Raw genomic sequence first — 57,671 nt, forward strand, 5'->3', positions numbered from 1 at the left:
TCATTACACCCTGAATACATTAACTGTGATTCCTGGAGTTAGCCTTACTTTTAATGCACCAACATTTAATGAGTTTGTTATTCAGCTTCCTGAGGGAACAGACGTGGATGCTCTTCAATTGAAACTGCTGGATGCGGGCTTCATTGGTGGTTACGAACTTGGACGTGATTATCCAGAGCTTGCCGGACATATGCTGATTGCTGTTACGGAACGGCGTAGTAAGGAAGAAATTGACGAATTCGCACGAGCATTGGAGGGATCGCTGTGACTCAGGAAACGACGACGACAACGACAACATCGGTACACGGACAATCGGAAACAGGCACCTCTGTCTCCACTTCGGTTCAACCTGAGACGGATACAACATTTAGTGCACAGACCTTATCTCCTGCTCCGGAACAATCATTGATTTTTGAACTCAGCAGCCCGGGACGTGTCGCTTATTCCTTGCCAGAATGTGACGTTCCTCGTCAGGCTGCCGATACGTTGATTCCCCGGGAAATGCTCCGTTCGGAAGCAGCGGCACTGCCGGAAGTGTTCGAGGTAGATGTTATTCGACACTATACTGCGTTGTCCCGCCGCAACTTCGGCGTAGATAACGGATTCTATCCACTGGGCTCTTGTACGATGAAATATAATCCAAAGATTAATGAGGATGTTGCCCGTTATAACGGTTTTGCCAAAATCCATCCGTACCAGCATGAATCCAGCATTCAAGGTGCTCTTGAACTGTTATATACATTGCAAAACGACCTTGCAGGTCTGACAGGCATGGACGCTGTGACCCTGCAACCAGCCGCTGGTGCCCATGGCGAATGGACTGGACTTATGATGATTCGTGCCTACCACGAAGGTCGTGGGGAACAACGTACCAAAGTCATCGTGCCCGATTCTTCTCACGGGACCAACCCGGCAAGTGCTACTGTTGCAGGATTTGAAACGGTGACGATTCCATCCCGCGCAGACGGACTGGTCGATCTGGACGCACTCCGTGCAGCAGTCGGTTCGGATACGGCGGCATTGATGCTGACCAACCCGAATACACTTGGTCTGTTCGAGAAAGACATTCAGGAAATTGCATCCATCGTACATCAGGCTGGTGGCTTGTTGTATTACGATGGCGCGAACTCCAATGCCATTATGGGCATTGCCCGTCCGGGTGATATGGGCTTTGACGTGGTGCATCTGAACTTGCACAAAACGATGAGTACGCCTCATGGCGGTGGTGGACCTGGCGCCGGACCAGTCGGGGTGAAGAGCCGTCTGATTCCGTTCCTGCCTAAGCCAATGGTAATTAAAAATGATGACGGTATGTATGCATTCGATCGTGAAGGCGATCAATCCATTGGCCGAGTGAAAGCCTACTACGGTAACTTCGGTATATTGGTACGTGCCTATGCCTACATTCGTACCTATGGACCGGAAGGATTGCGCCGTGTATCTGAATGTGCGGTACTCAATGCTAACTATATGATGGCCCGTCTCGCACCTTACTACGAGATTCCGTATCCGGGTGTATGCAAACATGAATTCGTCATGTCTGGACGGGGGTTGAAGCAATATGGTGTACGCACACTTGACGTTGCCAAACGACTGCTTGATTTTGGATATCATCCACCAACCGTGTACTTCCCGCTCAACGTCGAAGAATGCATCATGATCGAGCCGACAGAAACCGAAAGTAAAGAAACGCTGGATGGGTTCATTGATACGATGATACGGATTGCCAAAGAAGCGGAAGAGACACCAGAATTAGTCCTGAACGCACCTTACGGAACACCGGTCACCCGTCTGGATGAAACCACCGCCGCTCGCAAACCTGTACTGAACTGTGCTTGCAGTTAAAACTAAGTGAGTTTCTTGTCCATGCTCTTGCTGATGTTAACTACACCAGTGAGAGCATTTTTTGGTTAAACATTACAGGACTTTTCCCTCGTACTCCCCTTTATTTCCTATACATCTACGCAACAAAAAAAGCCGGTATCCACAATGAATCGCGGATACCGGCAATATCGCTGCATCAATGCAGCTCATTATCGGAAAAAGAAAAAACCTCAAATCCGGAGGAAACCCCGGCAAAATTACGCTTGAATGCTTTGAACCAATTCAACAACTTGTTCAGCCGTTTGCATATCCAGAGCTTTAGCAGCCAATTCCTGCATATCCGCACGGGACAACTTGGTGATCTGACTACGAGCTGGCAGAATGGAGGTTGCGCTCATGCTGAACTCATCCAATCCAAGACCAAGCAACAATGGAATTGCTGTTTCGTCTCCTGCCATCTCACCACACATGCCAACCCATTTGCCTTCACGATGCGCTGCATCGATAACCATTTTAACCAAACGCAAAATGGCTGGGTTGTAAGGTTGGTACAGATAAGCCACTCGTTCGTTCATACGGTCAGCAGCCATCGTGTATTGAATCAGATCGTTCGTTCCGATACTGAAGAAATCCACTTCTTTGGCAAACTGATCCGCCAGAACTGCAGTCGAAGGAATTTCGACCATGATTCCGAGTTGAATGCTGTCAGAAACAGCAATACCTTCAGCAACCAGCTTGTCTTTCTCTTCGAGCAAGACAGCTTTTGCTTCACGGAATTCACCAAGTGTTGCGATCATTGGGAACATGACACGCAGGTTTCCATGTACGCTTGCACGCAGCAATGCACGCAATTGTGTACGGAAGATATCCAGACGGTCCAGACACAGACGAACTGCGCGGAAGCCGAGGAATGGATTCATTTCTTTTGGCAGATCCAGGTATGGAAGCTCCTTATCTCCACCGATGTCGAGTGTACGAACAACGACAGGTTTGCCTTCCATTTTTTCCAGTACCGCTTTGTAAGCATTATACTGAATGTCTTCGGAAGGAAGCTTGTCTCTGCCCATGTACAGGAACTCGGTACGGTACAGGCCTACAGCCTCGCCACCGTTCTCCAGAACACCCGTTACATCATTTGGTGTACCGATGTTGGCTGCAAGTTCAACATGAACGTTGTCTACCGTTACCGTTGGCTCATCACGAAGTTTTCTCCACTCTGCACGTTGTGCATCATACTGTTCCTGTTTGGCACGGTATTCAGCAATAACTTCATCAGTAGGGTTAACGAGTACGTGACCATCCAGACCGTCAACAATAATCATATCGCCTTGTTTCGCTTGAGCCAAGATGTCCTTGGTTCCAACGACAGCCGGAATTTCAAGTGAGCGAGCCATAATCGCCGAGTGAGAAGTACGACCACCAATGTTGGTCGCAAAACCTTTAACAAATTGACGGTTCAGTTGAGCCGTGTCGGAAGGTGTTAGATCCTCCGCAAGCACGATCACTTCTTCATTGATCTCAGCCGGACTCATGAAGTCGATACCAAGCAAGTGATTTAGCACACGTTTGGTAACGTCACGCATATCTGCAGCACGTTCCTGCAGGTAAGCACTCTTCATGTTCTCAAACATGGAGATAAATTGCGATGCCGTTTCGTTCAAAGCAAATTCTGCATTGATCATGTCATCCGCAATTCTAGCTTTAACCGGATCAATCAGTTCCGGGTCATTCAAAATGAGCAAATGCGAAGCAAAAATCTCTGCTTTTTTCTCGCCAAGCTCTTGTAAAGTGCGCTCTTTGATCGCCTCAAGCTCAGCCTGGGATTTACCCAGAGCTGAGTCGAGTTTCGCGATCTCTGCGTCAACGTCGTTAATTTGGCGTTTTTCTACAGAGTAGTCAGGATGCTCCAAGATAAACGCCTTGGCGATAGCAATACCCGCCGAAGCCGCGATCCCGGAGACATTAAGCATTAATTTCGCCCAACCCTTCGTTAACCATAACGTCAGTCAAAGCTTGAAGAGCTTCAGCTTCGCCTTCGCCTTCAACGATGATGTTGATGGTGTCGCCTTGTTCCAATCCGAGGGAAAGAACACCCAGAATGGATTTCAAAGTTACTTTTTTACCGTTAGCTTCTGCAAAGGATTCTGCACCTTTGAATTTGTTTGCTGTATTTACCAGGGCTGTCGCCGGACGTGCGTGGATACCATCTTCGTCTGTAATTCTGAATGTTTGTTGCATTACAATCATCTCACTTTCAGTAGTTTGGTTTAGGCATTGCATATATTTACACTTGCTTGCCATTGTCGTAACACTTCTTATTTTATCTCAATGATTGGCTGTTCGCCAACTTTCAGCACTCCGCTCTTCTTCAGAGTTACTGTGGAGCCCTCTGGCAGGTTGGTGAAAATAACGGGTGAAATGATCGAAGGAGCGTTTGCTTTGACATACTCCAGATCCACTTCCATAATCGGCTGACCTGCCGATACCAGATCACCTTCCTGTACCAGTACGTTAAAGCCTTGACCTTTCAGCTTCACCGTATTAACACCTATATGAACAAGCACTTCCTTGCCTCCATCGGACATGATGCCCACGGCATGTTTGCTTGGAAATACATTAAACACTTTACCATACACAGGAGAAGTTATCGTACCATCATGTGGCAAAATTGCGAATCCATCACCTGTCATTTTCTCAGCAAAGACCGGATCAGGTACATTTGTAATGTCCAGCAATTCACCATTGACTGGCATGACGATATCCTCAGCAACGATGCGCTCGCCTTGCTCACCTTGTGCCTTCTCCTCTTCAGGAGTTGGTTTGGCAGCTGCTGGCGTTGGTGCTGGTGTTCGTCCTGCAATAATATCCTGCATCTGAGATTTGATCGTGTCGGAACGTGTTCCGAAGATGGCTTGAACATTATTACCCACTTCAAGTACACCAGATGCACCCAATTGTTTCAAACGATCTTTTTTCACATTGGATTTCTCATTAACTTCAATCCGCAAACGAGTAATACAAGCGTCCAGATGTTTGATATTTTCCTTGCCACCAAAAGCTTCGAGAATGTTATGTGGCAGGTCATCCGTTGAACCAGAGCCTCCGCCAGATTCGGTTTCAGGCGTTGCATCTTCACGTCCTGGTGTTTTGAGATTGAATTTGCGAATGATAAACCGGAAACCGAAGTAATAGATCACCGCAAGAACCAATCCGACAATAATAACGTCCCACCAAGGTGTACGGTTCGGAATAATCCCGAAGATCAGGAAGTCAATGAACCCACCGGAGAAGGTCATACCGATCTTTACACCCAGAATTTGCATGGTCATGAAAGACAAACCTGCAAAGATACAGTGTACTGCAAACAGGATTGGTGCTACAAACAGGAACGAGAACTCAAGTGGCTCTGTAATCCCTGTCAGGAACGAGGTTAGCGCAGCTGAACCCATGATCCCTGCAACATACTTTTTGTGCTCCGGTCTTGCTTCATGGTACATCGCAAGTGCCGCTGCTGGCAAACCGAACATCATGAACGGGAATTTACCAACTTGGAATGTTCCTGCTGTGAGAGCAACGCCATCACGTAACTGGCTGAAGAAAATCTTCTGATCCCCACGAATAACATCTCCGGCTTTATTCACATACTCACCAAACTCAAACCAGAATGGGGAGTAGAAAATGTGATGCAAACCGAACGGAATCAATGACCGTTCCACAACTCCGAAGATGAATGCCGACAAGGTCGGACTTGTATCTACCATGAAGTGAGATACAGCATTCAGTCCATTTTGAATCGGAGGCCAGATAATCACAAGAAGCAACCCGATTACAAGGGATACTACCGATGTGATAATCGGTACAAATCGTTTACCTGCAAAGAAACCGAGGTAAGACGGCAGTTCGATTTTGAAAAATCGATTGTAACACAGCGCGGCGGCAATACCTATGATAATACCTCCGAACACGCCTGTACTTAATGTTGGGATACCCAAGATGCTGGCATAACCCGGTACTTCACCGATCATTGCAGGAGTAACACCTACTGCAGATCCTAATGTAACATTCATGACCAGGTAACCGATGATCGCTGCAAGACCTGCAACGCCTTCGCCACCAGCCAATCCGACAGCTACGCCGACGGCGAACAGCAATGCCAGATTATCAAATACGATCTGACCTGCGTTCATCATAATTGTTGCGATCGAGTTCACCCAAGGGGTGTCGAGCGCCGTTACATATTGCAAGAAATCTGGATTAACCAGCATGTTACCAATTCCGAGCAGCAAACCTGCCGCAGGTAGAATGGCTACAGGCAGCATGAGAGCTTTACCTACTCTTTGCAATACACCAAAAAGCTTTTTGAACATCGCGTCGTTTCTCCCTTTCGTCTAATTTATATGTTGTGATGCAAGCAAGGGAACACAAAAAAGGCATGAATTAACAAAGTAAACTGTGCCAACCTTGGGGTATAGCATACCCTGTACAAGGAAAGAACAATCACACTTTAATTAACTCATGCCTGATCGAGTCAGTAACACGTCGCTTATGTTTATTCAGTTGCTTGATTACGGAAACCATTGTAGCACCAGTTCTAATCTATTGCAAGCCTTTACACCAAAAAAATAAATTCCACATTCCATCACTGGAATGACCTCACTTATTCTCTTCTTCCTTCCGCTGATTCAGTCTTTGCAGATGAATGGTCAGATAACCTACCTCCGCAGGATAAACCGGCAGTTTCAGTCTTTTCTCCATTACTTTGGTCAGTTTCCATGCAAGCGAGTACATTTCGGGATACTCCAACTTAAGCAGGGAATCCAACTTATGAAGCTCTTCCACTTTGTCTCCACGGCGAACACGCTCAAGGGCAAAACGAAGATGAGTCAGCAAACGAGAGTAATCAAGTGATTCCGTTTCAAACGAATAATCGAGTTGATCGGACACCAGGTTCACCAAATCAGTGATCAATTGTGAATGTTCACGTACCTGGGATATATTTTGATTGGTCATTGCGCTATAGATATGGAGGGCAACAAAACCAATCTCGTCCATCCCCAAATCTACACCCATTTTCTCTTTGATCAGACGAACAGCGTATTCTCCCATTCGATATTCTTCAGGATAAATCTCGCGGGTTTCATATAAAAATGGATTTTGTATGATAATGCCCTGCTCCTTGCGTTTTAACGCGAAAGAAATGTGATCGGTTAATGCAATATGGATATGTTCATTCAGAGGAACGTCCGTACGCTCTGCAATATACGTAATAACTTCGTTAATAATCTCGATCAGTGCTTCATCCACCTGTGGAAGAAGCTGTTTGTACTGCTCTTGCTCCTGCTGGTTTTTCAAAATAAACATTTTCTCCACAGCCATCAATGGAATGTGATCACTCGGTTTTCGGTTAAAGCCAATGCCTTTACCAATAACAACGACTTCCCCGTGTTCTGGATGCTGTGCAATGATTACATTATTATTTAGCGCTTTATCTACATGCAAGCTGCTCATTGTTTGCACCTCTTTTTCACACCATCTTAGGTGTGATTAAGTCACACCCTGTTACGAACGAAAAGACACCCGGAGCGGGCAAACCGCGCCGGACGTCTCGCTTAAAAAGTAACAAAAATTCGCCTTAAGGTCAATAGAGCAACCATGCAAGATTCGAAGTGCTTCTTACTCGTCAACTCCAGCTCTTTCCACAATCTTGTCGATTATAGAAGGAGTTGTAACAGCCTCGCTCTGTTGAATGGCAACTGGCGCAGGTGTTTTAGACTTCGTAAGGCCTTTAATCAGCTGCTCTACATCGATGCCGGATACACTTTTGAGCATCTCTGGAGCGGTCGCCATAAGTTCAGTAACATAGTTACTCACTCGTGCTGCACCTTCACCTTTACCTGTATCTACCACCGTCAATTTATCAATGGATGCAATTGGCTCTGCAATTTTGCCAGCCAGTTCAGGCAGCATTTTGACAATGATATCGAGTACAGCCGCTTCGCCAAACTTTTGGAATGCTTCGGCCAGTTTTTCCTTCGCTTCTGCTTCAGCAAGACCACGCAAACGAATAACTTCTGCATCTGCTGTACCTTTGGCAAGTTCCGCATCCGCCATGGCCTGACCTTCAAGTCGCTTCTGTTCAGCTGTTGCTTTGGCATGTGTTTCGATGGAGTACTGTACCGCATCGGCTTCACGCATTCTCTTGGCTTTATCCGCTTCGGCTGCCTGTTCCACCGCATAACGATCCGCTTCTGCCTTTTTCTTCACTTCAGCATCATATTGCTTCTCACGTACGACGATTTCTTTTTCCTGAAGATCGATCTCACGTTCTTTACGAACAAGTTCAACCTTCATTTCTTCCTCCACCACAGTCTGTCTGGCGCGAGCTTCATGGATATGGTAAGCCTGATCGGCTTCTGCTTTGGCTGTATCCTGATCCCGCTTAAACGTGGCTACTTTCAGTTCTTTCTCTTTGGCTGCCTCGGCGATATTGGTATCCCGCAGCAACTCTGCTTTTTGCCCCTGTTCCTCCGCATTAGCCTTCTGAATACGTGCATCACGCATTGCTTCTGCTTCAGCAATCTCGGCATCACGCTTCACTGCGGCAATTCTCGGTTTACCGAGAGCATCCAGGTAACCCTGTTTGTCACGAACATCCTTGATGGTAAATGAAACAATTTGCAGTCCCATTTTCTTCAAATCTCTAGCTGCTACGCCTTGAACCTCTTGGGCAAAACGATCCCGGTTCCGATATACTTCTTCCACCGTCATAGTACCGAGGATGGCCCGCAAATGCCCCTCCAGTACCTCCTGTGCTTCGCTTCTCAGCGCTTCTACAGGTTTACCGATGAATTGCTCAGCTGCCGTAGCAACGTCTTCTACAGCGCCTCCAACCTTGATAATAGCTACACCGTCAGCAATAACCGGAACCCCTTGCTCCGTGTACACTTCAGGTGTGGAGACATCCAGCTTGTGGGACAACAAGGAGATAAACTCGGACTGCTGGAATACCGGCAGGATAAATGCACCGCCACCACGAACAATTTTGATTTTTCGGCCAGAATCATCATCGGAGATATTTTTGCTACCCAGGAATGACCCCGTAACGATCATCGCTTCATCCGGTCCAACCGTTTTGTACCTCGCCCAGAAAGCCAGACCCAAAATTAGAATGACTCCGACTACAACTATAGGAATCAACAAAACATCCCAGTTCAAATTTAAATCCATTCCACATCTCTCCCCTTATTCATTCATGATGAGTGCTTAAACTAATTAGGTGATTAGAATACTTTATAAATCTTTAAGTACATTTTCATCCCATTCCGACACACGCAGTACGCCATCTACAACATCCACCACAACAACACGTGCTCCCGCCGCAATGGGGAGGTGTTCAAAACTGGATGCCGTTTGAATCGTACTACCGGATGCAAAGCGGATCATCACTTCGCCAAAACCTTTTTCCGGCACCGGAATGGTGATTTCCCCAATTTTCCCAGATAACTCTTTCATTGAAAATGCAATAGAGACATCGCTGTTACGCATCGGTTTGATGTATGCGAAGAATACCAGCATGGCTGCAGCAATACCTATAAGCAGGGATAGTATTAGACCGGACATCGCACTTAATGAACTATAACGTGTCAGCATTATGCCTGCACCACCAAAGGTTGTAATGGAACCAGCTAACACAACGGGTTTGAAAAAATCAAGGCCTGGCATTTCAAAAGCTCCGTCCAGCAAGCCATCAATCAAGTCACCCAGCACAAGGCTGACAACCGCAAATATCGCCCCTCCGATTAGACACCCCCAATACATTGTTTCCATCCCCTGTTCCTCCTCTCTCTGCCGCAAATTCATCCTAACTGAGCATTCCACATGTAAATAAATACGTAGCTACCATCAAAATGTTTCAAAATCTTTCCTCAAATGTATTCTGGAGCCGATAATGGGTATTATCACAACATTCTGTTCTCCTTGCTTCATGTTCCTCCATCATTCTCGTGCAGATCCGAATACACGAAAAAACCGCAAGCCCCCATGAAGGAGACTTGCGGTTATTGGACGACAGAATGTGTCCTTCACTTTGCAGTGATTATAGAATTACAGAGAAGCCTTGTAGATGGATACAACATCTTCCCGTTGCAGTTTCTTGAAGTTACCGAATGGACCAAACAACATCGCTTTGTCAGCCATTACGTCGATCTGGCTGTCATCGATATCGTAATCTGCCAAACGGTTAGGTGCACCAATGGATGTCCAGAATTTGCTGAGCGCATCGATACCTTCTTCAGCAATCTGTCTGTCCGACTTGCCCTCAGGGTTCACTTCGAATACATTAATTGCCAGACGTTTGAATCGATCCACATTCACATCCAGGTTATGTTTCATCCAGTGTGGGAACAAGATCGCAAGTCCACCACCGTGTGGGATATCATACACTGCGGAAACCGCATGTTCAATATTATGTGTTGCCCAATCTCCTGCGAGACCCATATTCAGCACGCCATTCAGTGCCATTGTTCCGCAATACAGAATCGTTTCGCGCAGTTCATAGTTCTCCAGGTCTTCAACCAGACGAGGCGCTGCTTCCATGACAGTACGCAGAATCGTCTCACAGAAACCGAGTTGAACCGGTGTATTGGCATCCAGATGGAAGTAATGCTCCAGTACGTGGGACATCATATCCACCATGCCGTATACCGTTTGGTCCAGCGGAACAGTGTATGTATTCACCGGATCCAGGATAGAGAATGCAGGGAATGAGTATGCGCTACCCCAACCCAATTTTTCTTGTGTATCCTGATTCGTAATAACCGAACCCGAGTTCATCTCCGAACCGGTTGCTGCCATCGTCAATACGGTACCGAGTGGAAGAGCGTCCTGTGCAACGGCTTTGCGCTGAGCAAAATCCCACATATCGCCATCATATTTGGCACCTACCGCAATGGCTTTGGAGCAGTCTAGTACACTACCGCCACCTACAGCCAGGATCAGGTCGATGTTATTTGTTTTACAGAGGTCTACCCCTTTATGCACCGTAGAAAGACGCGGGTTAGGTTCCACACCAGCCAGTTCAGTCACTTCTGCTCCGGCTTCCTTAAGCAAACCGATCACTTGATCGTACAGACCACTACGTTTGATACTGCCGCCACCATATACAAGCAGAACCCGTTTACCGTATTTCGGCACTTCTGTCTTTAATGCTTCCAGTTGTCCTTTGCCGAAAATCAGCCGGGTTGGATTATAGAATTGGAAAGATCTCATATCTATTGTCGCCTCCAATGGAGTTTAGTATTTTTGTGCAACTCCAATTATAGTACCCTGTTTATAGAAAAACAAATCGATAGTCACTCACTTTATAACAACCCGTTAATCTCCAAATGAGCTCGAAACATCTCGCTAGATGAAGGCAAATTCTCAGCATCCACCCATGTTTCTGTGGCCCATAATCCAGCCTGTTTGAATGCCCGCGGACAATGGATAAAACACTCTTCCACATCTACAATGACAGCCGCACCTATGGTTTTACCACTCCAGCCCATACTGGCGATGAATTCCTCATCCTTGGTAATGGATGCTGTGCCATTAATACGCAGCACTTCATTCATACCCGGAATCAAAAAGAGCATGCCAACACCAGGGTTCGACAACATGTTCAACAACGAGTCTATCCGCCGATTGCCTGGGCGTTCGGGATAAACGAGCCGATATGTATCATACACTTTCACAAATCCCGCTCCATCACCCCGAGGTGACACATCACTTTTTCCATCACGATCGGAGGTGGAGAGGAAAAATAATGGTGACATGGATATAAAGTTCTGAACATGTGAATCCACAAATGAAATTGCCTTGTTACGCACATGTTCATGCGGTTCACCCACCATGCCTTGCAGTTCCTCAGCATCTGTAATCAACGGAATATTCAGCGCCTTCTTTTCCAAATCATTAACCCCATTTCCTCAATTCATCATGGTACTCTAGGACTTCTCCCCATTATAACTGCCTCGGAGGTTCATTCCAATGCGTGCTCATGACAAGAAACACCCGCTCCTGAATGGGCGGGTGTTCTTGATTTGTTGATATTATGTTGATTATTCAGTGTATCCCATGCTGCTTACAAAACGACGGAAAGCCTGGCGTCCTGCTTCATCATATTTGTAGACACCTGCATGCTCCAGAATCTCGGCGAATTTCAAGCCGACTTCCTGCTGTACAATGGCAACGGCTTGTTCTTTGTCCAGCTTAGGACCAAACCGTTCAATCAATTCTTCCGCCCAGCCCAGATGTTTGTTCAACACATGATCGGAAGCTTTGGCCGCTTCAGCAAGCTTGGCATCTCCAGCGAGGATATCCGCGATACTGTCCAGTTCTTCTTTCAAACGACCTGGCAGAATGGCAAGTCCCATCACTTCGATCAGACCAATGTTCTCTTTTTTCAAATGGTGCATCTCACGGTGCGGATGGAAAATCCCTTCCGGATGCACATCATTTGTACGGTTGTTACGTAATACAAGATCCATCTCATAACCACCATCTGCACTACGACGAACGATTGGTGTTACCGTATTGTGTGGCACTTGTTCCCCGTCCACTTCACTGAACGCTTCGATATCCACAGCAGAATCACTGTAGACCTTCCACGCTTCATATACGGCGTTACCCGCTTCAAGCAGCTCTGCAGGATCGTGTGAAGCCAGACGCATTACAGACATTGGCCATTTTACGAGACTCAGTGTAAGTCCAGGTGCATCCGCATGGCGGAAGACAGCCTCAGGCTGTGCATTTTGAATCGCGAACGTATGACGTCCGCCCTGGAAATGGTCATGTGTCAGAATCGATCCGCCTACGATCGGCAAATCCGCGTTAGATCCGATAAAATAATGCGGGTACTCCCCGACAAAGGCAAGCAGTCTGCGAAGCGTATCCTTCGTCAGTTTCATCGGCACATGATCATGATGGAAAATGATGCAGTGCTCGTTGTAGTAAACATACGGCGAGTATTGGAACAACCAAGGCTCGTTGTTAAGCTTCAACGGAATGACTCTCAGGTTTTGGCGAGCAGGGTGATTCACCCGACCAGCGTAACCTACATTTTCACGACACAGCTGGCATTTAGGATATACCGGAGGCGGAAGCAATTTCGCCATGGCAATTTCCTTTGGACTTTTCTCCGGCTTCGACAGGTTGATAGTAATCTCCATGTCTCCATAGGCCGTGTCCTGTGTCCAGTAGACGTTCTTCGAGATCCGATCCATCCGAATATAGTTGGAGTTAATCGACAAGTCATAGAATTGAGATGTGGCTGCCTCAATGCCTTCCGTCTGCTCCGTATGGCGGAATGCGCGTACCACTTCGGATGGGCGTGCCATCAGATGACCCATGATTTTGGCATCCAGCAAATCACGGAATGTATCGCTATTTTCAGGAATGAGTCCAATGGTGAATCCATAATCAATCAACGTATCCAGCATAGCCTGTGGACCATCGGGCACAGTCGTGTCCAACTCACCGGCATAAGGCTCTGAGAATCCGAATTGTTCCAGCAAGAGGTTGCGGCTATAATCCCAATCCGCTTCCTCGATTAATTGTTTCTGCAAGGCAAATGCAACCAGACGTTCAATGGCATGCAGTGCTTCCTGCTGCTCCGGTGTCCGCTCTGTGGCACCTGCTGCAATATGAGTCTGTGACATAAGGTATTCGCCTCCTAGTTTTTTCCGTAGCCGTCAGGACGTGATTGGTGCCAGCTCCAAGCGCTTTGAATGACATCTTCCAGATTGGTCCATTTTGGATTCCAGCCCAGGACAGATCTCGCTTTTGCAGATGAAGCTACCAGCACAGCCGGGTCACCTGCACGACGTGGTTCCTGTACAACCGGGATATCGAGGCCAGTCACTTTTTTGGCTGTTTCGATCACTTGTTTTACAGAGAATCCTGTGCCGTTACCCAGATTAAACACGTTACTGTTCTCACCTTTGCGAAGATAATCTACTGCACGCAGATGTGCATCAGCCAAGTCGCTCACGTGGATATAGTCACGGATACATGTTCCATCTTCTGTTGCATAGTCGTCACCAAACACGGCGATGTGCGGGCGTTGTTTCAATGCTGTTTGCAGTACGAGTGGAATCAAATGACTCTCTGGCTGGTGATCTTCACCAATTTTGCCGCTGTCATGTGCACCTGCTGCATTGAAGTAACGCAGGGAAACGTATTTGATATCCTGAACTTTATCGAACCATGACATCATGCGTTCCATCATCAGCTTTGTTTCGCCGTATACGTTGGTTGGCTCTGTACGATCACTCTCTTCGATTGGCACTTTCTCAGGCTCACCGTAGGTAGCTGCTGTAGAGGAGAAGACGATGCGGCGTACGTTCGCTGCATTCATCGCTTCCAGCAGACAGAGTGTACCAAACACGTTGTTGTCATAATATTTAACCGGGTCTTTCATACTTTCGCCTACGAGTGAGTTGGCTGCAAAGTGAATGACTGCATCGATTGAATTCTCAGCGAACAGCTTCGCCAGAATTTCTTTGTCACGCAGATCCCCTTCATACAACTTACCGCCGAGCAACGCTTCACGATGCCCTGTCTGCAAGTTATCCAGTACAACAACCTCTTCTCCACGTTCCAACAATGCTGCTACCGTATGAGACCCAATATACCCTGCTCCACCTGTCACCAAAATTGCCATTTTACTTCGCCTCCTTCAATTCTTTAACACCGTCGCCTACGCCGCATACATAAAAATCACCTTTGAGATGGGTACGCGCTTCATATGCAGCGCCCACTTCACTTACAAAACGCTCGACATCATCTTCATGCACAAGTGATACGGTACAACCGCCAAATCCTGCGCCAGTCATTCGAGCACCAAGCGTGCCTGGAATCCGCTGAGCTTCTTCAACCATAACATCCAACTCATCACAGCTTACTTCGTACAAATCGCGAAGCGATTCATGAGAAGCGTTCATCAGCTTGCCGAAGGTTTCCAGATCGTTACCCTGCAATGCTTCGACCGATGCGAGCACACGAGCATTCTCTTCCACAACATGTTGTGCACGCTGTCTTACTTTCTCATCCTTGATCTGATCCTGTAGTGTTACGAACTGCTCTGGCGTCAATTGAGCCAGGTAATTCAGTGCAGGCAGCTGTTCCTTCAAGATGGCAAGTGCCTGCTCGCATTGGGAGCGACGTTCATTGTAAGCCGAATCCACCAGACCGCGGCGTTTGTTTGTGTTACCGATGACCAATTTGTATGAGCCTGTACGGAAAGGAACCTTTTCGTACTCCAGTGTGTCACACATCAGCAGGATCGCGTGATCCTGAGCACCGTTTGCAACAGCGAACTGATCCATGATTCCACAGTTGACGCCTACGAACTCATTTTCCGCTTTCTGGGACAGAAGCGCCAGTTGAACCGTGTCAATATCCGATACACCCTCCAGAGACTGAATCGCAAATCCGGTAAGTACCTCCAGAGATGCGGATGATGAAAGTCCTGCCCCGTTCGGAATCTCCCCGTGGTACAGGAAGTCGTAGCCTTTTGTTACATTCACACCTTTGCCTTGCAGTTCAACCATGACACCAACAGGATAGTCGGTCCATTCTCCGGTTTTTTCCTTACCGATGGAGGAAGTGTCTAGTCCCCCTTCATAAGACATGTTCGTGGAAGCCAGTTGCAACTTGTTGTCCTGACGCTCACGAATGATCAATGTTGTTCCGAATTCAAGTGCTGCCGGAAGCACGTATCCACCGTTATAGTCAATGTGCTCACCGATCAGATTCACACGCCCAGGGGCATGAAATACACGGATGTCCGCTCCACTCTCTCCGTACTTCTCAATAAACTTTTGTTTCAATTCAGTTATGTTCACTGCTGGTGCACCTCGCCTCGTTGTTGTGGTTTTCTTAATGTTATTATATAAGAAAGCGGTGCCTCTTGTAATGCAACCATGTGTGTTTCATATGGATAAATGTGACCTTAAGGCGTATAATGATCGGAGCATCCCGGAAAGAAGGAAACGACCATGTCAGATCAATTCAACGCCAAGAAAGAATCCCTTGCATCTTCTAACGAAAAAATACAGGAATCACCTTCCGGTAAAAGCGGAGCACTCAGTTATTCGGTTGCCTCCAATCCGGTCTATTATGAACAAGGCGCACTGCATGTCCTGTTTGCCGGGGCAAGCCAGACCCTTCCGGGTCACGCCCTCGGTCCTAAATTGTTTGATTATTATCTGCTGCATTATGTAGAAAAAGGGGCGGGTACGTTCCGTACCGAACTGCACACCTACGAGTTATCCGCAGGTGATTGTTTCCTCATTCATCCCGGGCAACTGGTAAGTTACCAGTCTCACGCCCGCAACCCATGGCAATATCGCTGGATTGCCTTCACAGGCAGCCAGGCTGGCCAACATACCGAGGAAGCCGGGTTCCGCCCGGAGAAGTCTGTTTTTCATGCTGGACCATCCTGTGGAATATCCGATTGGCTATCCGTGATGCAGGATGCTTTTGCCGAGCGCAAAGAAAGCTCCCATTTCACATCACTGGGTACGTTATATATGATTCTAGCTGAAGCACAGAATCACCTTTCGCAGGGCCAAACCTTAATTCCAGGTGAATCCTCCATCCGACGTACGGTGAAACAGATGATTCAATATATGTCCACTCAATATGCTTATCCAGTCTCCATTGAACAAATGTCAGCGAGTCTTGGTTACAACCGTGCGTATCTATCCCGTATTTTCAAACAGGAAACCGGACTGTCACCGGTCACTTATCTGCTAAAACTTCGGATCGACAAGTCGCGCCAACTCCTGAGAGAACGTCCGGATCTGTCCATCGAACAGGTATCTGCATCGGTCGGACTGCCAGACGCGCTGTACTTCTCCAAACAGTTCAAACGATTTCACGGTGAAGCGCCCAGCTTATATCGAGAGAAAATACTGTCCCGCCCACTACATCAGGGGTTACAGCAGAATGCTCAACAAAACAAACGGTGAGCAACATAACGGACGGAACCACGGACGACAAAAAAGGTGCATTCCGCCATTATGGCTAAGATGCACCTTTTGCACTTTATTTATTTGTCATCAGGCTCCGGAGACAGGATGGATTCAATCCGTTCCAATTCCTCTGTAGAGAAATCCAGCTGACTGAGCGCAGCCACATTCTCTTCAATCTGGGAAGTACGACTTGCGCCAATCAGCGCGGAAGTTACCCTGCCGTTACGCAGCACCCATGAGAGTGAAAATTGGGCCAAACTCTGACCACGGGCTGCTGCAATCTGGTTCAGCGCACGCACTTTGCGGAGTGTCTCTGGAGAGATGTTGTTTTCATTCAGGAATACCGACGGTCCTTTGGCACGTGAGTCTTCCGGAATACCATTCAAGTATTTGTTCGTAAGCACACCTTGTGCCAATGGACAGAATGCAATACTGCCTGTTCCATACTCATCCAGCACGTCCTGCAAACCATCTTCAATCCAGCGGTCCAGCAGCGAGTATTTCGGTTGATGGATTAACAATGGCGTACCCAGACCTTTCAGAATTTCGGCAGCCTGTCTTGTCTGCTCTGCGGGATAGTTGGAGATCCCTACATAAAGGGCTTTGCCCGAGCGAACAATATGATCCAGTGCCATCATCGTTTCTTCCAAAGGTGTTTCGGGATCATAACGATGTGAATAGAAAATATCCACATAATCCAGGCCCATACGCTTCAAGCTCTGATTCAGACTGGATACCAGATTTTTGCGTGAACCCCACTCTCCATAGGGCCCGGGCCACATATAATACCCCGCTTTGGTGGAGATCACCAGTTCATCACGATAAGGTTTCAGATCCTGGGCCAGTACCTGTCCAAATAACTGCTCTGCCGAACCTGCCGGTGGGCCATAATTGTTGGCAAGGTCAAAATGTGTAATGCCCAGATCAAATGATCGGGTAATCATATTACGGCCATTCTCAGCGTTATTAATACCGCCAAAATTATGCCACAGCCCCAGTGAAATCGCTGGCAGTTTCAAACCTGAACGTCCAACGCGGTTATATTTCATCGTTTCATAGCGAGTATCGCTTGCTACGTAGACCATTATGAATCCCTTCTTTCCCCAGGTTCCGCCTCTTGTATCCGGTCTATACCGGATAATGCGGTTATTCAGTACGTACGTTTAACCAAGAATCTGGTCCACATTATTCATTACCTCGCCAATCGGCTCTGTAATCAGCAAATCAGCCCTGCGGTCGTAAGCGGTAGGTGTAGCGTTGAGCAGAACGGTATGTTTTCCCTGAAAATACGTAATTAACTGTGCCGCTGGATATACCGTCAGTGACGTGCCTCCCACGAGTAACAGGTCTGCAGAAGACAGTGCATCAATGGAGCGGTACAATGTCGTCTGATCCAGTTCCTCTTCGTACAGCACCACATCCGGCTTGATCACACCACCACATGTGGTACAGCGAGGTACCGTATCTTGGGATTGTAAAATATCATTCAGCGTATAAAACTGCTTGCAATCCATGCAGGCATTACGATGAACTGAGCCGTGAAGCTCAAAAACATTGCTGTTGCCTGCCTTCTGATGCAGTCCGTCGATATTTTGCGTGATCACTGCCTGAAGTTTTCCTTCCTGCTCCAGACGGGCCAATAGTCGATGGCACCCATTCGGTTCAGCATCTGGATGAAGCATTTTGCCACGATAAAAATCATAAAAAATATCGGCGTGTTGATCAAAAAAATGTCGACTTAATAACTCTTCCGGTGGATAAGGCGAATGCTGCTCCGTCTGATACAGACCCGCAGCCGAGCGGAAGTCGGGAATCCCGCTTTCCGTTGAAGTTCCGGCCCCTCCGAAAAAAACAATCCGGGAGCTTTCCTGAATCCAGGCAGCCAGCTGTTCTGTTGCGTTCATCCTCTCTCCTCCTTTTGTTTACTATATAAATTGAACTAAAGAATATTTACACTGGCCACTCCGATGACAGAACAACCTTCCGATCGCTGTTATCCACAGATTTTTTTGATTCCTTTCTAAAGGGAAAAATCCGAGGATAAAGGCGAACACTCCGTTTCTTCAGGTTATTTCTGTCCTCTCCGTTTTGTGTAAATGTTGAGTTCAATTTATATCGTTCAACCAAGCCAGGGTGACTTATAAAATAACGCTTATCTCATTATAATGACGAATAATGGCATGGGCATCAACCAGGTGAGATCCTTGATCTAACTGCGGACAGTAACCGAGGGTATAGGATACCTCTGCGTGCCGCCCCATCTGCATATCCCCATTACTGTCTCCAATTACAACGGCCTTCGCAGGATCGATATGTAATTCACGGCAAGCCAGGAGGGCTGCTTCTCCATCTGGTTTGCCCTGTGTCACCCGATCACAGCCCACAATGGAGGTGAAAAAGGAACGAATCCCCATCCAATCCAGATGTGTTTCTGCTGCCGCTGTACTGTCTGAAGTGACGACTGCCAGCTGTATGTCTGCTGCCCTGCAACTGTCTAAGAAAGCAAGTAATCCTGGCATCGGTTCAGCCGATTTGCGCTCCCTTACCGATTTCATGGCCACACTTGAAAATTGGCGTATCGTTGTGATCGCTTCATTCCATGGCATGCCTGCTGCATACAGCTGGCCGGCAAGCAATCCCGTACATTCATCCACAGTCGCAATGGCCAGTGGGCCTTGCGGATCATAGCCGACAATATGACCTTCTGCATTATGAATGGTGCCCAGGACGTGCTCCCGTTCAACCGTAAATGAAGCTCCAAGCTCATTCATACGTGATTGTAACTGACTCAGCAACGTCTCTGCCCACGGCCCCCATAGCTGGAGGAATTCCAACAGTGTTCCATCTTTATCGAACAGGATACCTTTACATGGGATCTGCACTCCATACACTTGAAGCATGGTCATCCGTATCACCTCCATCAAGTTATGCTATACATGCATACAGCCCTTAATGCAGAATAATCAAAATCTATTTGATCGTACTTAACCAAGCCAGTACTGTCTTGAGCGTCTGATTCAACTGTTCTTCTCCACTCACTTCCGGCTTGCCATCTCCTTTTTGATGACCATAATCACCGAACTGGGCGTGGTTTCCACCTTCAATGGTGTAGTACACCGTCTCCACGGGCAAATACATACGTCCACTCTGATACTTGGTCATATTCACAACCTCATCTTTAGTACCCAAAATGGTTAAAGCAGGTATTCCCAGTGTCATTACACTCCCTTTTTCATCCGGGTAAGATGCCAAGAAGAAGATCCCATGAAGTGCATCTGGATGTGCTGCTACATAACGTGCAGCCATGGACCCGCCGAGAGAGTGTCCACCCATAACGAATTGTTCGTCTGGATAGGCGGCCAGAATCTCATCTGCCAAGTTTGGCTTAAGCACTGCCAGGTTAACTGGCATCTTGGCAATAATGGTGTGATGACCCGCAGCAGCCAGCTCATGCGCGAGTGGTGCATAACTTTCCGGTTTCACCAGCCCACCAGGGTAGAAAAGTACACTTTTTCCAATCGGTTTATCTGGCACAAAATCAATCCAGTTCTCTTGTTCACTCACCGTCACCCGATTGGCTGTTTCCATGGCTGTTTGAGCTGATTCCTGTGGACCGTATGGTGTGAATAATTTCCACGCAACAAATCCACATCCAATGACAATGAGCGCCAGAAGTACGAGCAGGAATTTCCCGATGCCCCTCTTCTTGCGCCCTGTATTATACCGATTTCTCAACTTTAATCACCTTTCTTCACTTCCGCAGGTGCCGCGGCTCACAGAATTGGGAGCCTTTGTTCATCAGGCTCCCCTTCTCCGAATTGAAAAAATATTATTCTGCCTTGGCCTTGCGGTAAGCATCCATATATTGTTCCGCTTTGCGACGGACATGACTCAGGTCACCCGTCTTCACAGCTTCCGATGTCAAGTCGGAACCAATCCCTACAGCCACTGCTCCACCCTTGATCCAATCCCCCAGATTAGACAAGGATACCCCGCCAGTTGGCATAAAATTCGCCTGCGGCATAGGGCCCTTCATCGTTTTGATAATCGAAGGATCATACAGATTACCCGGGAACAACTTCACAATGTCCACGCCGAGTTCCAATGCGCGTTGAACATCAGCAATCGTCATCACACCAGGCAGAATCGGAATTCGATACAGGTTGCAGATCTGAACCGTATCCGGGTTCAGGGAAGGTCCAACTACAAACTCGGCACCCGACATGATAGCCGCTCTCGCCGTTTGCGGTTCAAGCACCGTTCCCGCACCAATAATCGCGAATTTCTCTGGATCTTGTGTGTTCCAATGGTATACACGGCTTAACTTTTCAATGGCTTTGAGTGCACTGGGTACTGTCATCGTAATCTCGATAACTTTAATACCACCCGCAATCGCTTGCTCGGCCATGGCAATGACTTGATCAGCAGAATCTGCACGCAGAACTGCCACAACCCCATTGTCCGTAATCTTTTGCAACAGCTGAAGCTTCTTCATTTCATTCTCTCCCTTGTCAATGTGGTGGTTGTGTATACAAGCCTTACATTTAAGAACGAAGATGAGCCATATATGATTCCAGAGCGACTAACGCTCAACATGGGCAACGTTGTTCAGCTTGGCCTCGACCTGCCCCCACGTCGGGAGCGCCTCCCAATCGCCAACAGCCTGTATAACCATGGAACCGGTCAAATTGCCGAGACGGGTTGCTTCCTGCGGGGAGTATCCTTTTAATAAACCCGATAAAAATCCCGCACAGAAACCATCTCCTGCTCCTACCGTATCCAGAACATAATCCGCCTTAAAGTACGGAACTTCCGTTAGGGTACCATTCGCCAATACGTAGGTCAAATCAGGGCCACCCTTCACGATGCACACAGCATTCATGGCAGATAAACGCTCAAGTACTTTTTGATCATTTTCTTCGTTATATAGAAGTTTCATCTCGTCCAGACCCGGTAAAAAGTAGTCTGCCAGTTCAGCTAAACGCAGTAAAACTGGACGGGCCTCATCCGCAGACCATAGTTTGAGACGCAGATTTGGATCAAAGCTTACTTTCACCCCTGCCTGTTTGGCAATATGTATGGCAGCCTCTACCGTAGCAAGTCCGGACGTGCTTATCGCTGCCGTTATACCCGTAACGTGCAATATCTTCGCCCCGGCAATATAGTCGGGATCCAGATCATCAGGTGTGATCGCACTTGCAGCAGATAGCTTCCTATAATAATGCACCGAGGCTTTCCCGGAAGCGTTCTCACGAATCATCAAACCAGTCGGCTCGTGATCACTTAACCTTACCCGGGATACATCTACGCCTTCACCGCGAATGGCTTTCAGTATCATACTGCCGATCGGATCATTGCCCAAACGTCCAAACCAACCACTGGTATGCCCCAGGCGTGATACGCCAATAGCCAGATTGCTCTCAGCCCCCCCGAAAGACTTGTCCAGTGTGGCTGCATATTCCAGCCCTCTTGTATCCTTGGCAGTCAGCAAACCCATACTCTCCCCAAACGTAATAATTTCCGGGCTTGGATAAGGACTCGTTGACATGATTTCTTCCCTCCTTATATTTACATTCCCTCATCTTCTTTTACTATTGTCATCCTCTATGCAACCGTTGTCAATCCCGTTGTGTTCATTTTGTTGTCACAGCTTTGAGAAAAGATAACGCTTACAAATGTGAATTAAATCACAATAGAGAATACACATCCATATTACCCTTATTACAGATGCAAATGACCTTTCAACCAGGATCTATAAGGGGGCTACACCATGAAAAATCAGACACTGATCCGGGATGATCAGGAATCTTTCTTTTACAATCTGCGCTTTATTCTTATCGTCTGTGTCCTTGCTGGCAATGCACTTGAACCACTCATTACACGTTTTGCAGGAGCCGAAGCTCTGTTCCTGTGGATATATACGTTTCACATGCCGCTCTTTGTATGGGTAACCGGGTATTTTGCGACACACTCACTCCAAGGTGCATCTGGGCGAAACGTCCTGAAGCAGATTGCACTACAGTACGTACTGTTTCAGTCCTTATACGCATTGATGGACTTTACCGTATTCCATACACCCCATATGCGGCTTTCCTTCTTTGCACCTTACTTGCTGTTATGGTTTCTCGCGAGTCATTTCTGTTGGCGACTGCTGCTTCGTCTGACGATTTCCTGGAAACCGATATATCGGCTGATTGGATCGATTGCGCTCGGTATAATTGCCGGGTATTTGCCCATCGACGGGTTCTGGCTCAGCTTCAGCCGTACGTTTGTATTTCTGCCGTTCTTTGTCATCGGTTATGACTATGGAGCAACCATCCGTTCACATTTATTATCCGGTTGGGGGCGAAAAACCGCAGCCATCCTCTCTGCTGCACTGTTGGTATGGATCGGGTATGGTGGTTTGAATATTTCATCCGGATGGTTACTCGGCAGCATGACGTACGCCGAACTGGGTCACCACGAATGGTATGCCGGCATCTTCCGACTTGGAGTCTACCTATTGGAGATCGCATCGGCAGTACTGTTCTTGGCCTGGGTACCTTCCTTGACTTCCAGACTGACGGACCTTGGACGACGCACACTCTATGTATTCCTGCTGCATGGGTTTCTCGTTCGTCTCGCGGTCTGGTCCGGAGTCTACAGTTATATGGGAAGCTCGGCGTATATTCCAGTCATACTTGTCATTGCCGTACTCTTCGCAGTCACCCTGGCTCTGCCGGCTGTACGTCACACGTTCAAACCCTTAATTGAACCGGATATATCCCGATTTTCTTTCCATCGACCTGAGGTGTTTAAACGGTCGGCCTAATGCTCTGACGGATCTCTTCACCATCCGTTCTATCCTGCTGTGTTGTTTCAGGCTGGAAATAAGGTGGTAAATTAGGGATACGCGCTACAAAAAACAACTTATCGTTGTAAGGAGTGATTTGTAATGGCACGTCAACCGACGTCAGAACGCAAGATGAGCCGTGAGGAAGCTGGCAGATTAGGTGGTAAAGCCACTTCCAAGAACCATGATCGAAGCTTCTACCAGATGATTGGAAAAAAAGGTGGAGAAGCGACTTCAGATGCCCATGACACTGACTTTTACAAGCAGATTGGTCGCAAGGGCGGCGAAGCAACCTCCGAAACTCATAATAAGGAATTCTATCGTGAGATTGGACGCAAAGGTGGAAGCAACTAATGAATTCCGCTCGCCACATCGAAACATGATCATAGCTTTTCCGCAAATCAAGAAGTCTAATTCCATGAAAATGGTTTGAGGCTTCTTTCTATTGATTGTAGAAATATGACGACGGTTGTGATAGACTCAATAGAAAAACCGGGTGTTCACGGGTTTAAAGCAGCAAAGAATTTCACAAACTACGGGGAGCTCGACACCGGCATGCCGGTCCTTTTTTTTAGAGTACGGATGAAATTAAACGACAGATGCACTGCCATTTACTTTTCCATTCATGTTGCTCAATATTATATATTTGGGGGGAATACACCATGTCAGCCAAGAAGATGCGTTCCGATATGATCAAAAAAGGTTTTGACCGTGCACCACACCGGAGTTTGCTCCGCGCAGCGGGCGTTAAAGAAGAGGATTTCGGCAAGCCATTTATTGCCGTATGTAACTCTTACATCGATATCGTGCCCGGCCACGTTCACCTGCAGGAATTCGGTAAAATTGTAAAGGATGCTATTCGTGAAGCCGGTGGCGTTCCATTCGAATTCAACACCATCGGTGTAGATGACGGAATTGCCATGGGACACATTGGTATGCGTTACTCGCTGCCAAGCCGTGACATTATCGCGGATTCCGTGGAAACCGTTGTATCTGCACACTGGTTCGACGGCATGGTATGTATCCCGAACTGCGATAAAATTACACCCGGCATGATGATGGGTGCACTCCGCTGTAATATCCCTACCGTGTTTGTCAGCGGTGGTCCGATGAAAGCCGGTCGTGACAGCAATGGTAAAGCTCTGTCCTTGACCTCTGTATTTGAAGGCGTAGGTGCTTACCAAGCAGGTAAAATCGATGACAAGAGCTTGCTTGAGCTTGAACAGTTCGGTTGTCCAACCTGTGGATCATGCTCCGGTATGTTCACAGCGAACTCCATGAACTGTCTGGCTGAAGCGATGGGACTGGCTATGCCAGGTAACGGAACCATCCTGGCTGTTGCTCCTGAGCGTCGTGAGTTTGTTAAACAATCTGCTAAACAACTAATGGAACTTATTAAAATGGATCTGAAACCACGTGATATCGTTACTGTAGAAGCGATCGATAACGCGTTTGCACTGGATATGGCGATGGGTGGATCTACGAATACAGTACTGCACACGCTGGCACTGGCTCATGAAGCTGGCATCGAGTATCCAATCGAGCGCATCAATGAAGTAGCTAACCGCGTTCCGCATCTGGCGAAACTTGCACCTGCTTCCGATCTTCACATCGAAGACGTTCACAATGCAGGCGGCGTAAGCGCAGTGCTGAACGAATTGCTCAAGAAACCAGGCGCGATTCACGGTGACTGCATTACCGTAACGGGTAAAACGATCCGTGAGAACGTTGAAGGAAAAGAAATTCAGGATACAAATGTCATTCACCACCTGGATAACCCGCATTCCGAAAAAGGCGGCCTGGCTGTATTGTTTGGTAACCTTGCACCACAAGGCGCTATCATCAAGGTTGGTGCTGTTGATGCTTCGGTTGGCGGATACCACAAAGGTCCTGCCATCTGCTTTGACTCCCAGGAGCAAGCGCTCGAAGGCATTGCTAACGGCAAAGTAAAAGAAGGACATGTTGTTGTTATCCGTTATGAAGGACCAAAAGGCGGACCAGGTATGCCTGAGATGTTGGCTCCTACTTCCCAAATCGTAGGTATGGGGTTGGGTGCTAAAGTCGGTCTGATCACCGATGGACGCTTCTCTGGCGCATCCCGCGGAATCAGTATCGGACATATCTCTCCGGAAGCAGCTGAAGGTGGTCCAATCGCCTTTGTTGAAGAAGGAGACATCATCGAGCTGGATCTGAACAACCGTATCATCGAATTGCACATCAGTGACGAAGAGTTTGAACGTCGTCGTGCAGGTTGGAAAGGCTTTGAACCGAAAGTAAAAACCGGTTACCTGGCTCGTTATTCCAAACTGGTTACCAATGCAAGCAACGGTGGCGTACTGAGTATCTAATTCATTAATCAATAAAGGGTTACTCTTCTGCCAAATCTGGCGAAGGGCAACCCTTTTCTTTTGCTGGTTGGTAAGATCAGTCCGTTAGTTCCGCTCTGGCAATATCTCTTGTTCAATTAACAATGATTCATCTCTGGATTCTTCTACCGTTGCTGCCACCTGCATAGTATGTTGACCGTAACGTTCCAACAGTAGATCCAGCGGCATAGCAATCATCTTGGGTACCAATTGTTCTGCACGCTGTTTCAGGCGTTTGGTTCCGGCAGGATGGATCACACTTAAGAGCAGTTTCAGGTATACTTTAGATGCAGCACTGAACGGACCAGGAGGCAATTCTTGTATGGTAAATCCAAATTTTTCCGGACCTCTGTTAATCATACTCACACCGTATATGGCCTTGGCAGATTGTAACTCAGGTTCGAGTGCCACCATGCGTGCCAGATCCGGCAATTGCTGTTCCATGGTCCGAATCATGCGAATAGCCAAATGCATACTGGAACGTGATGTCACTCCAAGTTCAAACAACTTTTGATTGTCAAAATGCAGTTCTATCACCGGATCTCCATTTTGAATGACATGGCCGTCATTCATCTCCACCCGTGCTCCGTGATATACACGTGATCTGAAGTGCAGCATGGGGTCCTCTGGCGAAGCCGTCCGTAGATGATACACCCAGTGGAACAACTTCTCCCAGCCCAGCCATAAGGCAACAACGATTCGTTTCCATAGCTTCAATGGTGTCTGTAATTGCGTTTTGTTCTGAGATTCGCTCACTGTGATACCTCCCATCAACGTATCAACGCGTACGCTTTGCAGGCCTAGCCGTTCAGCTTCCTGCAAGACGACTTCCAGCGCCTGAAGCATCTGCTCCGGCGCGCGTGCATCAGCACCAAGGGTCGTTCCTCGATCATGCAGCAGCATGACCTCTCCGCCTCTCAGTTCCTTCAGCATCCGTTCGGTCAATCTCTGGGCACCTACTCGGCTTCTCCAGTCCTCAAACATGGAAGACCACAGTACAATCTTTCGCTCTTTCTTACTGAAAAAATCAAACAGATTCATAATCCCCCACGGCGGACGATAATAACAAGTCTTCACACCGGTTACTTCATGAATAATCTGACCTGTTCGCTGAATCTGATCACGAACAGTACGCGGCCGCATGAGCCAGTTCGTCTTGTGAATATAATTATGAATGCCAATAAGATGACCTTCGTCATGTATGCGCTGAATGAGTTCAGGATGACTCGCAGCATGTTCTCCAACAACAAAAAATGTGGCTTTTGCTTGATGCAGACGAAGCAGATCGAGTAGTCTCGGCGTATAATGTGGATCTGGCCCATCGTCAAATGTTAATGCAAATTGTGTATCACTTCTTCCCCGTCGAAATACACGAAAACCAAAAAGCCTGCTAATCAAACTTGGAATAAAGGCGTAAAAAGATGAAAGATACAATAACCACAGTAGAATACTCTGAAGTATCATTGTCATGTTGCAAGCTCCCCACTTCTCCTGCTGAATTACGGTGCACGATGGCACTATCTAAAATAAACCGCCTTTAATTTTATCATAATTCAGACTTTTCTTGAATCCTGTTTTCCCAAAAAGATAGCTATCGTGTACAATAAATACAATCTAATTATTGCCATCAAAGGAGCCATGTCCATGCTACCGCTTTACAAAAAATACGGGCGAACTGTCTTTGACATCGCATTGCTCATATTAACCGTGTATGTGATCATGTACAGTTTCAGTCAATTATACCAAGTGGCTGCACCAGTCTTTCTATCATTCATCGTGTATTGGATGATTGAACCGCTGGCCAAATTTTTACATCGCAAAGGAATGCCCAAGACGCTTGGAGCCGCCATCTCCGTCTTGTTGTTTCTTGCATTGATTGTCGCTGCCTTTTTTGGTGTGGGCTTAATTATCATTTCACAAATTTCCAATCTGCAAGATAATTTCCCCGTATACATTGAGATGATACAACGTGAATTCACCAATCTGGTGTTATTCATTCAGGACAAGTCAGATGCTCTCCCTGATGGAGTTATGGAAAAAGCGAATGATTATTTTGCAACACTGACCGGATTCCTGTCCAAATGGGTAACTAGCGGCGCGCAATTCGTCGTAGGTTTCCTCAGTTCATTCTCTTCTTTTATTACGAACTTCGGAATTGCGATTATTCTGGCATTTTTCCTGAGTATCGAGATTGAGTCCTGGCGCAAGTTCGCCCGTGCGAAAACGCCCAAAACATTAAAGTTAGCTATTGAATTCATGCGTAATCACGTGTTCAAGACAATCCGCTCGTATCTGAAGGCACAGATGATCATGATGCTCATTACGTTTGTATTGATTTATGCAGGTTTGTTGATTTTGGGAACCTCTAACGCCTTTACCATTGCGGCAGTCTGTGCGGTTTGTGATCTGGTACCATTGCTTGGCGTTCCTGTTGTGTTTATTCCATGGATCGTCTACTTATTCATTATTGGCAATAGTAGCCTGGCGATTGGCCTGATTGTGATTCTGGCAGTGACGATGCTGACAAGACAATTGCTGGAACCGAAAATATCGGGTAACTCGATTGGTGTATCTTCGGCGTACTTGATGCTTTCGTTTATGCTGATCTCCCTTTCGATCTTTGGCCTGGCTGGTGTCGTGTTATCTCCAGTGCTTCTGATCCTTCTGAAAGAACTGTTACAACAAGGGTACCTGCAAAAGTGGATTCACCTGCCAAAAGATGAATTTGAATCCTCTCCATTGGTCATGGACCCACCGGTTAGTAAGGCATCAGCGAATTCTGCCGAGTCTACTGTACAACGTCCCGTTTCTGCGAAGGATCATGAGGACTCAGCCAAATAGTCCATCACCTTCCTGAATAGAGCCGTCGCTTGATGTTGGCTGTCAGGAGAGACATTTTGAACAAGAACAGCTACAGCATATCGGGGTTGTTCTACCGGTCCATAACCAATGAACCATTGATTGTTGCGCTTCTCTCCATGTTTCTGTATCTGAGCTGTACCTGATTTCCCTGCAACATGCCACCGTGCACGCTGCAGGGATTTTCCTGTTCCCTCACGTACTACCTTATTCATCCATGATAACAGTTTATGCGCTGTTGCGGGAGCAATCTGTCCTGATGCTGAAGGTGAATCATGCAAGGGCATTTCCAGCATGGTGCCACCATCCGCATATCGGATGCGCTTAACGAGACGTGGTGCACTAACCTTTCCATCATGTAACAGTGTAACGATCAGATTGGCAGCTTGCAGCGGTGTGACCAAGACATCGCGCTGGCCGATTGCTGTCTGTATTTTCGCACCTTCATCAGTAGAAGAAACAGTCTCTGTTCTCACACGACCGTGATCCTCATGATCAAAGTGTCGTAACACGGGCATTCCTGCCATCTGCTTCCCCTCCCAGCCAATCGGACGCGCGAGTCCCAGACGATCAGCCGTGTTCTCCAGTTGCTCCATACTAAGCCTGCGCGCCGTTTCCGCGAATACGATGTTGCAAGACTCCGCGAATCCTTGCTCCTGATTCAGGTCTCCATGCCCATGCTCCTTCCAGCAAGACAGCCCATATCTTCCGTACTCACCACCGCAATGGAATTCTTCTCCGCTAGAAACCGCATGATACTCCAAAGCAGCAGCCGCAGTGACAATTTTGAAAATGGAACCCGGTACGGCTCCCTGCACTGCACGATTACCCCAGGCCGATTGCTTGGGGTTCACATGTTGTGGCTGATAGAAAGGGCGGGAGATCATGGCACGAACATCCGCGTTAGCAGCATCTAACACAACAATGGCCCCTTCTTGTAATCCAGATTCTTGCGTCAACTCTTCCAACCCACGCTGTAACTCAGCATCCACTGTGGTTTCTACACGTAAAGGATAATGGGTATTGGCTGGTGCAATGACATGTGGCTGAATATCAGGGATAATCTCTCCACCACCCGAGACCATGCGTGATACAAGCGTAGGGCCAATTCCCCTTAACAGGGGTTCAAGTGTCCTCTCCAGTCCAGCCGCCCCTGATTTCATAGCAAATGGCTGTTTTACTTCATCCTGATGCCCAGTTATAACCTTGGAGGACTCGGGCTGTTCAGCCAGATAACCCATCCACTGCATCCCTGTATGCCCCTGGAGATACCTTGTCATCATTGGATAGATGCCAGCTCCTTGCAGCTGCAAACTACGTAGGCGCTCCACTTGAGCAGCGGTCAAATGAACAGGCTGATGTGAACCTGCTGTCCAGAAATGAGGTGTATTCTCCTGATTCCATTCCTTCTTCAATTGATCCGGATCGGTATGTAATATAGCTGCCAACTGTATCATCTCGGAGCCTTCTAATGTCCCATGCTTGCGTAATGTCTCTAATGGTCCTGCCTGTGGAAAAAGAACCAATCCCCATTGCAGCTTACCAGTCAACGCTTCACCCTTGTAATCCGTAAATTGTCCCCGCCCCGGGTCAAGCATCACCCCGCGTTCACGCTGCAATACAGACATTTCCCGTACCGTTCGGTGAAGTCCGGGCATCGTCTGATTCACCTGAACAATCTGGACCCAACCCAATCGTAGTATAAGCAATCCAAAAACAAGAGTTAGAAGAATACAAGTTATATAGATTCGCCGTTTCGCAAGGAGATGCATCCCAATCTCACCTTTTGTCGTTTTGACATATTATTGCTGATATGACTTGGAATTATCCGGTAAACAAAAAGAAAACCTGTCCCATGTGCGGGACAGGTTCTCCTCATTTCAACCTTGGCTTGTTACACCGTAAAGCGTGACAAGGTTTCTTTCAGTTCAGTAGACACATTCTCCAGTTTGCCAGACAGATTGACCAGCTGGTTACTGATATTTTGCTGTTCACTGCTCAAGGAAGCTACTTCTTGGGACGTTGCAGAAGATTCTTCAGCTACAGCGCTGACATTGCTCATGGCTTCAGACAAGGTACCTTGAGATTTGTTTAAATCTCCAATAGAACCTGTCACCATGCCCAGACGTTCCACAAATGCACCCATCTGTTCCTGTACGGAAGCAAAGATGACGTTGGTGTCTTTAACCGCATCCATCTGTTCCTTGAATAACGGATAGGCTGCCGACAAAGCATCCACGGTCTCATTCATTTCAGTCATGATTTTGTCTGTGATCTCTCCAACCATCTCAATGGATTGTCTGGATTGAGCCGCGAGCTGACGAACCTCATCAGCCACCACCATAAATCCGCGTCCGGCTGCACCGGCACGTGCTGCTTCAATGGTTGCATTCAGGGAAAGGATATTGGTCTGCTTCGTTATGTTTTGCAGTACTTCAAGCACTTTCAGAACAGAGGACGTGCTCTCTTTCAGCGAATCAACCTTATTCACCAGTGCACCAATCATTTCTTCTGTCTTCTGGGTTTTGGTCATCAACTGATTCAGATGTTGTGTTCCTGTCTGACTGGACTTCTCTACATGACGAGCAGAATCACCCATCTGTTCATTAGCAGCGATTACACTCTGCATCTGACGAGAGATATTGTCAGTTAATTCATTACCACGTTCCGCTTCGGTTGCCAAACTGCCTGCACCGCCTGCGATCTCCTCTGTAGCTACGGCGATCTCCGAAGCAGATACAGCCGTTTTCTTGGATGCACTGCTCAGCTCAGAGGCTGTATCCAATACTTCCTGCGCAGAACGATTGGTTTGTTCAACCAGCTTAGTAATCTGCTCCATCATCAGATTGAAGGCGGTCGAGAGCTGACCAATTTCATCCTTGGAGCTATATGGTGTACGAACTTTAAGATTACCTTTCGCACCTTCCTGCATCAGGTCTTTCAATTTGCCGAGTGGACGAGCGATCATACGCACCATCCAGATCCCGATCAATACTGCAATCCCCGCATCAATCAGCGCCATCCACAAGGTCAGAGTCAGAATGCCCTTTGCATCCTGAACCAATACAGAGGTAGGTATCATACCAACCAGTTTCCAATTGGATGTATCCATCGTACTGTATACAGCCAACATTTCCGTAGATTTGCCATCTACCACATACTCCGTATTCGTACTACCTGCTGGTTCGGTCAACTCTTTGACAAATGCAAGCTCTGTATCTTGTCCCGTACGATCCGAGATGGAGGATGCAACCACTTTATTATCCGGAGCAATCAGTTGAAGAACAGCTCCTTGCCCCAGATCAAGCGATTTCAATTGTTCCTCCAAAACTTCCAGTTTCAGTTCAATAACCAGAACATACGACTGAGTAGTCCCCTGCAGGTTTTTCATGGAACGTGCAATTTTAAACGTTGGGGTTGAGCCATCTTCCTTGACCTCAGTTGGAAGCCAGCGATAACCGCCCGCCTCAATCAACTCACTGTACCACGCTTCCTGGCGAATGTTGCCCATGGATGAACTGTTGCTGCCTGTACCCATAATGGACTTTGTATCGTCCGTAGGTACCAAATAAATCGCTTCCATAGATTTATTTGTAAATGCAACATTAGACAGTTGCTTGTTGATGGAACTTGAGTTTATGAATGTATCATACGCAGTCAGATTTTGATCTGACATTTTTTGTAGCAAGGACTGCATTTCAGGATCAAAGAAAATCTGTGTGGATGTATCCACAAATCTCTCCAAAATAATGTCCATTTTTTGTTTGGTCTGATCAATGGTCTCCTGATTGGCACGTGAGGCATTTTTCTCTATCGTACCCTTGGCTTTTGAATAGGATAATAGACCTAAACTCACTACAAAAATCATAATTCCCGCAAAAAAGATCAAGAACAGTTTAACCCCTACGGATTTAACCGGATTTGCCTTCTTAATCTGTTGGAAAGAAGAACCTCCAAGGTTTTTCCAATCCCGGTTTTTAAATTGTTTCTTCACCCAATCAGTCTTGATCCAGCCCAGCTTGAGCTTGCTGCGGTCAATCTTAAACAATCTTTTGCCAGTGCCTGTTGTTTTGCTTTTGACTACTTTTTCTTTCTTCACTTTCTGAACCTTCTCAGGATTAACCTGCTCGGCTTTTGTCACTTGCTCCCCACTGTCTTTCTGCTTCTTTTGAACCAATCCCATTCACCTGCCAGTAATTTACTTGTTGGATTTTTCTTTCTCTCCCCTATAAATATGTAGTATTCGACAGCTTTCTTCGTTCCCCTTTCACTTCCCAGAAATATTTTACAACTTTATTCCTATTTTTCTATAAAAAAAAGACCCCCATCTGCCGATAAACGGAGGTCCCTAAGTAAATTTCATAACACTATTTTGTTAAATCATAATACAATATTGACACATCGTAGGTATTTGAGCCTACTTCTTTTTTCTCATCATATCGAAGTACGAAACCGGTTGGTCTACCTTCATTTTAATCAGCTGCAACGGGTGACGAGCAGCATCCAGAACATTGCCTTCTTCATCCTGTATTTCACCGACGACCTGTTTGAAAAAGTGACCTCCCGGACCGAAAAATTCGATTTCCTGTCCTGGTTTGAAGTGATTGCGCTGTTGAATGGTTGCCATTCCTGTTTCAGCATCATACCCCATGACCAAGCCAGCGAAGTCAAAAGGTACAGCCTTTTCTTCCGGTTCATAGATATGATCTTCATGGTCTGGTGTATCATAGAAAAATCCGGTATTCAGCGGGCGATTCGCCGCTTTGTTCATTTCTTCAACCCATTCAGGTTTCAGAACATAATTTTCCGGGTCTGCCATATAGGAATCAATAGCTTGACGGTAGACGTTAACCACAGTTGCCACGTAGTGGATCGATTTCATACGTCCTTCGATCTTGAAACTGTCCACTCCCACATCAATCAACTCGGGAATATGGCCAATCATGCACAGATCCTTTGATCCCATGGAGAATGAATTATCCTGTTCCTCGAACAGGGGAAGCTGGTTCTCACCCAGTTTGAATGTCGCAGGGGCCTTCATCTGCATGTCCTCTTCGCTGACCCACACCGTATCTTCTCTCGCATCCTCGAACAGATCATACTTCCAGCGGCAAGACTGGCAACAGCCGCCCCGGTTGGAGTCCCGATCCGTAAAGTGATTGGAGAGCACACAACGTCCGGAATACGAGGAACACATCGCCCCATGAATAAAGGCTTCAATTTCGATATCCACATTGGCCTTGATCTCTTCAATCTCTTCAAAGCTGGTCTCACGTCCGAGAACAACACGTGGAAGTCCTTCATCTTTCCAGAACTTCACGGCTTGCCAGTTGAGTGTGGATTGTTGAGTACTTAGATGTACCTCAAGGCCTGGGACAGCACGAAGGGCTACTTCAATGATAGCCGGATCGGCTACGATGATCGCAGAGATCCCCGCATTATAGAGGTTTTGCAGGTACGTTTCGATACCCTCAACATCCTCATTATGTGCATAGATGTTTGTCGCTACGAACACCTTGGCTCCATACTTTTTGGCAAACTCCACACCTTCACGCATCTCTTCAAAGCTGAAGTTATCCGCGTTGGAACGCAGTCCATAGGCTTGTCCACCGATATATACGGCATCTGCACCGTAATGGATCGCAAATTTCAGTTTTTCCAGATTACCCGCCGGAGCTAGCAGCTCCGGTTTGTCCAGACGGTTACGTTTCCCCGAAAACTTCCGCTGTACCGCCACTGTTTCCATTCTGTTCACCTCGTCTATTAATACACTTGTTCTTTATAGAAAAATCCAAACGACAATTCACGTTCAGGGTCCTGTAACTTCCGTACCTCAGCGAGCCACTCTTCAGAGAACTCATATGCATCAGAATCGGCTATATAACTGTCAATCGCTGTCCGATATGCACGTACAACAGCTTCATTGTAAGTGAGTGATTTTAACATACCTTCAATTTTGAAACTGTGCACACCCGCCTCCATCAACAGATGAAGGTCTTCGAGGATACATATATCCTCAGAGCTCATAATGTGTGTACCGTTAATATCCTCGTAGATCGGGAATTTCTCATCTCGACGTTCAGCCTCGATCAGGAACAATCCCCGCTCTTTGCCCAGATGTCCCTCAACCGGCCGCCCTTGATGAGCCATATAACTTTGCACCAGACTGCGCTTGGAATGATAAATATTCGTCATGCCATGCACCTGAACCTGAGCTTCCACCTTTAAAAAAGGAACCATTTCCGTCAACTCGTCCATATTCAACTCTCGGGCAAGTACAACGCGACTAGCTCCCTTGGTTCCCCAATAGTTGGCCGTCGCATAGTTCGTTGAAGTCATTTCCGCATTCCAGTGCAACTTCACATGTCGCGCGTATTCCTTCATGGTAGCCAGCACGGATGGATCATTAAACTCCACACCATCAATACCGATTCTGCCAAGTGCTTGGACATATTCAGGCAATTCTTTCAACAGTTCGTTGGACATCAGATTAGTCATGGATACATACACACGCGCCTGATGTTTGGCTGCAATGGCAACCACCTCTGCTGTCTCTTCCACGCTAAAGCTGCCTGGAAGACGCATGCCGAATCGATCATCTCCAATAACCAGAGCATCTGCTCCCGCCTGAAGCAGCACTTCTGCCTCTTTCACATTCGCTGCTGTAACGAGCAGTTCATGTTTCTTACTCATATAATCCCCTCCGCTTATTGCGCAGCCTTACTTTTGGCTATATTTTGCTGGTGTTCCTTATACGTTTTGGCAAATAGATGTCCAGACGAGCCATCCTTTTTTGTCACATAGAACAGATACTCCGAAGCTTCCGGATTTAGCGCTGCCTCAATGGACGGAAGACTTGGACTGGCAATTGGACCTGGTGGCAAGCCTTTGTTCAGGTACGTATTATAGGGACTTTTCACCTTTAGATCCTTGAAAAACAATCGTTCCTTCGGTCTGTCGAGCAGATATTGCACGGTAGCATCAATCTCCAGCTTCATATCCTGATTGATCCGATTGTAGATTACACCTGCAACCAGAGCACGTTCCTCATCCACTACAACTTCTTTCTCCACAAGTGACGCAATGGTCAGCAGCTCATGCAAGGAAAGATTCTTTTCCTGGAGCTTGGCTTCCAAATCAGGAATGGAATTAATCTTGGTCTGGAATTCTTCCAGCATCCGTTGCATCACATCATGCGTGGAACTTCCCTTTTTCAGCTCATACGTCTCCGGGAATAGATACCCTTCCAATACGTAGCGAAGTTCTTCATCCACTGGAATATCTTTGATGATATCTACATCAAAGGCCGAAGGATCATTGGCCAGCTTGATGAATTCATCCCGATCTACAACATGCTCATAAGAAAGCTTACCCGCCATTTGCAGAACGTTATAACCCTCCGGAATCGTAAATTTCACCATTTCCTCCGGTACAACTTCACCACTACTCAGCTTGCTAACAATCTCATCATATGTCACGCCAGGATTCATTGAATATGTACCCGCCATGAAATTAGAACCTAGTTTCTTCCACTTTAAATACCCTTTAAAGGTTAACCCGCTACGAATAAGGCCTTCTTCTTGAAGCTGATCCGCGATTTTCGAAGTTCCCGATCCGCTCTTAATCTCGAATACGACCGGTTCTGTAGAAGCTTCCACAGGACGCATCATACTCCATACGTAACCGCCTGCGCCTCCGACAAGAACTACAATGATAAGCAGTATGACTACAATTGCTTTCCCTTTCAAAAAAGAAACAACTCCTTTACACAACCAAAAAGAGCGGACTTCTCCGCCCTCCCGGTTTCTTCAATTTGAAGCTGATTTAATCTTCGTCAATGGGGAGTGTACACTCATCATACAGTTCCGAGATATTCTCCCACTCATCATCATCGTCGATCGTAACTAACTCTGGCATGATCTGGTCTTCACTTCCAGGTGATACCCGCAGAAGTTCAACCTCGTCATAAGGTCGCAACGAACTGCGGAGCACCGCGTACTGCTGACCGTTCACTTCGAACTCAGCCAACAAGTCATACGGTTGTGATTTACCGTTCTCTTCCTCGAGCTCAACATGAGCACCGAATGCCAGACGCAGTGAATCTGTCCATTTCAGGTCTTTGCGGCTATATTCCGTCATTTAGTTCGCTTCCTCTTCATCTTCAGCAAGAAATGTATTAAACGTCTCCTCGACGATATCCCATTCGGCATCATCTTGGATGACGAAAAGTTTAATATCGTCGCCCTCTTCTTCATAACGGAATGCATATACATCCGTTTCGCCATCTTCAGGTTCAACCGGAGCAACCATCATGTACTTGGCCTCCGAACCATCTACTTCAAACTTCATGATGACTTCGAATTCCTCTTCATTACCCTCGTCATCCGCAATGTAAATAATTTCCGCTTCTTCTTCCATACCCAGTTGATCTTCAGCCATTGTTGATCCCCCTCACCTTCTACTATTGGCATCCAAATAATTTTGCAAAATCAAGCTTGCGGCCATTTTGTCCACAACCTGTTTGCGTTTTTTCCGACTGACATCCGCTTCGATCAGCGTACGTTCTGCTGCCATGGTTGTCAGCCGTTCATCCCAAAGGTGAACAGGTAAATTCAGTTCATCCCGCAGGCGATCGGCAAAAGCAATGCATATCTCACCGCGCGGTCCTACGGTGCCGTTCATGTTTTTGGGAAGTCCGACTACGATCTCACTAATCTCATGCTCACGCACAAGTTCGGCAATCCGAGCGAACTCGCCTTCATCACGGCGGCGTTCTAGCACTTCCAATCCCTGGGCAGTCCAACCGAAGGCGTCACTCGCGGCAACTCCGATTCTTCGGTCCCCATAGTCCAAACCTAATATTTTCATCCATGCTCTCCCATCCTGGGGCCTGCTTAGGTCGATTACAAATAATCGCCTTCTCAAGCTTCAGGCTGTCTTCTGTCGGTTCATTTCCCGCTGCCTGCAAGGCTGCAACACAGCGGAAGCGGCGTACATTACCGGTGATTGGCCAGATAGGAACGTACAAGCTCTTCAATCAGCTCATCGCGCTCCTTTTTACGGACCAGACTACGTGCGTTGTTGTGACGAGGAATGTATGCCGGGTCTCCAGAAATCAGATACCCAACAATCTGGTTGATCGGATTATACTCCTTATCGACCAATGCATCATATACCGTGAGAAGAATCTCTTTGGATGATGCTTCCTGTTCGTCACCTTTCACATTAAATTTAACCGTCTTATCCATGGAGTCCATTGATGACACCTCGCTCCTGCATGAACATGGGGACCATGTCCTGCCGAATTGATTTCTGTTTATATAATAACATATTCTGACTGCCACAAGTAAACAAAGGATAAGGCAATTGTGTTTTTTGCTTGTCCTTTACTGGCTAATTAACGAAACCGCCAGTTTCAGCGCTTCATCCAGCTTGGTCGCATCCTTACCTCCGGCTTGCGCCATATCTGGACGTCCACCACCGCCACCGCCGCATACTGCTGCGACTTCTTTGACGATTTTGCCTGCGTGTAATCCTTGTTTTACTTGTTCAGCAGGTACTGCTACAACAAAATTCACTTTGCCGTCCGCTGGAGCACCCAATACGAGTACTGCGTTAGGCAATTTTACTTTCAACTCATCTGCCACTGTACGCAGCGCATCCATGTTCGGAGCATCTACGCGTGCTGCCAGCAATTGTGTATTTCCTGCTTGTACCACTTGATCGGTCAATTGACCCGCTTCCATGGCACTCAGCTTGCTTTGCAGGGATTCAGTCTCTCTGGCTGCTTCTTTCAGTTGTTGGTTCAGACCTTCAATCCGTTTAGGTACATCAGCCACATTTGCTTTGAGCAGTGCTGCTGATTGTTTAAGCAGTTCCAACTGGCTTTCCACATACAGATATGCGCCGCGGCCAGTTACAGCTTCGATCCGGCGTACGCCGGAGCCAATTCCGCTCTCGCTCACCAGTTTGAAGATTCCGATCTCTGAAGTATTATTTACGTGACAGCCGCCACAAAGTTCCAAACTGTAGTCTCCGACTTGAACAACACGTACAATATCTCCATATTTTTCGCCAAACAGGGCCATCGCGCCCATTTCTTTGGCTTCATCAATAGCTTTGAGCTCGATGTTCACGTTCAGACGATTCCAGATCTGTTCGTTCACTTGACGCTCAATCTCTGTCAACTCTTCCGGCGTAATGCTGCCGAAGTGAGAGAAGTCAAAACGCAGACGCTGTGGCTCTACGAGCGATCCTGCCTGATTTACGTGTGTGCCGAGCACATCTTTGAGCGCTTTGTGCAGCAAGTGGGTAGCTGTATGGTTTTTGATAATGTCGCCACGTTTAGCTGAGTCTACTTCGGCATTGATCACATCGCCTACACGCAGTTCACCAGACTCCACAGTTACCAGATGTACATGTTGTCCGAGTGGAGCTTTGAACAAACCTTGTACTTTCGCTGATACACCAGCACCTCGCAGCAAGCCCTGATCACTCACTTGACCGCCACTTTCCGCGTAGAACGGAGTTTTGTCCAGAACAACCTGACACGTTTGTCCTTCGCCTACAGATTCAACAAGGGCATCACCAGCTACGATGGCTACCACTTTTGCTTCCGTCAACAGGTCAGTATAACCAACAAACTCGCTTTTAACCTCCAGGTCAGCAAGTGGTCCGCCTTGGACTTTCATGCTCTCGTTCTCTTGACGTCCAGCACGTCCAAGCTCACGTTGTTTCTGCATGGAAGCATCAAAACCTTCACGATCCACAGTCAGTCCATGCTCTGCAGCATAATCTTCTGTCAGGTCAAACGGGAAACCGTACGTATCATACAGCTTGAAAGCTTCAGGTCCGCTAATAACGGTGCGTCCTTCGGATTTGGCTGTGCCGCTGATATCAGCCAGAATAGCCAGACCATCTGTTAGTGTTTCGTGGAAACGCTCTTCCTCGGTTTTGATTACTTTGGCGATGAACTCCTGTTTGTCTACTACCTCAGGGTAGTACATGCCCATCACTTCACCAACGGTTGTTGTCAATTCATACAGGAATGGACGGTCAAGTCCAAGCACTTTTCCATAACGAACTGCACGGCGAAGCAAGCGACGGATGACATATCCACGTCCTTCATTACTTGGCAGAACGCCATCACCTACTGCAAAAGCAACCGTACGGATATGATCGGCAATGACTTTCAGTGCAACATCAATCTCTACACTGTCGTTATATTTCACACCCGCAAGAGCGGCTGTTCTTTGAATCATCGGTTGGAACAGGTCTGTGTCGAAGTTGGAATCCACATTTTGCAGAATGGATGCAAAACGCTCCAAACCTGCTCCTGTATCAATGTTTTTGTTAGGAAGCGGTGTGTAGCTGCCGTCCTTGTTATGGTTGAACTGGGAGAATACCAGGTTCCATACTTCCAGATAACGTTCGTTTTCCCCACCTGGATACATTTCAGGATCACTCATGTCGTTTCCGTAAGCTTCGCCGCGGTCATAGAAGATCTCGGTACAAGGTCCACATGGGCCTTCGCCGATATCCCAGAAGTTTTCATCCAATTTAATGATACGCTCAGCAGGCAGTCCCACTTTTTCGTTCCACAGTTTGAAAGCTTCTTCATCTTCCGGATATACCGTTACGGAAAGACGTTCCGGATCGAATCCGATCCACTCTTTGCTGGTCAAGAATTCCCACGCCCAAGTAACCGTTTCTTCCTTGAAGTAATCTCCAATAGAGAAGTTGCCGAGCATTTCGAAGAACGTATGGTGACGACGCGTTTTACCAACATTCTCGATATCATTGGTACGGATACATTTTTGGGAGTTCGCTAGACGCGGGTTCTCCGGCTTCTCACGTCCGTCAAAATATGGTTTGAGCGGTGCCATACCTGCATTGATCCACAAAAGAGAAGGATCGTTGTGAGGCACGAGCGATGCGCTCGGCTCGATTTTGTGACCTTTACTTGCAAAAAACTCTATCCATTTGGACCGGATTTCACTGGCTTTCATACTGGATGCCCCCATTAAATTATAATAGTCCGTTGCGTATTCGCTCCGGTTGGTCAACATTGTTTTGGTAAAAATAAACACAAAAAACGCCCCTGAATAATCAGGGACGATGTTATCGCGGTACCACCCTGGTTATTGCTGTTTATCCCTTGCTGCCCGGACAAACAAACAATCTCCTCGTTCATGCGAAATAACGGTCGCTCCCGGCAGGGTTGTCCTGCACTCCGAAATTAGCTTTCCGCCGCTTCATCTTTCAAGACTCTTCCAGCCATCAGTTCAGGCTCACCCTGATCCGATGAAGTCTATTCTCTGAGGAAAGGAACCCTCGGCGTACTTTATTTCATCATCGATTTCATGTTCTAAACATACACACTCATTATATCGGTAGCACAAGCGGGTGTCAACGCGGCCTCGTTGATGTTTTACCCTGCTATTTAGTCGGTCCTTCGTTTGATGTAATAGGCGAAAAAGTGTTGCACAATCACCTTCAGCACGGCAAAAACAGGTACTGCCAAAATTAAACCTACAATGCCTGCCAGTTCACCTCCGACGAGCAGTGCAAATATAATCGACAGTGGATGCAGATGCAACGTACGTCCCACCACCTGAGGAGAAATAACGTTACTCTCCAACACCTGGCACAGTGTGTTCACAATGACAACAAGTAGTACCATTTTAAACGATACGGTTGATGCCATGACCACAGCAGGAGCAGCTCCGAGGAACGGCCCCAAGTAGGGCACAATGTTAAACACAGCTACAATGCTTGCAAGCAGCAGGGCATACGGCATATCAATGACGATATAACCAATGTAGGCAAAGATACCAACAATGACACAGACAATAAACTGTCCCCGAATGTAGTTCCCCAGTGCAGTATCGATCTCTTTCATCACCGAGACAATCGCTTTACGACGTGAACGCGGAAGATACGCCACAATGGTGCGCTCAAACACCTCAAAGTCTTTTAACATATAAAAGATCAGAAATGGCACGATAAACACATTGAATAACACATTAATGGTCGCCCCGATATTGTCCATGAGCACAGTAATTCCCTGAGTTAGTCGATCCTCCATCTGAAAAAACCAACTGTTCATGCCTGTTCGCACACTTGGCGGCATTAATTTGTGATCCATATTGTTCATCAGGCTCTGGGCACGCATGGACAGTTCCGGCATATGCTCGTTGAGTTCCCCCAGCTGTTCAATCAATACCGGAATCACATTCATCAGAATGACACCGAGGCAGGTCAGGAAAAAGGCATATATGAGTAGTACCGCAATCGTACGCGGCACCTTGCGCCCTCCCAGCATGCTGACAATCGGATTGAGTACATAGGATATGATAAGGGCTACGATAAAGGGTGCCAGCACTGTTTTCAGGAACGCATATATGTGAAGCAGTAAAGGCCGCAGTAGCCATATAAAATATAAAATGATCAATCCGAGCAGCAGCCAGATCGCGTAACGGAACAGCTTGTTTTTGGTTAATTGCTCCACTTGCATCTCTCCTTTTGGACTGGCTCTGAGAGTCAGTATATGTAGGAAAGGTAATATTTATTAACACAGCGCAGAAGTGGAAAGGAGCAATCCGAACATTTTTTCCTCAAACCAAAAAACGCCTCCTTCATCAGAGAAGGAAGCGCATTTTGCAGTACGGGTTAGCATATAATCAACCATACACCAGCCGAACCACTATGTAACCGCATCTATATACATCTGCCAACAATTATCGACAGCCTCCCATGACAGACATTGTCATGAAACCGCATATAGAGGAAGTTATCCTGCTTATTAAGAAGAAGCGTGAAGATGAGGGAAGTCTTGTGGCAGCTCGTCCCCGAAAAACAAATCATCCAGGGAACTCAGCGTACCGTCTTCTTCCACCTGATATACAGACATTTTCTCACCGTTCACCGTTAATTCGATAAAGCATCCCCAGCAATAAAACTGGTGGGAACCAATTTTCCCGATATCTTTGGAACTACAGTTTGGACATTTCATATTCATTCACCTATCCATTAACAGAATGAATGGCATTTTCCAAGCGTTGTTCACTCAGCGACGGCACCATAATGGCACTTTCCCCGATGGACATATCGCTTGTACATGGCAGCCATTTGCGGCCCTCGATCAGATCGGACACAAAACCGTCCGTAATTTCAATCCCTATTATTGTATTTCCCAACTCTTGGTCAAAATAAACATCGGAGACACGCCCAAGCAGCAAACCTTCTTCGGTGAGCACGGACATCTCCTTCAATTTAGACCGACCGAGGAGGTACGTGTATTTTATGTCGTCGGCTCCCGTCTTGCGGACAGCCTGTTGATTACGGATCATGACGGCATCTTCGCCGTAGGCAACGATATCTTGCCACTGCACGATTTTGACATGATTGGTAAACAGACCTTTGTTCTCAAGCTCAATGCCTTCGATCTCCCAATCATCATTCACAATGAAATCCTGGATTTTACCGACCTGCTTCCCGTCCTCAACATCAAAAACGGCAAGTCCGATCATTTCCTGAAGCTTCATCGCTGGGTCCCCCTCATCTTCTTATCATTAAATAGGCGCGGCGCTATTGCTAGGTATGCCCAAAGTTGATGAGTGGCAATCAGACGCCGATCATCAAAACCGCTTCTATCCAACCGATGAAATGGAACTTCTTCCCTCCTTCTGTTCCATGTGTAAAGTTCCCCTTAGGGTCTATTACGCAGTCGTCCAAGAATGGTTCCAATTTTTTCGGCGGTTATCATGATTTCTTCCGTAGTATTACCCAATCCCCAGCTAAATCGAATCGCAGAGTGTAAAAATGTTTCAGGCAATTTCATCGCTTTGAGCACATGAGAGACTTCAAGTGAACCTGAAGTGCAGGCAGAACCGCTTGCAACAGCAATTCCTTCCATATCCAGATTCATTAACATCGTCTCTGTGGACACTTCAGGGAAGCTGATATTCAGGATGTTTGGCAGCGTATGCTCCGGGTGTCCATTCACGTGAAAGTGCTCCGTACCCACATGAATTTCAAGCTGTTCCAACAAAAGTTTACGCAATGCCAAATCATGCTGACGATGCACCTCTGTCTGTGCTGATACAATCTTGAGAGCCTCTGCAAATCCGGTAATACCTGCGATATTCTCCGTACCAGCGCGACGCTGACGCTCTTGCAACCCACCGTGAGCTCTTGCTTCCAGCACAATTCCTCGCCGTACATAGAGTGCACCTACGCCCTGAGGTCCGTTGATTTTATGCGCAGAGAAGCTGATCAGATCCACCGGCAGTTCCTTACAGGAAATATTCTGGCTGCCCAGAGCCTGAACTGCATCGGTATGGAAAAGGATATTATGCTGACGGGCAAGCTCACCCACCTCGCGGATCGGCTGAATCGTGCCTACTTCATTGTTGGCATACATCATGGTGATTAACACCGTATCCGGTCGAATGGCCTCTCGCAACTCATCCAGATTTATTCGTCCATGACGATCAACAGATAGATAGGTTACTTCATAACCTTGCCGCTCTAATTCCTGACACGTGTGCAAAACAGCATGGTGCTCAATTGCGGTCGTAATGACGTGTTTCCCCTTATCCTGTCTGGATGAGACTGCTCCAAAAATTGCCAGATTGTCGCTCTCCGTGCCACCTCCGGTGAATACCAGTTCGTCCGGGAAACAGCCCAAAGACGCCGCAATGACATCCCTTGCTCCGCTGACAGTCCGTTTGGCCTCACGCCCAAAGGCATGGATACTTGATGCATTGCCAAATTGTCCTGTCATGACGTTCATCATCGCTTCTGCGACTTGTGGATGCATAGGTGTCGATGCGGCGTGATCCAAATAAATTCGTTTCATTTATCTTCACCCCGTTATATGTTAAATTTCTATTTGATGGCAAACTGTCAAAATTGGAAACTGAAATGGATGCTCTATTGTCACATCTTCGTGTATAATGTTCTATATCCATTTCAAAAAGGAGAGAGAGACATGAGTGATCCCATTCTCGGGCAGATTCTGAATCAACTTCAACAAATGGACAAACGGTTCGACAGTATTGATGGACATCTTGGAAAAATAGACCACCGGCTTGATGCTATGGAAGAGAGGCTCGGTGCCGTAGAGAGCAGACTAGACACTGTCGATGACAGACTTAATGCCATTGAGGAACAAACTAAAAACATTCCGCTTCTTCAACAAGCTGTTCTGGAAACATTGACCGTTACGAAACGTCTTGACGCTTCCCACTCTGCCTCTGAACGCAAAGTAACTACCGAATTGAATACCCATCAGCACAGCATTGATATTTTGAATCGCCGTCAGTTACGCATGGAAGCTGATATAGAAACTTTAAAAAGTCGCTGATTTACAAGTGATCCAGTTAAGTTCACACTTGACCATCTTGTAAATCCCGCGGCTGAATACATAGCCCTGCTCAATTAAAATGATCTGTAGAAATTGAAGAACAAAGTACCCATTGGCATGTCTAAAGCCCCCAAGTTGGGGGCTTTATTGTGTCTTCTGTGATGCGAATTAATGATGATCTTAAATGTAGAACATGTAGCTGTCTTTTTTGTCCTGATCCTGGAATGTGATCAGGTCTTTCAGTGTTGTGGAATCCAACACTTCCGCAATGCCGTCACGAATACGCAACCATAGATCACGTTTCGCCGGATCATCTTCCTCTGTGAAATCTACTGGAGAGATTGGCCCTTCCAGTACACGGATTACATCGCCTGCAGTCACGGTTGCAGGATCACCTGCAAGGATATAACCGCCGTAAGCACCTCTAATGCTCTTCACCAGTCCTGCATTACGCAGCGGTGCAATCAGTTGCTCCAGGTAATGCTCCGAGAGCTGGTTGCGCTCGGCAATGCTTTTAAGTGATGTAGGGCCTTCGCCTGTTCTGGCAGCAAGCTCCATCATGATTGTGAGGCCGTAACGGCCTTTTGTCGATATTTTCAAAGGAGTCACCTCTTTCAATTTTCAGAAACGATTGGAAACTTTATATTTAATCCTATGGTCCATGACCGTCTGTTTCACGATCTGTCCACAGCGGAGATGCATTGAGATTAGCATAAACCTTCTAATCCTCCGTATTCCGATCATAACCCTCAGCTAATGTTAACATATCTGCATGCTTTATGGAAAAGAAAGATTGACGATATTCCAAAATGTGCGTCTGTGGTGGACACTATCCAAAATTGGCCGGGTGTATCGTATCTTGAGTCCGGTTATGCTAGAATAAGAAACGAAACACATTTATATATAGAAATGGTGATAACGATGTCCAAAACAATTGAAAATACACGGGTCGTCGTTGGCATGTCCGGAGGTGTCGATTCTTCCGTTACCGCACTGCTGCTGAAAGAGCAAGGGTACGATGTCATCGGCATTTTCATGAAAAACTGGGATGACACCGACGAGTTCGGCCACTGTACCGCTGAAGAAGATTCAGAGGATGTACGCCGTGTATGCGAACAGATCGGCATTCCTTACTACACTGTCAACTTCGAGAAAGAGTATTTTGATAAAGTATTTACCTATTTCCTTGATGAATATAAGTCGGGCCGCACGCCAAATCCGGATGTCATGTGTAATCGTGAGATCAAATTTGGTGAATTCCTGAACAAAGCTCTGGATCTCGGCGCAGATTATGTAGCTACAGGACACTATGCTCGCCTGATTGAAGAAGATGGCACTCTCAAGTTGCTGCGTGGTGTGGACAACAATAAGGATCAAACGTATTTCCTTAACGCACTCAATCAGAACCAGCTGTCCAAAGCCATGTTCCCAATTGGTCATCTGCCCAAACCGGAAGTACGCAAAATCGCAGAAGCGGCTGGTTTGTATACTGCCAAGAAAAAAGACAGCACAGGTGTCTGCTTCATCGGTGAGCGTAATTTCAAAGAGTTCCTGAGTAACTATCTGCCTGCCAAAGGCGGAGACATGGTTGATATCGCAACCGGTGAAGTCAAAGGTCGTCATGACGGTCTGATGTACTACACACTTGGACAGCGCCAAGGTCTTGGCATTGGCGGTTCCGGCAATGGTGAACCCTGGTTTGTTGCAGACAAGAATCTGGAGAAGAATCAACTGCTTGTTGTTCAGGGCGATGCCCATGCAAGCTTGTACTCCACTGGTCTTACTGCAACGGGTGTGAACTGGATTGCTGGTGCAGAGCACGTGCCTAATGTACCATACCGTTGTACTGCCAAGTTCCGCTATCGTCAGCCGGATCAAGGTGTAACATTGACCTGGCAGGAAGATGGAAGTGTGGATGTACAATTTGACCAGCAGCAAAAAGCCATTACGCCAGGACAAGCCGTTGTTTTCTACGACGGAGAAGTCTGCCTGGGTGGGGGTACGATCGATCAGGTGCAAAAAGTACCTGTACCCGCAATGCAGTAATAGATCTTGTCCATTAAAATAAGGATTATACACAATACCGTGTATCCCTATTAAAAAAGCCGTCTTTCATGTATACCATGAAGGATGGCTTTTTTCCTGCTTATTTTTGCAAAAAAATAAAAAATAGTTCGTTATGCAGTTAACCAGACTCCTGCCCAGGCGGCCAACACCCCAACTAGAACCGAACTGACAACGTAGAGCGCCGCGCTTGCGTATCGTTGTCGACCCATAATTCCTAACGTTTCATAACCAAAGGTAGAGAACGTGGTGTACGCACCGCAAAATCCGGTTCCCCAGATCACCCAGATTCCATCTGAGATCATTGCAGATTGATGCCACCCGTATAACAGCCCAAGCAGCAGTGAACCACTGACGTTGATGATCCATGTTCCCCAGGGAAAAGCCGTTCCCAGCAAGCCAGAGACCCATTTTCCCAGACTGAAACGCAGTACCGCACCCAGCACACCTGCAAAACCAATCCACAGGATCATGAGGCATCACCCTCTTGTCTTTGTGCTCCCAACATACGATGTCCAAGGCTCATTCCCAGCGCACATAGCATTAATCCTGCCAACAGACTTACGATCATATAAATAGCCGTATGGACCCATTCGCCCCCTTCGGATAAACGAACAATATCCAGTGTAAACGTGGAGAATGTCGTAAATGCGCCAGTAAAACCTGTACCAATCGCCAGTCGAAGTTGTGGTGATATTTTGCCTGGGACAGCTATGGTAAAGAACCAACCCAAAAAAAGGCTGCCCATCGCATTGATTAACAGCACCGCCCAAGGGACCCCCCCATGGACAGTGGGTATCGCTAACTGTATGGCATATCGGGTTAATGTACCGAGAAATCCACCCGCCCCTATATACAAAAGCTCTTTCATGTTGTGTGCATCTCCCGAGTGATCTGACTGATCTTATAGATCTCTGCGCCGCTGTTGGTTCAGCCTGATCTTCGATTCGTTACCCTGCTCCGTTGCCTCATAGAATACTCTCCGTGAGAGCTGCTTTGGCAAATATTCTTGTTTCACGTAATGCCCCGGATAGTTGTGTGGATATTGATAACCCTCATGTCCAAGCTTCACGGCACCCGAGTAATGCGTATCTCGCAAGTGAAGCGGAACTTCTGCCGATTTCACCTCATCAATCGCGTTCATGGCTTTGGAAATGGCAGTGTACACCGCGTTGGATTTTGGACTTTCGACTGCAAACAGAATCGCTTGTGCAATGTTCAGCTTGGCTTCTGGCCAGCCGTTATTTCGGTACGCATCAAGTGCTCCAATCGCCTGAGTCATGGCTTGCGGGTTCGCAAGTCCAATATCTTCACTGCTGGCTGCAATCAGGCGCCGAATGAAGGTCATCGGGTCCATGCCGAGCTTCTCCACCGCGTATAGAAACCAGAACAACGCCGCATCACTGGAACCCCGAATACTCTTGTGAAATGCAGACAACACATCATACTGTGTGGATTCATCCGCCTTCACAATCGGTCGCCGAATAGACTCTTCTGCCACACCAAGCGTAATATGAATGGATCCATCTTTCTCCGGTGGCGTGGTCAAAGCAGCCAGTTCAAGGGCGTTAAGCGCACGCCGAATATCCCCGTTGGCCATCGTGGCAATATGTTCAAGCGCCTCATCGTCTGCCTGTAGTTCCATGAATCCCAAACCTTTGTCCGCATCACTCAATGCTCTGCGCATTGCAATTAGGGAATGATCTTTATTTAGCGATTCTAGCTGGAACAGAGTTGAACGGCTCATCAAGGCCCCATTGACATAATGAAAGGGATTCTCTGTTGTTGCGCCGATAAAAATAATCGTGCCCTTCTCTACCGCTGGCAATAGCGCATCCTGACGTGAACTGTTAAACCGATGTACCTCGTCGAGGAACAAAATGGTTTTCGTTCCATACAGCTGTTTATTCGTTTGCGCCTGTTCGATGACTTCACGCACATCCTTGACGGAAGCTTCCACTGCATTCAGACGTACGAACTGTCCTTGCGTTTGCTGGGAAATGATATGTGCCAAGGTTGTCTTGCCACATCCCGGAGGGCCGTATAACAAGATGGACGAAATCTGATCAGCCTCGATGGCGCGCCGGAGTAATTTCCCTGGTCCAATAATATGTTCCTGTCCAATATATTCATCCAGATGCTCTGGCCGCATGCGGTCCGCGAGCAATCTAGCTTGTGGTTTTGAGTCCTGTTGAAACGAAAATAAATCCATTGCTCATCACTTCCTTAACGGATTGCCTTGCCTTGATTACAATTACACTTCTGATGGTTCTCCACTCTCTATCATATCATACTCTCGCGGTAACATAGCCATAAATGCATGAAGTGCACTGCTGACAAAGGCATCCTTGCGAGTAATAAAATGAGTCATCATGCGATTCATACCTACGGGGAGTGTATGCGTGCGCAGTAATCCATTTTTGATCTGATGCCTAATCACAATCTCTGGTAATAAGGAAATTCCCATGCCGGACGTAACCCCACTAATAATCGCTTCAAGGGTTCCGAATTCCATAATTACTGGGCGGGTAACACCACCCACCTCTAACCATTCCTCCAAAACCTGACGATAGGAACACCCCATGCTGTAGACAAGAATGGGTTTACTCTTAAGATCTTCATCCGTAGGACCCATACCAGAATAAACAACAAATAGTTCCTCATCAAATACGGGAATAGAAACGATGTCGGGATGATCACAGGGACAACCAATGAAAGCCCCTTCCAATTCATACCCAATAACCTGATCCATAAGCATCTGCGAATTGCCAGTAACCAGTGACAAGGAGACATCTGGATACTGTTTATAATATCTGACGAAAAGTTCAGGTAGTCGCACGGCCGCTGAGGTTTGTGTAGACCCTATTCGCATTGGACCCGATGGTGTGCTCTTCGCCCGAAGCGCCTTGGAAGCATCATTCAGCAAACCAATAATTTTATCTGCATAGGTCAGCAGCATCTCTCCGGCTGGAGATAACGTCATGCCTCGGTTATGACGAATGAACAACGTTGTACCTACTTCTGCTTCCAGATGCCGGATTCGTGCCGTTACGTTGGATTGAACATACCCCAGTTTAGAAGCAGCTTTGGTCAGATTCCCTTCCTGTGCAACACACTGAAATATTCTAAGATCCCCGCTCTCCATGGTCCCCCCACTCTGACATCATTCAAAATGATATCGGCTTCATTACCAATCATTATACTTCATGTGTAAACCGAACTACAATTCATGTAGATCCCAAACCAGTCATCTGACTGGTTGATGATAAGGAGTGTTCAGCATGACATACTGGAAAAATAGAGTTGCTCTAATCACAGGTGGTGGAACAGGTATAGGTCGTGCTGTAAGTGAGATGCTCGCTGAACGCGGAGCCTTGGTCGCTGTCAACTATTCCCGCTCACAAGATGCAGCAAGAGAGACTGTTCAACACATTTTGGATACAGGAGGCCATGCATTCGCCGTTCAAGCTAATGTTGCCAATGATCTTGATGTCCGGCGGATGTTCACTACAATAACTGAAACCTATGGCCCGATCACTGCCCTTGTAAATAACGCCGGAATCACACACCATATCCCCATGCACGATCTGGAGTCTGTTACAGATGACATTTGGAATGAGCTGGTTGATGTGAATGTGAAAGGCATGTTTCATTGCGCTCGTGCAGTGACGGAAGGTATGAGACAGGCTGGCGGTGGCTCTATCGTGAATTTGGGCAGTATCGCAGGCAGTACGGGTTCGGGCTCCTCTCTCCCATACGCCGTCTCCAAAGCGGCAGTTCACGGTCTGACCTTATCACTTGCGCACGCACTCTCACCACACATTCGGGTGAATGCTATCGTCCCTGGCGCAGTTGCTACAAGGTGGTGGGCTGGAAACGAGGAGCGAATGTATCGTCTTGGTGGAAAAGTGTTATTACAGCATATTGCCTCACCTGAAGATATCGCACACATGATCTGTGTTGCGCTGGAACAGCAATCCATGACCGGGCAACTAATTACTGTAGATAGCGGACAGACGTTATGAGCTCTAGTCATGATAAAGATACCCGGATTATACAACCCTTGAAGTATACAATTTTGATCATTTTGACAACGCTAATCATGGGTACTTCTTTTCCAGTTGGCAAGATCGGCATGTTATATGCCCCACCTTTCCTGCTCATGGGCATACGTTATATACTGGCAGGTGGCTTGATGGCCTTGTTCCTTCGTAAACGTCCTTTGCCTACTGGATGGCAGTCTTGGTTGAAAATAATCCTCATTGGTCTGTTCCAATCCGCAGGAGTGATGGGCTGCGCCTACTACAGCATGAACTGGATTACATCCGGTGAATCCGCCATTATTACGTTTACCAATCCGCTACTGGTCATTATCCTCAGTGCTCTCTTATATAGAGTGACCTACCGTTTTAGTCAGTGGATCGGTGTTATACTCGGTTTCATCGGGATTATGTTAACTTTTGGGTGGCAGATGAGCTTCAGTCCCGGAACCTGGATTGGATTTGGTAGTGCGATCTCCTTTGCCGTGTCCACATTGCTCATCAAACGCTGGGGCGATGGCTACGATACTTTTGTCTTAACAGCCTATCAGATGCTCGCGGGAGGTGCTGCGCTTCTTCTGCTGAGCGTATGGACTGAACAGCCTCACTTTATGGTCAATACCACCTCGGTTATGGCGCTGCTCTGGTTAACATTTGTGTGCTCCATCATTCAGTTCTCACTCTGGTTTTATCTGCTTCAGAATAGTGACCCAGCCCAAACCAGTTCGTATCTGTTTCTGGCACCGTTCTTTGGTGTATTATCGAGTTGGATTTTACTAGGAGAACACGTTCAATGGTTTGCATTAGCAGGTGGTTTATTTATTGGTGTTGGCATATTCCTGGTGAACCGTCGCTCATCCAGAATGAGAAATAGCGTAACATAAACTTGAACTCCTCCATCGTCCTTCGTCGGAAGATTAAGCAATTCTCGCACAAAAGCAGAAAAAGGCATGCGCTTATGGGACTTTCCCATGAACGTCATGCCTTTTGTTGTATAAACAAACTTTATCTAACCAAGCTCTGGCCAACCTTGAACGGTTACCGGCTCGCCGTCGGGATTATGTGTTGCAGCCGCGTATTCTGGCAAATCACCCTCGTGGAACAACCACAATTCGTGCAAGGCCCGTGTACAACCAACGTACAACAGCTTTGCATCACCCGCATTGGGCAAATAATGCTTCTGGTCTACGTCTGCCACAATAACGGCATCAAACTCCAACCCTTTGGACAGATAGACTGGTAAAACGGAGTGTCCACCCGTGTACTGCTTTTTGCCACCATCGATCAGATTCAGATCCCAGCCTGCGTCCTGAAGTTCACGATGAAGTTCCTCTGCTTCATGCAGTGTACGAGTCAGGATGGAGACCGTTCGGTAGTCTTTGACGGTTAACACCTTCAAAGCCTCTTCAAGACTCGCCGTCCGCCCTTCGCCTCCATAAGCCAACGTCCGAACCGGATCACCACTACGGAAAACAGGAATCGCCGTAATCCCGCTCTTGACACCACGTTCCAAAATCGTATTGGCATAATCGATAATTTCCATCGTCGAACGATAACTTCGGGTTAACGCAAAGTATGCATTCTGTTCCTCAGGAAATAAAGAACTCATCTCTTCCCACGCATGAACACCACGGTACTCATGAATGCCTTGAGACAAGTCACCCAGTATGGTGAAGGAATGCCCTTTGACGAACTGATCCAATAACGCCACATGAAAAGGGGAAAAGTCCTGCGCTTCATCAATCACGACATGATCAAACCGCTCCGAACCCTCAATATCATGGACCAATGTATGAATGTATACCAATGCAGGCAGATCCTCTTCACGGACGATATCCTGTTTCAGATCTGCTGCCGTTTGTTTCATTACGCCTTTGGGGATGAGCCCGCTGAGCGAGGCTGGAACAGAACCACCCTTTGCAGCTTTAAACAGCTGTTTATATAACGTAAGCGGCTCGTATTGCGGCCATTTTTTGGCATAAGCTTTCTCACGAGTAGACGCTTTTTTCTTGCGTTCTTTGCGCACAGCTTCTGGCATCGGTTTCTTAAGTTCCATCTCAATCCAGCGGTGAACCCGCGCCATGACCCGTTCTTTGCGTTTGGCTAGTGGATAATGCTTATATTCCTCACCGAACCAGTTCTCGATCTCCGTCTTGCTGAGCACCTTACCATCCCATGGACTGAAGTCCATATCCGGTACGGAATCCGCTTCCATGCCCGAGAGCCACTCTCGAATAAGCTCCATGAAACGGATGGATCCTTTGTAACGTCCAGGTACATCATCATTTAATTCAGGCCGCGCATCTGGAGTTTCGAACCAGGTGTTCAATGTATCCGACGTATTCGCCAAAGGCATTTCCAGCCCCAGCAGGTTCATCGCCCAATCCGGGAATGTCCGCTGTTGAATGTCCCCTACTCCAAGTTCCGGAAGCACATCCGAGATGTAATCCAGAAACATGTGGTTGGGCGCAAAAATAACCATTTTCTCTGCAGATACCTGCTCCTTGTACTGATATAGCAAAAAGGCAAGCCGATGCAGGGCAACCGTTGTTTTCCCAGATCCAGCTACACCCTGAATGATCAATGCAGTGTTTCTCGCTGCACGAATAATCAGATCCTGCTCCGCCTGAATCGTAGATACGATGTCACGCAGTTTGTTATCCTTGTTCTCTCCCAGACGATAAACGAGGAATTCATCAGATACCGCTGGTTGGTCGCTGTCACGGTTATATGTATCCGCCACACGTTCCAATATCCGCTGCCGAATGACAACGTTTCGTTTCAGATATACGAGACCTTCGATAAGCCCTTCCGGGGCTTCATACGTAGCGGAGGCTTCCCCTCCCGTAAATGAGTAAAACAGGCTTGCGACAGGAGCACGCCAGTCGATGACGAGCGGATGCTCTCCCACCTCTTCGCGGTCTACGCCGATTTTGCCAATATACAGCGGTTTCCGTGCACCACTGCCCTGTTCTTCGAAATCCAAGCGTCCGAAATAGGGTTGCTGCGCGCTCTTGGACAAGGCGGTGCGGCGCTCTTCGCGTCCAGCTTCCAGCACTTGTTCTGTGAAGTCGTGGCCGGTGTATACCGGAATGTTCTGCAGTCGTTCCAACTGACTGTCCACTTCCTCCATCGTTCGCTCTAACCTGTACTCTTCTTCTTGATAGGCACTTTGAAAGCTGTCTGACATGTTTCAGTTACCTCCTAAGAATATGTTTTGCTCTGCATCGCCAATCACTGACGACGCAAAAGGATACCCACTATATCATATTGATGTGTAAAAAGCTACAGCAACCTGGGAATCTCATAAAAGAAAACCGTTGCTCACGCTCGTACTGAACGAATGAACAACGGTCTTAAGTTGAACTATTTTTGAACCTTATCTTTGAAAAACAGTTATCGATCTAGTTCTGACTTCAATCTTGCCCTTCCTGTGCCACAAACTGTTTCTGCGCTAATTCACGGTATACCGGATGACTGCTGATCAATTCCGCATGAGTTCCTGTTCCGGTAACATGTCCATGCTCCAATACAACAATCTGATCGGAATCCACCACAGTGGACAATCGGTGCGCGATCACGATCGTAGTTCTGCCTTCCATCAGGTTGGACAAAGCCTGTTGTACTTCATACTCTGAGGTACTGTCCAGACTGGATGTCGCTTCATCCAACATGAGAATATCCGGACTGCGCAATAAGGCACGAGCAATAGCAATCCGTTGACGTTGTCCCCCGGATAACTTAATTCCTCTCTCGCCCACTTCCGTCTCATATCCCTGTGGCAACTTGTCTATAAAGTCTGCCGAATACGCCATCTCTGCCGCTGTTCTGATCTCATCCATCGTGACCTCACGGTTTAATCCGTAGGTCATATTATCTCGGATTGAACCCGCCATGAGGGGACTTTCCTGAGACACATACCCGATCTTACTGCGCCAAGAAGACAAAGAATAATCCGTTATCGCTTGTCCCCCATATGAAATATGGCCTGAATCGGGCATATAGAACTGCTCCATCAAAGAGAACAGTGTTGATTTGCCGCTACCGCTGGGACCGACAATGGCTGTCACTTTTTGTGTAGGTACCGTCAGATTGATCCCATGCAGCACTTCCTCACCTGTAACATAGGAAAAGTGTACATCATGGAATGCAATCGTCTCATTTCCTTTTGGTGCTACCTTGGTGCTGTCATGTGGCTCTTCCTCATCGGCAAGAATGGCTTGTATGCGCTCCGTTGCACCTACAACTTTCTGCAAACGGGAGTATAACGTCGTGAATTGTCCCATTGGCATAATGACCTGGAACAACAGTAATATGAACGCGACCAGTTCACCCGGTGACAGCATGCCAGACGCTACACGCATTCCCCCCACACCCAGAATAACGACCAGTACGGCAGTCATGACAAATGTAAACAAGGGACCGATCAAAGCAAGAATGCGTGCTTCCTGCAAGCCAAAAGCAAACATTTTACGAATCCGGGAATCCCCTGCTTCCACTTCCTGCTTTTCCGTACCGTAGGCTTTGACCAAACGGATCTCGCCAATAACCTGACTGAGCACGGACGTAAGACCTGCCATCTCGTCCTGTTGTTTCTTGGAGATCTTGTACATCTTCTTACCCACAGGCAGAAGAATTAGCAGCGTAAGTGGAACCAGACTCAGAATAATGAGCGACATCACCCAATCCAAGTAGAACAGTAATGCCACACCACCCACAACGGCAACAATGTTGGATACAAAAGACACCAAATAATCTGCGATCAACGTCATGATCTGGCTTGTATCATTTGTAATCCGGCTCATCGTATCGCCTGTCCGATTGCGATCGAAATATGGCATTCGCAGCGACAAGACCTTGTTCCACAGCTTGGTGCGAAGTGTTGCGACCACGCGTTGTCCGGCGTAATTCAACATATAAATGCTGATACCCGAAGCAATCGCCTGAATCACAAATGCCCCGAGTAACAATAAAATAACAGATTTGTTCAGTGCCGAAGTGGTAAGTCCATCAATCAGACCTTTGGTCATCAGTGGCACAATCAGTCCGGCCGCCGTTTGAATCAGGGTTAAAATGAGGGCCAGAATCAGGATCAGTTTTGGCGGGTTCGTAGAAGCGATAAGCTTGACGAAATCCTTGAATCCCTTTTTTCCCACCTTCGGTTCATTCTGCCCTGTTTGTTGCTGCTCTTCCATTCCCGTTCCTCCCGTTCTCCATCTGCTCACCAGAGATCATACGTATGAAGTTACATGACGTTGCCTTTTGTTGTTAACACAGCTTTACAAGATACCATGTAACACAAAATTGGCTAAAAAGAGGATGGAAATGCCATACATGACTACAGGCACCTGCTTACCTTGACCTGCTGCCAGCTTCGCTAGTGGATAGGCAATAAACCCAAACGCCATACCGTCCACGATGCTATATGTAAATGGAATCATGACCATGATCAGAAATGCCGGGAACGCCTCTGTAAAGTCACCAAAATCCATATCTTTCACACCTTGCACCATCAGGCCACCAATAATGATCAAAATGGGAGCAATTGCACTGTCCGGAATGTAACCGAGCAGCGGGATGAAGAAAAAAGTAGCCCCGAATAACACGGCTGTAACGAGCGGAGTCAAACCTGTGCGACCGCCTGCGGCAATTCCGGCTGTAGTCTCGGCTGCAGCAACTGGAGGACTACTTCCGAATATACCTGCCAGCACGGTACTAATCGATAGGGCGCGAAGACTTCCTTTGAACCGCTCTGGACGACCAATCATCTGTGTCTGAGCCGTAATTAATCCGATATTTTCGAACACCACAATCAGCAGTAGCAAAAATACCGCGATCCAAAATGCAACATCAGCTAGCTTCATCAAAGACAATTCGCCAAACAACCCACCGTATTGACGCAGCGCATCCATCGCTGATACGGACTCGCCCGGGTTTACTGCTCCAAGTACATAGGCAAGACCTGTCCCGACCAGAATACTGATGAGAAGTCCACCCTGCACGTTACGTATAAATAAAATCAAGGCAATCACCAGTGTAACGCAGGCTGTAATGACGTTTGGATCATTGAAGTGCCCAATCGCGACAAATGTGGTCTGGTGCGCAATAACGATTCCACTTTTTTGTAAACCGATAAATGTCAGAAACAAACCAATCCCGACCGTAATGCCATGCTGTAGATTTTTCGGGATCGCTTCGCTGATCATTTTGTATAGTGACGTAAACGCAACAATGGCAAACAGTATACCTGTAACGGTTACAACGGCCAGCGCTTCTTGCCAGCTTAATTTCATGGAATGTACA

At 47.2% G+C, this 57,671-nt stretch carries 50 protein-coding genes and 1 pseudogene (2 of these 51 cut by a window edge); 11 read left to right on the top strand and 40 right to left on the bottom strand.

The features are described from left to right. Positions 1-268 carry the final stretch of an aminomethyl-transferring glycine dehydrogenase subunit GcvPA gene (gene gcvPA / locus ACE04G_RS01910; protein ID WP_449003414.1) on the top strand. 1,088 nt of this gene lie to the left of the window's left edge, so only the last 268 of its 1,356 coding nucleotides appear in the window; the start codon falls outside the window, past its left edge; it ends in the stop codon at positions 266-268. A 137-nt stretch (positions 269-405) separates the two neighbouring features. Next, on the top strand, positions 406-1,845 hold the full coding sequence (gene gcvPB / locus ACE04G_RS01915) for an aminomethyl-transferring glycine dehydrogenase subunit GcvPB (RefSeq protein ID WP_449003569.1): 1,440 nt from the start codon (positions 406-408) through the stop codon (positions 1,843-1,845). Positions 1,846-2,081: 236 nt separating this feature from the next. On the opposite strand, the gene ptsP is transcribed toward gcvPB, so the two are convergent. From ptsP to ACE04G_RS01970, 11 genes are all read right to left on the bottom strand, one after another. Beyond that, the gene (gene ptsP, locus ACE04G_RS01920) at positions 2,082-3,794 is read right to left on the bottom strand and encodes a phosphoenolpyruvate--protein phosphotransferase (RefSeq protein ID WP_237176973.1); all 1,713 of its coding nucleotides are present in this window, start codon (positions 3,792-3,794) and stop codon (positions 2,082-2,084) included. Continuing rightward, on the bottom strand, positions 3,787-4,062 hold the full coding sequence (locus tag ACE04G_RS01925) for an HPr family phosphocarrier protein (RefSeq protein WP_024633102.1): 276 nt from the start codon (positions 4,060-4,062) through the stop codon (positions 3,787-3,789). Before ACE04G_RS01925 ends, ptsP begins: the two co-directional genes overlap by 8 nt. Positions 4,063-4,139: 77 nt before the next feature. Beyond that, positions 4,140-6,191: a glucose-specific PTS transporter subunit IIBC gene (gene ptsG, locus ACE04G_RS01930; RefSeq protein ID WP_036617007.1), complete on the bottom strand. Its 2,052-nt coding sequence runs from the start codon at positions 6,189-6,191 to the stop codon at positions 4,140-4,142. A gap of 286 nt (positions 6,192-6,477) precedes the next feature. After that, entirely contained in the window at positions 6,478-7,332 is an 855-nt protein-coding gene (gene glcT, locus ACE04G_RS01935; RefSeq protein WP_047844046.1) for a glucose PTS transporter transcription antiterminator GlcT, read from the bottom strand. A gap of 165 nt (positions 7,333-7,497) precedes the next feature. Beyond that, positions 7,498-9,051 carry a flotillin lipid rafts scaffold protein FloT gene (gene floT / locus ACE04G_RS01940; protein ID WP_145323943.1) on the bottom strand — a complete coding sequence of 518 codons (1,554 nt, stop codon included), beginning with the start codon at positions 9,049-9,051 and terminating at the stop codon, positions 7,498-7,500. 63 nt (positions 9,052-9,114) lie between these two features. Then, positions 9,115-9,651 (bottom strand): NfeD family membrane protein, encoded by a 537-nt coding sequence (locus tag ACE04G_RS01945; RefSeq protein WP_221824722.1) that lies wholly within the window; start codon positions 9,649-9,651, stop codon positions 9,115-9,117. A gap of 276 nt (positions 9,652-9,927) precedes the next feature. Next, on the bottom strand, positions 9,928-11,091 hold the full coding sequence (locus ACE04G_RS01950; RefSeq protein WP_047844049.1) for an iron-containing alcohol dehydrogenase: 1,164 nt from the start codon (positions 11,089-11,091) through the stop codon (positions 9,928-9,930). 92 nt (positions 11,092-11,183) lie between these two features. Next, the gene (locus tag ACE04G_RS01955) at positions 11,184-11,771 is read right to left on the bottom strand and encodes an MSMEG_1061 family FMN-dependent PPOX-type flavoprotein (protein ID WP_260632990.1); all 588 of its coding nucleotides are present in this window, start codon (positions 11,769-11,771) and stop codon (positions 11,184-11,186) included. Positions 11,772-11,921: 150 nt separating this feature from the next. Beyond that, a complete protein-coding gene (locus ACE04G_RS01960) occupies positions 11,922-13,520 on the bottom strand; it encodes a UDP-glucose--hexose-1-phosphate uridylyltransferase (RefSeq protein WP_221824724.1) in 1,599 nt (532 codons plus the stop codon). A 14-nt stretch (positions 13,521-13,534) separates the two neighbouring features. Next, positions 13,535-14,524 (bottom strand): UDP-glucose 4-epimerase GalE, encoded by a 990-nt coding sequence (gene galE / locus ACE04G_RS01965; protein WP_017686840.1) that lies wholly within the window; start codon positions 14,522-14,524, stop codon positions 13,535-13,537. Position 14,525: 1 nt separating this feature from the next. Further along, positions 14,526-15,707, bottom strand: coding sequence for a galactokinase (locus tag ACE04G_RS01970; protein ID WP_221824726.1), 1,182 nt, complete (start codon positions 15,705-15,707; stop codon positions 14,526-14,528). Positions 15,708-15,860: 153 nt separating this feature from the next. On the opposite strand from ACE04G_RS01970, the gene ACE04G_RS01975 reads away from it, so the two are divergent. Continuing rightward, on the top strand, positions 15,861-16,835 hold the full coding sequence (locus ACE04G_RS01975; RefSeq protein WP_260632992.1) for an AraC family transcriptional regulator: 975 nt from the start codon (positions 15,861-15,863) through the stop codon (positions 16,833-16,835). Between the two features lie 80 nt (positions 16,836-16,915). Here the strand turns inward: ACE04G_RS01975 and mgrA are convergent, their stop codons facing one another. From mgrA to ACE04G_RS02005, 6 genes are all read right to left on the bottom strand, one after another. Beyond that, positions 16,916-17,923, bottom strand: coding sequence for an L-glyceraldehyde 3-phosphate reductase (gene mgrA, locus ACE04G_RS01980; RefSeq protein WP_221824727.1), 1,008 nt, complete (start codon positions 17,921-17,923; stop codon positions 16,916-16,918). 78 nt (positions 17,924-18,001) lie between these two features. After that, positions 18,002-18,742: an NAD-dependent protein deacylase gene (locus ACE04G_RS01985; RefSeq protein WP_221824728.1), complete on the bottom strand. Its 741-nt coding sequence runs from the start codon at positions 18,740-18,742 to the stop codon at positions 18,002-18,004. Between the two features lie 234 nt (positions 18,743-18,976). Continuing rightward, positions 18,977-19,744 carry an HAD family hydrolase gene (locus ACE04G_RS01990; RefSeq protein WP_221824729.1) on the bottom strand — a complete coding sequence of 256 codons (768 nt, stop codon included), beginning with the start codon at positions 19,742-19,744 and terminating at the stop codon, positions 18,977-18,979. A 64-nt stretch (positions 19,745-19,808) separates the two neighbouring features. Next, a complete protein-coding gene (locus ACE04G_RS01995; RefSeq protein ID WP_221824730.1) occupies positions 19,809-20,573 on the bottom strand; it encodes an alpha/beta fold hydrolase in 765 nt (254 codons plus the stop codon). A gap of 94 nt (positions 20,574-20,667) precedes the next feature. Continuing rightward, positions 20,668-21,333 (bottom strand): bifunctional 2-keto-4-hydroxyglutarate aldolase/2-keto-3-deoxy-6-phosphogluconate aldolase, encoded by a 666-nt coding sequence (locus ACE04G_RS02000; protein WP_017686833.1) that lies wholly within the window; start codon positions 21,331-21,333, stop codon positions 20,668-20,670. Between the two features lie 87 nt (positions 21,334-21,420). Continuing rightward, positions 21,421-22,386, bottom strand: a complete 966-nt coding sequence (locus tag ACE04G_RS02005) for a sugar kinase (RefSeq protein WP_221824731.1) — start codon at positions 22,384-22,386, stop codon at positions 21,421-21,423. A gap of 222 nt (positions 22,387-22,608) precedes the next feature. On the opposite strand from ACE04G_RS02005, the gene ACE04G_RS02010 reads away from it, so the two are divergent. The 3 genes and pseudogenes from ACE04G_RS02010 to ilvD all read left to right on the top strand — a co-directional run bounded on the left by ACE04G_RS02010 (position 22,609) and on the right by ilvD (position 26,018). Next, positions 22,609-23,649 (top strand): acyltransferase family protein, encoded by a 1,041-nt coding sequence (locus ACE04G_RS02010; protein ID WP_221824732.1) that lies wholly within the window; start codon positions 22,609-22,611, stop codon positions 23,647-23,649. Between the two features lie 123 nt (positions 23,650-23,772). Continuing rightward, positions 23,773-24,015 (top strand): annotated as a pseudogene (locus ACE04G_RS02015) (KGG domain-containing protein); the annotation flags it as partial. Positions 24,016-24,332: 317 nt separating this feature from the next. Further along, the gene (ilvD, locus tag ACE04G_RS02020; protein ID WP_074096200.1) at positions 24,333-26,018 is read left to right on the top strand and encodes a dihydroxy-acid dehydratase; all 1,686 of its coding nucleotides are present in this window, start codon (positions 24,333-24,335) and stop codon (positions 26,016-26,018) included. Between the two features lie 84 nt (positions 26,019-26,102). On the opposite strand, the gene ACE04G_RS02025 is transcribed toward ilvD, so the two are convergent. Then, positions 26,103-27,506, bottom strand: coding sequence for a polysaccharide deacetylase family protein (locus ACE04G_RS02025; protein ID WP_339305436.1), 1,404 nt, complete (start codon positions 27,504-27,506; stop codon positions 26,103-26,105). Positions 27,507-27,680: 174 nt separating this feature from the next. Between ACE04G_RS02025 and ACE04G_RS02030 the strand changes: the two genes are divergently transcribed. Further along, positions 27,681-28,877 (top strand): AI-2E family transporter, encoded by a 1,197-nt coding sequence (locus tag ACE04G_RS02030; protein WP_449003413.1) that lies wholly within the window; start codon positions 27,681-27,683, stop codon positions 28,875-28,877. Here ACE04G_RS02030 and ACE04G_RS02035 read toward each other — a convergent pair. The 14 genes from ACE04G_RS02035 to ACE04G_RS02100 all read right to left on the bottom strand — a co-directional run bounded on the left by ACE04G_RS02035 (position 28,856) and on the right by ACE04G_RS02100 (position 44,757). Then, on the bottom strand, positions 28,856-30,553 hold the full coding sequence (locus ACE04G_RS02035; protein WP_260633009.1) for a penicillin-binding transpeptidase domain-containing protein: 1,698 nt from the start codon (positions 30,551-30,553) through the stop codon (positions 28,856-28,858). The genes ACE04G_RS02030 and ACE04G_RS02035 overlap by 22 nt on opposite strands. A gap of 236 nt (positions 30,554-30,789) precedes the next feature. Then, on the bottom strand, positions 30,790-33,078 hold the full coding sequence (locus tag ACE04G_RS02040; RefSeq protein WP_339305440.1) for a methyl-accepting chemotaxis protein: 2,289 nt from the start codon (positions 33,076-33,078) through the stop codon (positions 30,790-30,792). Positions 33,079-33,312: 234 nt separating this feature from the next. Beyond that, on the bottom strand, positions 33,313-34,641 hold the full coding sequence (locus ACE04G_RS02045; protein ID WP_221824739.1) for a peptidase U32 family protein: 1,329 nt from the start codon (positions 34,639-34,641) through the stop codon (positions 33,313-33,315). A 17-nt stretch (positions 34,642-34,658) separates the two neighbouring features. Continuing rightward, positions 34,659-35,588, bottom strand: a complete 930-nt coding sequence (locus ACE04G_RS02050) for a peptidase U32 family protein (protein WP_339305442.1) — start codon at positions 35,586-35,588, stop codon at positions 34,659-34,661. Positions 35,589-35,602: 14 nt separating this feature from the next. Next, positions 35,603-36,643, bottom strand: coding sequence for an endolytic transglycosylase MltG (gene mltG / locus ACE04G_RS02055; protein ID WP_243391439.1), 1,041 nt, complete (start codon positions 36,641-36,643; stop codon positions 35,603-35,605). A gap of 76 nt (positions 36,644-36,719) precedes the next feature. Then, on the bottom strand, positions 36,720-37,034 hold the full coding sequence (locus ACE04G_RS02060; RefSeq protein ID WP_047844066.1) for a DUF1292 domain-containing protein: 315 nt from the start codon (positions 37,032-37,034) through the stop codon (positions 36,720-36,722). Continuing rightward, positions 37,035-37,334, bottom strand: coding sequence for a DUF1292 domain-containing protein (locus ACE04G_RS02065; protein WP_017686820.1), 300 nt, complete (start codon positions 37,332-37,334; stop codon positions 37,035-37,037). It abuts the gene before it with no gap. A 12-nt stretch (positions 37,335-37,346) separates the two neighbouring features. Then, on the bottom strand, positions 37,347-37,763 hold the full coding sequence (gene ruvX, locus ACE04G_RS02070) for a Holliday junction resolvase RuvX (protein ID WP_036616953.1): 417 nt from the start codon (positions 37,761-37,763) through the stop codon (positions 37,347-37,349). A gap of 128 nt (positions 37,764-37,891) precedes the next feature. After that, on the bottom strand, positions 37,892-38,152 hold the full coding sequence (locus ACE04G_RS02075) for an IreB family regulatory phosphoprotein (RefSeq protein ID WP_036616950.1): 261 nt from the start codon (positions 38,150-38,152) through the stop codon (positions 37,892-37,894). A 129-nt stretch (positions 38,153-38,281) separates the two neighbouring features. Then, the gene (gene alaS / locus ACE04G_RS02080) at positions 38,282-40,903 is read right to left on the bottom strand and encodes an alanine--tRNA ligase (RefSeq protein ID WP_221824743.1); all 2,622 of its coding nucleotides are present in this window, start codon (positions 40,901-40,903) and stop codon (positions 38,282-38,284) included. A gap of 434 nt (positions 40,904-41,337) precedes the next feature. Continuing rightward, positions 41,338-42,405 carry an AI-2E family transporter gene (locus ACE04G_RS02085; protein WP_076212453.1) on the bottom strand — a complete coding sequence of 356 codons (1,068 nt, stop codon included), beginning with the start codon at positions 42,403-42,405 and terminating at the stop codon, positions 41,338-41,340. A gap of 294 nt (positions 42,406-42,699) precedes the next feature. Beyond that, the gene (locus tag ACE04G_RS02090; RefSeq protein ID WP_017686815.1) at positions 42,700-42,909 is read right to left on the bottom strand and encodes a hypothetical protein; all 210 of its coding nucleotides are present in this window, start codon (positions 42,907-42,909) and stop codon (positions 42,700-42,702) included. Positions 42,910-42,919: 10 nt separating this feature from the next. Beyond that, positions 42,920-43,441 (bottom strand): PRC-barrel domain-containing protein, encoded by a 522-nt coding sequence (locus ACE04G_RS02095; RefSeq protein WP_017686814.1) that lies wholly within the window; start codon positions 43,439-43,441, stop codon positions 42,920-42,922. Positions 43,442-43,605: 164 nt separating this feature from the next. Then, the gene (locus tag ACE04G_RS02100; RefSeq protein WP_221824744.1) at positions 43,606-44,757 is read right to left on the bottom strand and encodes a cysteine desulfurase family protein; all 1,152 of its coding nucleotides are present in this window, start codon (positions 44,755-44,757) and stop codon (positions 43,606-43,608) included. Positions 44,758-44,889: 132 nt separating this feature from the next. Here ACE04G_RS02100 and ACE04G_RS02105 point away from each other — a divergent pair, with 132 nt between their 5' ends. Next, the gene (locus tag ACE04G_RS02105) at positions 44,890-45,264 is read left to right on the top strand and encodes a hypothetical protein (RefSeq protein WP_017686812.1); all 375 of its coding nucleotides are present in this window, start codon (positions 44,890-44,892) and stop codon (positions 45,262-45,264) included. 180 nt (positions 45,265-45,444) lie between these two features. Here the strand turns inward: ACE04G_RS02105 and cymR are convergent, their stop codons facing one another. Continuing rightward, complete coding sequence (gene cymR, locus ACE04G_RS02110) at positions 45,445-45,864, bottom strand: cysteine metabolism transcriptional regulator CymR (RefSeq protein ID WP_076212458.1); 420 nt, start codon at positions 45,862-45,864, stop codon at positions 45,445-45,447. Positions 45,865-46,185: 321 nt separating this feature from the next. On the opposite strand from cymR, the gene mnmA reads away from it, so the two are divergent. Beyond that, positions 46,186-47,310 carry a tRNA 2-thiouridine(34) synthase MnmA gene (gene mnmA, locus ACE04G_RS02115; protein ID WP_221824745.1) on the top strand — a complete coding sequence of 375 codons (1,125 nt, stop codon included), beginning with the start codon at positions 46,186-46,188 and terminating at the stop codon, positions 47,308-47,310. 131 nt (positions 47,311-47,441) lie between these two features. Here mnmA and crcB read toward each other — a convergent pair whose 3' ends face one another. The 4 genes from crcB to ACE04G_RS02135 are packed head-to-tail and all read right to left on the bottom strand — an operon-like array spanning position 47,442 to position 50,473. Then, a complete protein-coding gene (gene crcB, locus ACE04G_RS02120) occupies positions 47,442-47,801 on the bottom strand; it encodes a fluoride efflux transporter CrcB (protein WP_221824746.1) in 360 nt (119 codons plus the stop codon). Then, complete coding sequence (locus tag ACE04G_RS02125; protein ID WP_221824749.1) at positions 47,798-48,199, bottom strand: fluoride efflux transporter FluC; 402 nt, start codon at positions 48,197-48,199, stop codon at positions 47,798-47,800. Before ACE04G_RS02125 ends, crcB begins: the two co-directional genes overlap by 4 nt. 33 nt (positions 48,200-48,232) lie before the next feature. Beyond that, complete coding sequence (locus ACE04G_RS02130) at positions 48,233-49,540, bottom strand: replication-associated recombination protein A (RefSeq protein ID WP_091027662.1); 1,308 nt, start codon at positions 49,538-49,540, stop codon at positions 48,233-48,235. 42 nt (positions 49,541-49,582) lie between these two features. Further along, positions 49,583-50,473 carry a LysR family transcriptional regulator gene (locus ACE04G_RS02135; protein ID WP_221824750.1) on the bottom strand — a complete coding sequence of 297 codons (891 nt, stop codon included), beginning with the start codon at positions 50,471-50,473 and terminating at the stop codon, positions 49,583-49,585. 136 nt (positions 50,474-50,609) lie between these two features. On the opposite strand from ACE04G_RS02135, the gene ACE04G_RS02140 reads away from it, so the two are divergent. After that, the gene (locus ACE04G_RS02140) at positions 50,610-51,353 is read left to right on the top strand and encodes an SDR family NAD(P)-dependent oxidoreductase (RefSeq protein ID WP_221824751.1); all 744 of its coding nucleotides are present in this window, start codon (positions 50,610-50,612) and stop codon (positions 51,351-51,353) included. Further along, complete coding sequence (locus ACE04G_RS02145; protein WP_449003412.1) at positions 51,350-52,252, top strand: DMT family transporter; 903 nt, start codon at positions 51,350-51,352, stop codon at positions 52,250-52,252. The genes ACE04G_RS02140 and ACE04G_RS02145 overlap by 4 nt, the downstream gene beginning before the upstream one ends. 125 nt (positions 52,253-52,377) lie before the next feature. Here ACE04G_RS02145 and ACE04G_RS02150 read toward each other — a convergent pair whose 3' ends face one another. The 3 genes from ACE04G_RS02150 to ACE04G_RS02160 form a co-directional block, all read right to left on the bottom strand. Next, entirely contained in the window at positions 52,378-54,558 is a 2,181-nt protein-coding gene (locus ACE04G_RS02150) for a HelD family protein (RefSeq protein WP_221824753.1), read from the bottom strand. Positions 54,559-54,784: 226 nt separating this feature from the next. Then, positions 54,785-56,563: an ABC transporter ATP-binding protein gene (locus tag ACE04G_RS02155; protein ID WP_221824754.1), complete on the bottom strand. Its 1,779-nt coding sequence runs from the start codon at positions 56,561-56,563 to the stop codon at positions 54,785-54,787. An 84-nt stretch (positions 56,564-56,647) separates the two neighbouring features. Further along, positions 56,648-57,671: the 3' portion of an NCS2 family permease gene (locus ACE04G_RS02160; protein WP_221824755.1), read on the bottom strand. Its footprint extends 275 nt past the window's final position; 1,024 of the gene's 1,299 nt are visible here — the last part of the coding sequence; the start codon falls outside the window, past its right edge; the stop codon is at positions 56,648-56,650.

Source organism: Paenibacillus sp. AGC31 (genome assembly GCF_057334655.1).

What these genes read in the sequence shown, in the direction of transcription:
- ACE04G_RS01950 (WP_047844049.1), bottom strand. Translation starts at nt 11,091, where the DNA reads ATGAGATCTTTCCAATTCTATAATCCAACCCGGCTGATTTTCGGCAAA.
- ACE04G_RS02150 (WP_221824753.1), bottom strand. Translation starts at nt 54,558, where the DNA reads ATGTCAGACAGCTTTCAAAGTGCCTATCAAGAAGAAGAGTACAGGTTA.
- ACE04G_RS02025 (WP_339305436.1), bottom strand. Translation starts at nt 27,506, where the DNA reads ATGACAATGATACTTCAGAGTATTCTACTGTGGTTATTGTATCTTTCA.
- glcT (WP_047844046.1), bottom strand. Translation starts at nt 7,332, where the DNA reads ATGAGCAGCTTGCATGTAGATAAAGCGCTAAATAATAATGTAATCATT.
- ACE04G_RS02100 (WP_221824744.1), bottom strand. Translation starts at nt 44,757, where the DNA reads ATGAAACGAATTTATTTGGATCACGCCGCATCGACACCTATGCATCCA.
- ACE04G_RS02095 (WP_017686814.1), bottom strand. Translation starts at nt 43,441, where the DNA reads ATGAAGCTTCAGGAAATGATCGGACTTGCCGTTTTTGATGTTGAGGAC.
- ACE04G_RS02035 (WP_260633009.1), bottom strand. Translation starts at nt 30,553, where the DNA reads ATGCCCGGACTTCACCGAACGGTACGGGAAATGTCTGTATTGCAGCGT.
- ACE04G_RS01975 (WP_260632992.1), top strand. Translation starts at nt 15,861, where the DNA reads ATGTCAGATCAATTCAACGCCAAGAAAGAATCCCTTGCATCTTCTAAC.
- ACE04G_RS02090 (WP_017686815.1), bottom strand. Translation starts at nt 42,909, where the DNA reads ATGAAATGTCCAAACTGTAGTTCCAAAGATATCGGGAAAATTGGTTCC.
- ACE04G_RS02135 (WP_221824750.1), bottom strand. Translation starts at nt 50,473, where the DNA reads ATGGAGAGCGGGGATCTTAGAATATTTCAGTGTGTTGCACAGGAAGGG.
- ACE04G_RS02040 (WP_339305440.1), bottom strand. Translation starts at nt 33,078, where the DNA reads ATGGGATTGGTTCAAAAGAAGCAGAAAGACAGTGGGGAGCAAGTGACA.
- crcB (WP_221824746.1), bottom strand. Translation starts at nt 47,801, where the DNA reads ATGATCCTGTGGATTGGTTTTGCAGGTGTGCTGGGTGCGGTACTGCGT.
- ACE04G_RS02105 (WP_017686812.1), top strand. Translation starts at nt 44,890, where the DNA reads ATGAGTGATCCCATTCTCGGGCAGATTCTGAATCAACTTCAACAAATG.
- mgrA (WP_221824727.1), bottom strand. Translation starts at nt 17,923, where the DNA reads ATGGTCTACGTAGCAAGCGATACTCGCTATGAAACGATGAAATATAAC.
- ACE04G_RS02060 (WP_047844066.1), bottom strand. Translation starts at nt 37,034, where the DNA reads ATGACGGAATATAGCCGCAAAGACCTGAAATGGACAGATTCACTGCGT.
- ACE04G_RS02140 (WP_221824751.1), top strand. Translation starts at nt 50,610, where the DNA reads ATGACATACTGGAAAAATAGAGTTGCTCTAATCACAGGTGGTGGAACA.
- alaS (WP_221824743.1), bottom strand. Translation starts at nt 40,903, where the DNA reads ATGAAAGCCAGTGAAATCCGGTCCAAATGGATAGAGTTTTTTGCAAGT.
- ACE04G_RS02000 (WP_017686833.1), bottom strand. Translation starts at nt 21,333, where the DNA reads ATGAAGAAGCTTCAGCTGTTGCAAAAGATTACGGACAATGGGGTTGTG.
- ACE04G_RS01960 (WP_221824724.1), bottom strand. Translation starts at nt 13,520, where the DNA reads ATGTCACAGACTCATATTGCAGCAGGTGCCACAGAGCGGACACCGGAG.
- ACE04G_RS01990 (WP_221824729.1), bottom strand. Translation starts at nt 19,744, where the DNA reads ATGACCATGCTTCAAGTGTATGGAGTGCAGATCCCATGTAAAGGTATC.
- ACE04G_RS02050 (WP_339305442.1), bottom strand. Translation starts at nt 35,588, where the DNA reads ATGAGTAAGAAACATGAACTGCTCGTTACAGCAGCGAATGTGAAAGAG.
- ACE04G_RS02005 (WP_221824731.1), bottom strand. Translation starts at nt 22,386, where the DNA reads ATGTCAACGAGTCCTTATCCAAGCCCGGAAATTATTACGTTTGGGGAG.
- mnmA (WP_221824745.1), top strand. Translation starts at nt 46,186, where the DNA reads ATGTCCAAAACAATTGAAAATACACGGGTCGTCGTTGGCATGTCCGGA.
- ACE04G_RS01985 (WP_221824728.1), bottom strand. Translation starts at nt 18,742, where the DNA reads ATGAACGCAACAGAACAGCTGGCTGCCTGGATTCAGGAAAGCTCCCGG.
- floT (WP_145323943.1), bottom strand. Translation starts at nt 9,051, where the DNA reads ATGGATTTAAATTTGAACTGGGATGTTTTGTTGATTCCTATAGTTGTA.
- ACE04G_RS02045 (WP_221824739.1), bottom strand. Translation starts at nt 34,641, where the DNA reads ATGGAAACAGTGGCGGTACAGCGGAAGTTTTCGGGGAAACGTAACCGT.
- ACE04G_RS02010 (WP_221824732.1), top strand. Translation starts at nt 22,609, where the DNA reads ATGAAAAATCAGACACTGATCCGGGATGATCAGGAATCTTTCTTTTAC.
- ACE04G_RS02155 (WP_221824754.1), bottom strand. Translation starts at nt 56,563, where the DNA reads ATGGAAGAGCAGCAACAAACAGGGCAGAATGAACCGAAGGTGGGAAAA.
- ACE04G_RS02145 (WP_449003412.1), top strand. Translation starts at nt 51,350, where the DNA reads ATGAGCTCTAGTCATGATAAAGATACCCGGATTATACAACCCTTGAAG.
- ilvD (WP_074096200.1), top strand. Translation starts at nt 24,333, where the DNA reads ATGTCAGCCAAGAAGATGCGTTCCGATATGATCAAAAAAGGTTTTGAC.
- ACE04G_RS01945 (WP_221824722.1), bottom strand. Translation starts at nt 9,651, where the DNA reads ATGGAAACAATGTATTGGGGGTGTCTAATCGGAGGGGCGATATTTGCG.
- ACE04G_RS02075 (WP_036616950.1), bottom strand. Translation starts at nt 38,152, where the DNA reads ATGGACTCCATGGATAAGACGGTTAAATTTAATGTGAAAGGTGACGAA.
- ruvX (WP_036616953.1), bottom strand. Translation starts at nt 37,763, where the DNA reads ATGAAAATATTAGGTTTGGACTATGGGGACCGAAGAATCGGAGTTGCC.
- ptsP (WP_237176973.1), bottom strand. Translation starts at nt 3,794, where the DNA reads ATGCTTAATGTCTCCGGGATCGCGGCTTCGGCGGGTATTGCTATCGCC.
- ACE04G_RS02030 (WP_449003413.1), top strand. Translation starts at nt 27,681, where the DNA reads ATGCTACCGCTTTACAAAAAATACGGGCGAACTGTCTTTGACATCGCA.
- galE (WP_017686840.1), bottom strand. Translation starts at nt 14,524, where the DNA reads ATGGCAATTTTGGTGACAGGTGGAGCAGGGTATATTGGGTCTCATACG.
- ACE04G_RS02125 (WP_221824749.1), bottom strand. Translation starts at nt 48,199, where the DNA reads ATGAAAGAGCTTTTGTATATAGGGGCGGGTGGATTTCTCGGTACATTA.
- ACE04G_RS02065 (WP_017686820.1), bottom strand. Translation starts at nt 37,334, where the DNA reads ATGGCTGAAGATCAACTGGGTATGGAAGAAGAAGCGGAAATTATTTAC.
- ACE04G_RS02130 (WP_091027662.1), bottom strand. Translation starts at nt 49,540, where the DNA reads ATGGATTTATTTTCGTTTCAACAGGACTCAAAACCACAAGCTAGATTG.
- ACE04G_RS01925 (WP_024633102.1), bottom strand. Translation starts at nt 4,062, where the DNA reads ATGCAACAAACATTCAGAATTACAGACGAAGATGGTATCCACGCACGT.
- ptsG (WP_036617007.1), bottom strand. Translation starts at nt 6,191, where the DNA reads ATGTTCAAAAAGCTTTTTGGTGTATTGCAAAGAGTAGGTAAAGCTCTC.